Annotated in this window: 41 protein-coding genes and 1 riboswitch (2 of these 42 only partly in view); of the genes, 18 read left to right on the forward strand and 23 right to left on the reverse strand. The window is 71.2% G+C overall.

What is annotated here, in order from left to right; all coding sequences use genetic code 11:
- From AQJ27_RS13210 to AQJ27_RS13225, 4 genes are all read right to left on the reverse strand, one after another.
- On the reverse strand, nucleotides 1-722 hold the 5' portion of the coding sequence (locus AQJ27_RS13210) for a hypothetical protein (RefSeq protein WP_067366840.1). 274 nt of this gene lie to the left of the window's left edge; the window shows 722 of its 996 coding nt (coding positions 1-722); the start codon lies at nucleotides 720-722; its stop codon lies off the left edge, out of view.
- A 104-nt stretch (nucleotides 723-826) separates the two neighbouring features.
- A complete protein-coding gene (locus AQJ27_RS13215; protein WP_201264336.1) occupies nucleotides 827-2,071 on the reverse strand; it encodes a VWA domain-containing protein in 1,245 nt (414 codons plus the stop codon).
- Entirely contained in the window at nucleotides 2,068-4,464 is a 2,397-nt protein-coding gene (locus AQJ27_RS13220; RefSeq protein WP_067366843.1) for a DUF5682 family protein, read from the reverse strand. Before AQJ27_RS13220 ends, AQJ27_RS13215 begins: the two co-directional genes overlap by 4 nt.
- Complete coding sequence (locus AQJ27_RS13225) at nucleotides 4,461-5,627, reverse strand: ATP-binding protein (RefSeq protein WP_079064951.1); 1,167 nt, start codon at nucleotides 5,625-5,627, stop codon at nucleotides 4,461-4,463. Before AQJ27_RS13225 ends, AQJ27_RS13220 begins: the two co-directional genes overlap by 4 nt.
- A gap of 133 nt (nucleotides 5,628-5,760) precedes the next feature.
- Between AQJ27_RS13225 and AQJ27_RS13230 the strand changes: the two genes are divergently transcribed.
- Nucleotides 5,761-7,116 carry an SWIM zinc finger family protein gene (locus AQJ27_RS13230; protein ID WP_067366849.1) on the forward strand — a complete coding sequence of 452 codons (1,356 nt, stop codon included), beginning with the start codon at nucleotides 5,761-5,763 and terminating at the stop codon, nucleotides 7,114-7,116.
- A gap of 217 nt (nucleotides 7,117-7,333) precedes the next feature.
- A complete protein-coding gene (locus AQJ27_RS13240; RefSeq protein WP_067366855.1) occupies nucleotides 7,334-8,965 on the forward strand; it encodes a DUF5691 domain-containing protein in 1,632 nt (543 codons plus the stop codon).
- A 101-nt stretch (nucleotides 8,966-9,066) separates the two neighbouring features.
- Here the strand turns inward: AQJ27_RS13240 and icmB are convergent, their stop codons facing one another.
- Entirely contained in the window at nucleotides 9,067-9,483 is a 417-nt protein-coding gene (icmB, locus tag AQJ27_RS13245) for a coenzyme B12-dependent isobutyryl CoA mutase small subunit (RefSeq protein WP_067366859.1), read from the reverse strand.
- A 455-nt stretch (nucleotides 9,484-9,938) separates the two neighbouring features.
- On the opposite strand from icmB, the gene AQJ27_RS13250 reads away from it, so the two are divergent.
- Nucleotides 9,939-10,811, forward strand: a complete 873-nt coding sequence (locus tag AQJ27_RS13250) for an esterase/lipase family protein (protein WP_067366862.1) — start codon at nucleotides 9,939-9,941, stop codon at nucleotides 10,809-10,811.
- A gap of 198 nt (nucleotides 10,812-11,009) precedes the next feature.
- Entirely contained in the window at nucleotides 11,010-12,563 is a 1,554-nt protein-coding gene (locus tag AQJ27_RS13255; RefSeq protein ID WP_067366864.1) for a M23 family metallopeptidase, read from the forward strand.
- A gap of 202 nt (nucleotides 12,564-12,765) precedes the next feature.
- Here AQJ27_RS13255 and pcrA read toward each other — a convergent pair whose 3' ends face one another.
- Nucleotides 12,766-15,324: a DNA helicase PcrA gene (gene pcrA, locus AQJ27_RS13260; protein WP_067366867.1), complete on the reverse strand. Its 2,559-nt coding sequence runs from the start codon at nucleotides 15,322-15,324 to the stop codon at nucleotides 12,766-12,768.
- Nucleotides 15,325-15,651: 327 nt separating this feature from the next.
- A riboswitch (cyclic di-AMP (ydaO/yuaA leader) is annotated at nucleotides 15,652-15,824 on the forward strand.
- 7 nt (nucleotides 15,825-15,831) lie between these two features.
- On the opposite strand from pcrA, the gene AQJ27_RS13265 reads away from it, so the two are divergent.
- Nucleotides 15,832-17,010 (forward strand): C40 family peptidase, encoded by a 1,179-nt coding sequence (locus tag AQJ27_RS13265; RefSeq protein ID WP_067366870.1) that lies wholly within the window; start codon nucleotides 15,832-15,834, stop codon nucleotides 17,008-17,010.
- A 95-nt stretch (nucleotides 17,011-17,105) separates the two neighbouring features.
- Nucleotides 17,106-18,080 (forward strand): tellurite resistance/C4-dicarboxylate transporter family protein, encoded by a 975-nt coding sequence (locus AQJ27_RS13270; protein WP_067366873.1) that lies wholly within the window; start codon nucleotides 17,106-17,108, stop codon nucleotides 18,078-18,080.
- A 106-nt stretch (nucleotides 18,081-18,186) separates the two neighbouring features.
- Here AQJ27_RS13270 and AQJ27_RS13275 read toward each other — a convergent pair whose 3' ends face one another.
- On the reverse strand, nucleotides 18,187-18,540 hold the full coding sequence (locus AQJ27_RS13275) for a hypothetical protein (protein ID WP_060901458.1): 354 nt from the start codon (nucleotides 18,538-18,540) through the stop codon (nucleotides 18,187-18,189).
- 411 nt (nucleotides 18,541-18,951) lie between these two features.
- On the opposite strand from AQJ27_RS13275, the gene AQJ27_RS13280 reads away from it, so the two are divergent.
- Together AQJ27_RS13280 and AQJ27_RS55590 are read left to right on the forward strand one after the other, a co-directional pair.
- Nucleotides 18,952-20,034, forward strand: a complete 1,083-nt coding sequence (locus tag AQJ27_RS13280; RefSeq protein WP_067366876.1) for a C40 family peptidase — start codon at nucleotides 18,952-18,954, stop codon at nucleotides 20,032-20,034.
- Nucleotides 20,035-20,171: 137 nt separating this feature from the next.
- The gene (locus AQJ27_RS55590) at nucleotides 20,172-20,804 is read left to right on the forward strand and encodes a hypothetical protein (protein ID WP_079064953.1); all 633 of its coding nucleotides are present in this window, start codon (nucleotides 20,172-20,174) and stop codon (nucleotides 20,802-20,804) included.
- A gap of 22 nt (nucleotides 20,805-20,826) precedes the next feature.
- On the opposite strand, the gene AQJ27_RS13290 is transcribed toward AQJ27_RS55590, so the two are convergent.
- Nucleotides 20,827-21,663, reverse strand: a complete 837-nt coding sequence (locus AQJ27_RS13290) for a LuxR C-terminal-related transcriptional regulator (RefSeq protein WP_067366882.1) — start codon at nucleotides 21,661-21,663, stop codon at nucleotides 20,827-20,829.
- Nucleotides 21,660-22,949: an ATP-binding protein gene (locus AQJ27_RS13295; RefSeq protein WP_388119865.1), complete on the reverse strand. Its 1,290-nt coding sequence runs from the start codon at nucleotides 22,947-22,949 to the stop codon at nucleotides 21,660-21,662. Before AQJ27_RS13295 ends, AQJ27_RS13290 begins: the two co-directional genes overlap by 4 nt.
- 178 nt (nucleotides 22,950-23,127) lie before the next feature.
- On the opposite strand from AQJ27_RS13295, the gene AQJ27_RS13300 reads away from it, so the two are divergent.
- Together AQJ27_RS13300 and AQJ27_RS13305 are read left to right on the forward strand one after the other, a co-directional pair.
- Nucleotides 23,128-24,594: a PspC domain-containing protein gene (locus AQJ27_RS13300; RefSeq protein ID WP_067366888.1), complete on the forward strand. Its 1,467-nt coding sequence runs from the start codon at nucleotides 23,128-23,130 to the stop codon at nucleotides 24,592-24,594.
- On the forward strand, nucleotides 24,581-24,805 hold the full coding sequence (locus AQJ27_RS13305; protein WP_067366891.1) for a hypothetical protein: 225 nt from the start codon (nucleotides 24,581-24,583) through the stop codon (nucleotides 24,803-24,805). The genes AQJ27_RS13300 and AQJ27_RS13305 overlap by 14 nt, the downstream gene beginning before the upstream one ends.
- Nucleotides 24,806-24,977: 172 nt before the next feature.
- On the opposite strand, the gene AQJ27_RS13310 is transcribed toward AQJ27_RS13305, so the two are convergent.
- Both AQJ27_RS13310 and AQJ27_RS13315 read right to left on the reverse strand, forming a co-directional pair.
- Entirely contained in the window at nucleotides 24,978-25,514 is a 537-nt protein-coding gene (locus tag AQJ27_RS13310; protein WP_067366894.1) for a DoxX family protein, read from the reverse strand.
- Between the two features lie 234 nt (nucleotides 25,515-25,748).
- A complete protein-coding gene (locus AQJ27_RS13315) occupies nucleotides 25,749-27,053 on the reverse strand; it encodes a hypothetical protein (protein WP_067367854.1) in 1,305 nt (434 codons plus the stop codon).
- 164 nt (nucleotides 27,054-27,217) lie between these two features.
- Here AQJ27_RS13315 and AQJ27_RS13320 point away from each other — a divergent pair, with 164 nt between their 5' ends.
- Nucleotides 27,218-28,138 (forward strand): DUF4429 domain-containing protein, encoded by a 921-nt coding sequence (locus AQJ27_RS13320; RefSeq protein ID WP_067366897.1) that lies wholly within the window; start codon nucleotides 27,218-27,220, stop codon nucleotides 28,136-28,138.
- Nucleotides 28,139-28,176: 38 nt separating this feature from the next.
- Here AQJ27_RS13320 and AQJ27_RS13325 read toward each other — a convergent pair whose 3' ends face one another.
- On the reverse strand, nucleotides 28,177-28,971 hold the full coding sequence (locus AQJ27_RS13325) for a class II aldolase/adducin family protein (protein WP_067366900.1): 795 nt from the start codon (nucleotides 28,969-28,971) through the stop codon (nucleotides 28,177-28,179).
- A 189-nt stretch (nucleotides 28,972-29,160) separates the two neighbouring features.
- On the opposite strand from AQJ27_RS13325, the gene AQJ27_RS13330 reads away from it, so the two are divergent.
- A complete protein-coding gene (locus AQJ27_RS13330) occupies nucleotides 29,161-29,679 on the forward strand; it encodes a pyridoxamine 5'-phosphate oxidase family protein (RefSeq protein WP_067366903.1) in 519 nt (172 codons plus the stop codon).
- Between the two features lie 9 nt (nucleotides 29,680-29,688).
- Here the strand turns inward: AQJ27_RS13330 and guaA are convergent, their stop codons facing one another.
- Complete coding sequence (guaA, locus tag AQJ27_RS13335; RefSeq protein WP_067366905.1) at nucleotides 29,689-31,269, reverse strand: glutamine-hydrolyzing GMP synthase; 1,581 nt, start codon at nucleotides 31,267-31,269, stop codon at nucleotides 29,689-29,691.
- 398 nt (nucleotides 31,270-31,667) lie between these two features.
- Between guaA and AQJ27_RS13340 the strand changes: the two genes are divergently transcribed.
- Nucleotides 31,668-31,991, forward strand: coding sequence for a chorismate mutase (locus AQJ27_RS13340; RefSeq protein WP_079064954.1), 324 nt, complete (start codon nucleotides 31,668-31,670; stop codon nucleotides 31,989-31,991).
- Between the two features lie 509 nt (nucleotides 31,992-32,500).
- Here the strand turns inward: AQJ27_RS13340 and AQJ27_RS13345 are convergent.
- Complete coding sequence (locus tag AQJ27_RS13345) at nucleotides 32,501-33,790, reverse strand: hypothetical protein (protein ID WP_067366908.1); 1,290 nt, start codon at nucleotides 33,788-33,790, stop codon at nucleotides 32,501-32,503.
- Nucleotides 33,791-34,013: 223 nt separating this feature from the next.
- On the opposite strand from AQJ27_RS13345, the gene AQJ27_RS54665 reads away from it, so the two are divergent.
- Complete coding sequence (locus AQJ27_RS54665) at nucleotides 34,014-34,994, forward strand: LAETG motif-containing sortase-dependent surface protein (RefSeq protein WP_067366911.1); 981 nt, start codon at nucleotides 34,014-34,016, stop codon at nucleotides 34,992-34,994.
- Between the two features lie 164 nt (nucleotides 34,995-35,158).
- On the opposite strand, the gene AQJ27_RS13355 is transcribed toward AQJ27_RS54665, so the two are convergent.
- The 3 genes from AQJ27_RS13355 to AQJ27_RS13365 form a co-directional block, all read right to left on the reverse strand.
- Nucleotides 35,159-36,964 carry a GMC family oxidoreductase N-terminal domain-containing protein gene (locus AQJ27_RS13355; protein ID WP_067366914.1) on the reverse strand — a complete coding sequence of 602 codons (1,806 nt, stop codon included), beginning with the start codon at nucleotides 36,962-36,964 and terminating at the stop codon, nucleotides 35,159-35,161.
- A 68-nt stretch (nucleotides 36,965-37,032) separates the two neighbouring features.
- The gene (locus tag AQJ27_RS13360; RefSeq protein WP_067366917.1) at nucleotides 37,033-38,670 is read right to left on the reverse strand and encodes a succinic semialdehyde dehydrogenase; all 1,638 of its coding nucleotides are present in this window, start codon (nucleotides 38,668-38,670) and stop codon (nucleotides 37,033-37,035) included.
- A gap of 154 nt (nucleotides 38,671-38,824) precedes the next feature.
- Complete coding sequence (locus AQJ27_RS13365; protein WP_235613584.1) at nucleotides 38,825-39,367, reverse strand: Uma2 family endonuclease; 543 nt, start codon at nucleotides 39,365-39,367, stop codon at nucleotides 38,825-38,827.
- A 582-nt stretch (nucleotides 39,368-39,949) separates the two neighbouring features.
- On the opposite strand from AQJ27_RS13365, the gene AQJ27_RS13370 reads away from it, so the two are divergent.
- From AQJ27_RS13370 to AQJ27_RS13380, 3 genes are all read left to right on the forward strand, one after another.
- Nucleotides 39,950-41,947: a glycosyltransferase family 2 protein gene (locus AQJ27_RS13370; RefSeq protein ID WP_079064955.1), complete on the forward strand. Its 1,998-nt coding sequence runs from the start codon at nucleotides 39,950-39,952 to the stop codon at nucleotides 41,945-41,947.
- Between the two features lie 208 nt (nucleotides 41,948-42,155).
- Nucleotides 42,156-44,102: a glycosyltransferase family 2 protein gene (locus AQJ27_RS13375; RefSeq protein WP_244313870.1), complete on the forward strand. Its 1,947-nt coding sequence runs from the start codon at nucleotides 42,156-42,158 to the stop codon at nucleotides 44,100-44,102.
- 146 nt (nucleotides 44,103-44,248) lie between these two features.
- Nucleotides 44,249-45,085, forward strand: coding sequence for a hypothetical protein (locus AQJ27_RS13380; protein WP_079064956.1), 837 nt, complete (start codon nucleotides 44,249-44,251; stop codon nucleotides 45,083-45,085).
- Nucleotides 45,086-45,100: 15 nt separating this feature from the next.
- Here AQJ27_RS13380 and AQJ27_RS13385 read toward each other — a convergent pair whose 3' ends face one another.
- The 5 genes from AQJ27_RS13385 to AQJ27_RS13405 form a co-directional block, all read right to left on the reverse strand.
- Nucleotides 45,101-46,762 carry a serine/threonine-protein kinase gene (locus tag AQJ27_RS13385; protein ID WP_067366931.1) on the reverse strand — a complete coding sequence of 554 codons (1,662 nt, stop codon included), beginning with the start codon at nucleotides 46,760-46,762 and terminating at the stop codon, nucleotides 45,101-45,103.
- Nucleotides 46,763-46,865: 103 nt separating this feature from the next.
- Complete coding sequence (locus AQJ27_RS13390; RefSeq protein ID WP_067366934.1) at nucleotides 46,866-48,545, reverse strand: serine/threonine-protein kinase; 1,680 nt, start codon at nucleotides 48,543-48,545, stop codon at nucleotides 46,866-46,868.
- 110 nt (nucleotides 48,546-48,655) lie between these two features.
- On the reverse strand, nucleotides 48,656-50,419 hold the full coding sequence (locus tag AQJ27_RS13395) for a serine/threonine-protein kinase (RefSeq protein WP_067366937.1): 1,764 nt from the start codon (nucleotides 50,417-50,419) through the stop codon (nucleotides 48,656-48,658).
- Between the two features lie 164 nt (nucleotides 50,420-50,583).
- Nucleotides 50,584-53,463: a protein kinase domain-containing protein gene (locus AQJ27_RS13400; protein ID WP_067366940.1), complete on the reverse strand. Its 2,880-nt coding sequence runs from the start codon at nucleotides 53,461-53,463 to the stop codon at nucleotides 50,584-50,586.
- A gap of 225 nt (nucleotides 53,464-53,688) precedes the next feature.
- A complete protein-coding gene (locus AQJ27_RS13405) occupies nucleotides 53,689-55,968 on the reverse strand; it encodes a serine/threonine-protein kinase (protein ID WP_067366943.1) in 2,280 nt (759 codons plus the stop codon).
- A 184-nt stretch (nucleotides 55,969-56,152) separates the two neighbouring features.
- Between AQJ27_RS13405 and AQJ27_RS13410 the strand changes: the two genes are divergently transcribed.
- Nucleotides 56,153-57,316, forward strand: coding sequence for a serine hydrolase domain-containing protein (locus tag AQJ27_RS13410; protein ID WP_079064957.1), 1,164 nt, complete (start codon nucleotides 56,153-56,155; stop codon nucleotides 57,314-57,316).
- 126 nt (nucleotides 57,317-57,442) lie between these two features.
- On the opposite strand, the gene AQJ27_RS13415 is transcribed toward AQJ27_RS13410, so the two are convergent.
- A protein-coding gene (locus tag AQJ27_RS13415) for a glycerol-3-phosphate dehydrogenase/oxidase (RefSeq protein ID WP_067366946.1) crosses the window boundary here: on the reverse strand, nucleotides 57,443-57,671 show its final stretch. It continues 1,478 nt past the right edge of the window; 229 of the gene's 1,707 nt are visible here — the last part of the coding sequence; its start codon lies off the right edge, out of view; its stop codon occupies nucleotides 57,443-57,445.

Here is a 57,671-nt window from a genome sequence, read left to right on the forward strand (position 1 = left end):
GTACCGAGGCGGGCGGGGCCGTAGTACGTCGGGCCGACGGGCCCGGCGTCCGCGTGCCGCACCACCGCATGCGACGACGAGGGCACGGCACCCGCACCCGAGTGCTGGGGCCCCGAACCGGCGGACGGAACCTGACCCCCCGCGCCCGGAAGCGAGGCCGGATCGGGCAGGCCTGGCACCTCGGGCAGGGAGGGCGACGAGGGAAGGGACGGCAGTGTCTTCGGCGGAGCCTGGCCCAGCTCGCCGGTCACGGTCTCCACGAGATCACCGACCGGCCGTACGACCCTGTCGGCAGCCGGCCGTACGACGTGCCGGACGGTGTCGGTCACGCGGGTGATGGTGTCGCCGACCTGAGCGACGGTGTCCGTGACATGAGCGTGGGTGACGGTGTCCGTGACGCAAGCGTGGGTGACGGCTTCCGTGACACGAGCATGAGTGACGGTGTCCGTGACGTGAGTGACGGTGTGGGCCGCCGGGTGCGCCACCGACAGCGGAGCACCCGGCTTCACCACCCGTACCGACGAACTCGTCGGAACCGTCGGCACCAACTCGTCCGCCCCGTCCGCCGCATGCGCCCGCTCCCCGCAGAGGACCCCGAGCGCGAACAACCCGGCCACCAGCAGCGCCAGTCGCAGTGCACGCCGCCCTGCCGCCGTCCGCGTCATGCGCGTCATACGCAGAGCGGCACCGGCGAAGGGCGGTTCGGCGGCGAGCGGGGTCAAGACGGGGTGATCCTCCGTGCGGCGGGAAGAGGCGTCGATCCTCGCACGGGTCTCCTGAGGTCGCGCAAGCCCCCTGTCGCCGTCATCACTGATGGCACGTCTCCTCAGGCGGTGTCCGGTATCGGGAGCGGCCGCTTCTCGATCGCCGCCGCCATCACCTCGGGAAACAGGTCGGGCGTACAGGCGAACGCCGGTGCGCCCAGCGCCGCGAGCGCCGCCGCGTGCTCACGGTCGTACGCGGGCGCCCCTTCGTCGGACAGCGCCAGCAACGTCACGAACTGCACCCCCGACGCCTTCATCGCCGCGACCCGCTTGAGCATCTCGTCGCGTATACCCCCTTCGTAGAGGTCACTGATGAGCACGACCACCGTGTCGGCGGGCCGGGTGATCTGCGACTGGCAGTACGCCAGCGCCCTGTTGATGTCCGTACCGCCGCCCAACTGGGTGCCGAAGAGAACATCGACTGGGTCGTCGAGCTGGTCGGTCAGATCGACGACGGCCGTGTCGAAGACGACGAGCCGGGTGGCGATGGACCGCATCGACGCGAGGACGGCGCCGAACACGGAGGCGTAGACGACGGACGCCGCCATGGATCCCGACTGGTCGATGCAGAGGACGACCTCCTTCTTCACGGACTGCGAGGCACGCCCGTAGCCGATCAGCCGTTCGGGCACGATCGTGCGGTACTCGGGCAGGTAGTGCTTCAGGTTCGCCGCGATCGTGCGGTTCCAGTCGATGTCGTGGTGACGGGGTCTGCTGATGCGCGTACTGCGGTCGAGGGCGCCGGTGAGAGTCGCCCGCGTGCGGCTCGCGAGCCGCTTCTCGAGATCCTCGACGACCTTGCGCACGACGGCCCGCGCCGTTTCCTTCGTCGTCTCCGGCATGGCCTTGTTGAGGGAGAGCAGCGTGCCGACCAGGTGCACATCGGCCTCGACCGCCTCCAGCATCTCGGGCTCCAGCAGGAGGGTGGACAGTCCGAGCCGGTCGATGGCGTCCCGCTGCATGACCTGCACGACGGACGAGGGGAAGTACGTCCGGATGTCCCCGAGCCAGCGCGCAACCGACGGCGCCGACGCCCCCAGCCCCGCCGAACGGTCCCGCCCGGACCGCCCCTTGCCGTCCTTCCCGTACAACGCGGTGAGCGCCCCGTCCATCGCCGCGTCCTGCCCCGCGAGGACGCATCCGGTGCCGTCCGCGTCGTCACCGCCCAGCACGAGCCGCCACCGCCGCAACCGCTCGCCGGCGACGTCGGTGGGTCCGGTCGGACCGTTCGATCCTGTCGGTCCGGCCGATCCGGCCGATCCGGTCGATCCGGTCGATCCGGTCGCTTCCACAGGTGCCGCTGTCATCGGGCCACCCCCGCAAAGTCGTCGTAGGTCTCGTCCAGCCCCAGCAGCAGGCTCAGCACCGGCAGGACCGCGTCGGCGCGCCCGGGGTCGAGGTCGGGCGCGAACCCGGGTATGCCGGAGGCGGCGGCCTCGGCGCTCCCCCGCGCCCCCGGGCCGCGCCGGACCAGCTCGCCCAGCGTTCTGCGCACCCCTGCCTCGTATGCCGAGAAGGTGCGCCGCAGCAGCGGCAGCACATCGGTGAACGCCTCCGCCGGCACCCCGGTCAGCCACGCGTCCACCAGACCGAGCAGCCGCTCGTCGTGCACGAGCAGCATCCCGCCCCCGGAGCCACCGCCGACGAACCCCTCGATCCACGCGGCCGCGTCCCCCGGTTCCGTACCCGGCGACAGCACGAGACCCATGAGCCGCGCGGCCTCGTCCTCGCCCAACTCCCCGTCGTCCAGCAGGAGTCGTACCGACCGCCCACGGATCACCCCCGGCACGGTGTCCCGCCCGGCCAGCACCCGGAGTACGGAGTGCCAGCGCTCGCGTATGCCGCCGGAGGCCGCCGCGCCCGGCTCCCCCAACAGCCCCACCGCGCCGTGCACCGCGTCCACATGACGTCGCATGTGCTCGGCGGCCTCGGCGTCGATGGCCGCACAGGCAGGTGGGAGCCCGACGAAGATCCGCTCGGCCAGGCCCACGGCGACGTCCGTGAGGGCATGTGTGTCCGTGCCGCGCACATCGCCGTACCGCAGGGAGCGGACCAGCGCGGGCAGGGCCTGGGCGAGGTGGCCGACATCCGCGTCCAGCGCCGCCCGGTCGGCGAGAACCCGCATCACCACGGGCAGCGCGTCCGGGAGTTCGGCGAGCAGACAGCGCTCGGCCAGTGCCGTGACGTCGGCCAGTGCGTGCGCGGCGACGGCGTCCGCCTCGGCCTTGCCGGTCGCCGCCGACAGCACCGTCGTGCCCCAGACCCCGGCCTCGGCGACCCGCACGGACAGCTCCGGCTCCCAGCGCAGCCGCCAGGTCTCCCGGAAGGTCCCGGTGCTGCCGCGCGAGGCGGTGGGCTCGCCCCACGCGATACCGAGCAGCCGCAGCCGGTGCAGGAGTCTGCTCCGCCCGGCGTCGGTCTCCCCCCGCAGGTCCAGCTCCAACTCCCGCTCCATCGGCTCGGGTTTCAGTCGCAGCCGCTTCTGCGCACGCGCCAGGTCGCGCTGCAACGGCACCGCGGGAGCGGACCGAGGCACCTCGCCCAGCACATCGCCGACCACGAGCCGGTCGTGCACGAGCCCCAGTGGCACGTCCGAGCCCTCGCACATCACGGCCCGTACGGCGTCGGTGGTCTCGGTCAGCCCGGGCAGTGGGCGACCGCGCATCGCGGCGAGGGTGTCGGCCAGCCGTACCGCCTCGATGACGTGCGCCGACGACACCATCCGGTCCTCGTCGCGCAGCAGCCTCGCCACCTTCGTCATCCAGCGCTCGACGGGACGGTCCGGGGCGGCGAACAGATGCCCGTACCAACCCGGCGAGTCGATGCCCGCGCCGTACCCGCTGACCCGCGACAGCCTCCGGTGGGTCCACGGCACCCACGTCATGTCGGCCTTGGCCTTGGGAAGCCCCTTGAGCAGCGCCCGATCGGCGGCCACGGTCGTCTTCTGCCGCAGCGCAGGCACGTGCCAGGCCCCGCACACCACGGCCACCTCGTCCCCGAACTCCCGCTGCGCCGACCGCATCTGGAGCCGCATGTACGCCTCGCGCACCAGGTCCCTGTCGTGTCCCCCGACCCCGTAGGCCTCGCGCAGTGCCCCCATCGCCTCCTCCAGCGCGGTGAACGGCGCGAACGGATCGGCCCCGATCCCGGCCCCGCCCCGGTGCTCGACCACGTCCTCCCACCAGCGCTCGGGATCGTCGTAACCGGCCGTCTCCGCGAGTACGGCGAGGGGGTCGATCCGCACGTCCGCGTCGACGGAACGGTCGGACGCACCGGCCTCCTTCTCCCCCCTTTCCCCCTTCCTCTCTGACCCCTTCTCCTCCTGCCCTTTCTCCTCCTCCGCCGTCTCCTTCTTCTCTTCGTTCCCCCACGCCAGCGTGTGGGTCGCCGGAAGGTCGATGAAGCGAGCCGGGACTCCGTGCTCCAGGGCCCACCGGATCGCCACCCACTCGGGGGAGAACTCGGCGAGCGGCCAGAAGGCGGAGCGGCCGGGCTCGTTCACGACATGGGCGAGGAGTGCGACGGGCGGACGCATGTCCTTCTCGGCGGCGAGCGGGATGAGCGCGTCCGCCTCCGGGGGTCCCTCGATCAGGACAACCTCGGGCGTCGCCGCCTCCAGCGCGGCCCGCACGGCGCGGGCCGACCCCGGGCCGTGATGCCGCACCCCCAGCAGCAACGGCCCCGGCGTGAAGGTCGTCATGCGCTCACCTCCCGGCAGGCCCGGTAGAAGTCCTTCCAGCCGTCCCGCTCGCGGACGACCGCCTCCAGGTACTCCTGCCAGATGACCCGGTCGGCGGCCGGATCGCGGACGACGGCGCCGAGGATGCCGGCCGCCACGTCGGACGCGCGCAGGACACCGTCGCCGAAGTGGGCGGCGAGGGCCAGGCCGCCCGTGACGACCGAGATCGCCTCCGCGGTGGACAGCGTGCCGCTGGGCGACTTCAGCTTTGTCCGCCCGTCGGCCGTGACCCCGTCGCGCAGCTCGCGGAAGACGGTGACGACACGGCGGATCTCGTCGATGCCCTCGGGCACCGCGGGCAGGTCGAGGGAGCGGCCGATCTGGTCGACACGCCGCGAGACGATGTCGACCTCCGCGTCCGCGCTCTCCGGCAGGGGCAGCACCACCGTGTTGAAGCGGCGACGCAGGGCGCTGGACAGCTCGTTCACCCCGCGGTCGCGGTCGTTGGCGGTGGCGATCACGTTGAAGCCGCGGACGGCCTGCACCTCCTGGCCCAACTCCGGTATCGGCAGGACCTTTTCCGACAGGATCGTGATCAGCGTGTCCTGCACGTCCGCCGGAATGCGGGTCAGCTCCTCGACCCGGGCCGTCATGCCCTCGGCCATGGCACGCATGACCGGGCTCGGCACGAGGGCGTCCCGGCTGGGGCCGTGGGCCAGCAGCTGCGCGTAGTTCCAGCCGTACCGGATCGCCTCCTCCGGAGTGCCAGCCGTGCCCTGCACCAGCAGGGTCGAGTCGCCGCTGACCGCCGCGGCCAGGTGCTCGGACACCCAGGTCTTCGCGGTGCCGGGCACGCCGAGCAGGAGCAGGGCGCGGTCGGTGGCGAGCGTGGTGACGGCGACCTCGACGATGCGGCGCGGTCCCACGTACTTCGGTGTGATCACCGTGCCGTCCGGCAGCGTGCCGCCCAGCAGATAGGTCGCCACCGCCCATGGCGACAGCCGCCAGCGGGCGGGCCGCGGCCGGTCGTCCTGCGCGGCCAGCGCGGCGAGTTCGGCGGCGAAGGCGTGCTCGGCATGTGGTCGCAGCGCCTCGCCCGCGCCCTCGCTCACGCCTTCGCCCAGGCCCTCGCTCACGGGCGGACGGACGGTCGTCGGTTCAACGGACGCAACGGGCACAGACATGGCTCGCTCCCCCTCCAGCTCGGCCGGTTCGGATCTGGTTCCACCGTGCACCACGCCACTGACAATGGGCTCTGACCTGCGCAAATATGCTCGCGAAGGTCGATTGTCAGTGGCGGGACCTACCTTCGATGACATGACTCAGCAGGGGGTGCGCTGGACGGCGGATCAGGTGCTGGCACTGGCGCCTGATGCCGCGTCACGTACGGCCGGCAGCAAGCTCGGCGCTGCCGGGCCGTGGTCCGAGGCAGGCAGTTCTGACGAGGGGACGGTATGGGGACTGTGCAGGGGAAGCGGCAGCAGGCCTTATCAGACGGTCATCGACAGCGCGGACTCCACCGGGCCCGCGTACAAGTGCAGTTGCCCGAGCCGGAAGTTCCCGTGCAAGCACGCGCTGGGACTGCTGCTGCTCTGGGCGGGCGAGGACGGTTCGGTGCCGCGGGGGCCGGCGCCGGACTGGGCGGAGCAGTGGATGGAGGGGAGACGAGAGCGAGCGGAGGAGAAGGGGACGACGGGCGGGGCATCTGGGACGGCGTCACCGGGCGATCCGGAGGCGGCGCGGCGCAGGGCGCAGCGGCGGGCCGAGCGGATCACCGCGGGGGCGGCGGAGCTGGAGCAGCGGTTGGCGGACCTGCTGCGGGGTGGCCTCGCGTCGGCCGAGCAGGCGGGGTACGGGATGTGGGAGGAGACGGCGGCCCGCATGGTCGACGCGCAGGCGCCCGGACTGGCCGCGCGGGTCAGGGAATTGGGGGCGATTCCCTCCTCCGGACCGGGCTGGCCGGTGCGGCTGCTGGAGGAGTGCGCGTTGCTCCATCTCCTCGACCAGGGCTGGCTGCGCCGTGAGCGGCTGCCGGACGACCTGGCCGCGACGGTTCGCTCGCGGGTCGGGCTGCCCGGTTCGGCGGACGGGCCATCGGTGCGGGACCGCTGGCTGGTCCTCGCCCAGTACGACACGGCGGACACCAGGCTCACGACCCGCAGGATCTGGCTCTACGGCGCGGAGACCGACCGCACCGCGCTGCTTCTCTCCTATGGGGCCGGCGGCCGCGCGCCGGAGCTGACGCTGCCGGTGGGGCTGGCCTTCGAGGCGGAGGTGTCCGCGTATCCGGGCGCCGGACAGCTCCGAGCGGCCCTGGGCGAGCGGTTCACGCCGCCCGCCCCCGCCCGGACGCGTCCACCGGGGCTGACCGCCTCCCAGGCGGCGGCCCGCTTCGGCGAAGCCCTGCGGTCCGACCCCTGGCTCGACTCCCACCCGGTCACGCTGGCCCGGGTGATACCCACTCCCGACGGCGACACCTGGCAACTGGCGGACGCCGACGGCGACTGCGCCCTCCCGATCGCCTCTTCCCTTCTCTCCCGGCCCGGACTGTGGCGCCTCGCCGCCCTCTCCGGCGGCGCCCCCGTCACGGTCTTCGGAGAGTGCGGCCACCGCGGCTTCACTCCCCTGACGGCCTGGCCGGAGGGCGCCGGGGAGCCAGTGTCCCTGTGCTGACCACCGGTACGACCCGCACCACCAGCACTACCCGCACCACCGAAACCACCGGCACCACCGGCACCACCGAAACCACCGGCACCACCGGCAGCGCTCAGACCACGAGCACCATCAGCACCGCCCGCACCGCCCGCACCACCCGCACGACCAGCACGACCTCCGTCTCCCGCATCACCACTTCCGTTCTCAGCACCGCCTCCCCACGGAAAGGACGCTCATGAACACGACTCCCGCTTCCGCGGGCGCGCCCGTCGGAGGTTCCTGGGAGGAGCTCGTCACGATGGCCCTGCTCGGGACCGAGCGGCGCCCGCCTCCGGCCTGGGCCGCCGGGCGCGAGGCGCCGGTGGCCCTGCTGGACGCGGCCGCCGTGGAAACCCTGCGGCGGCGGGCCGGGGTGCGGGCCGCACGGGCGGCCGCCCGTCCCGAGCCCGCCGCGCCCGACCCACGACCCGGCCTCCCGCCCGCCGCGGCCCGCCGGCTCACGACGCTGCTGGCGGACCGGCCCGGCACGGGAGGCGGCGGCCGCCGGGGCACCGCGCCCGACCTCATGGAGCTGTTGCCGCAGTGGCTCGCGCTGGCGAACGCGCGGGGTTTCGCGCCGCCCCCGGAATCACTGCCCGCGCTCCTCGACGCGGCCCGGGGCCGTACGGACCTGCGGCCTGCGGCCCTGGCCTTCGCCGGGCCGCGCGCCCTGTGGCTCGCCCGGCTGAACCCGGACTGGCGCTTCGCCCTGCGGTCGCTGCCCGGCGGCGGCACCGCGCTGCCCGGCCCGGAGGACCCCGGGCGCGCGCAACAGCTCTGGCAGGAGGGTCTCTTCGCCGAGCGGGTCGCACTGCTCACATCGATACGGGCCCAGGACCCCGGGGCCGCGCGCGAGCTGCTCGCCACCACCTGGGCGACCGAGCGGGCCGAGGACCGGCTGATGTTCCTCGACTCCTTGCGCTCCGGACTGTGCGCGGCGGACGAACCGTTCCTGGAGCGGGCGCTCGCCGACCGGAGCCGCAACGTCCGGGCCACGGCGGCGGAACTGCTGTCCGCGCTGCCCGGTTCGGCGCTCGCCGCGCGGATGGCGGCGCGGGCCGGCTCATGCGTGGCCGTCGACCGGACGCGCGGCACACCCTCGATCGTCGTCGAGGCGCCGCACGAGTGCGACGCGAGCATGGAGCGCGACGGTGTTGTACCGAAAGCTCCGGCGGGACGAGGGGAACGGTCGTGGTGGCTGGGCCAGTTGGTCGAAGCAGCGCCGCTCGGGACGTGGTCGCGACGGCTCGGCGGACGTACGCCGGAGGAGATCGTGGCGCTTCCGGTGTCGGACGACTGGCAGAGCGAGCTGCACGCGGCGTGGTGCCGGGCGGCGGTACGGCAGCGGGACCCGGGCTGGTCCCGGGCTCTCCTCGGCGCGCCGTCGGCTCCGGAGGCCGGCGGGCCGGGAGCGGTGTCGCTGGCGGAGCGGTCGAAACTGCTCGCCACGTTGGGCTCCGCCGAGCGGGCCGAGTGGGTGGCGGGGTTCATCGCCACCCACGGGCTGTCCGAGGCGTTCCAGCTGCTCGGGGTCTGCGCGGTGCCGTGGGCGGGGCCCCTGGGACGGGCGGTGGTCGACGCGCTCAATATCGCGCGGGACGCGGGGAGTTATCCATGGAGCTTCAGTGGGGTGATGGGGCTGGCCGAGCGGTGCCTGGATCCGGCGGAGGCGGGGCGGCTGGAGGGACTCACGGCGGTCGCCGACGAGCCGGAGAACGCGGCGCCCGGTGCCGGTGGCTACTGGGCGGAGGCCTTCCAGCGCCTCGTCACGACACTGCGTCTGCGCGCGGCGATGACCTCGGAGCTGGACGGTGCGCAACCACGCTGACAGGAGCGCCCCTTGAGGGGCGCGGGGAACGGCGCGACCAGCCCCCACCCACCCGCGGCCGCCCCACGAGCGACGGGGACCGCACCCCCGCCGAAGGGGTGCTACGCGCCCGCCGGCTGGCGTACGTTCGCCCGGACCCACTCCACGATCGACGCGGTCGTCGCGCCCGGCGTGAAGATCTCGGCGACACCCTTCTCCTTGAGCGGCGCGATGTCCGCCTCGGGAATGATCCCGCCGCCGAAGACCTTGATGTCCTCCGCGTCGCGCTCCTTGAGGAGATCGATGACCGCGGCGAACAGCGTGTTGTGGGCGCCGGAGAGGATCGAGAGGCCGATCGCGTCGGCGTCCTCCTGGATCGCGGTGTCGACGATCTGCTCCGGGGTCTGGTGGAGCCCGGTGTAGATGACCTCCATACCGGCGTCGCGCAGCGCCCGCGCGATCACCTTGGCCCCGCGATCGTGGCCGTCGAGCCCCGGCTTGGCCACCACCACGCGGATCGGACCGGCTGCCACACCCATCACTGCCTCCATGAACGGACTTCATCGACCGCCCCGCGCCGCACCGGCAGGGGAAGTGAACGAACGTTATCGTCAGATCCGTGCAAACCGCAGTTTCCCGCTGAAGACCGAGGGGGAAATCACACGGTGGGACACATTCGCCGCGCACCGCTCCGCTTCACTGCGGCACACGCGCCGCAGGGATCTGCGACGCGCGGGCCGTTGCCGGAGCATGCGCAAGGAGAGCCGCCAGCAGGTGGCAGCACCACCGTCGCATCACGGAGGAGCGACGGCGGTGCGGCGCACCGGCGGGAGCACGACGGAGGGGAATCCCGTCGCGTCACCGGCGCACCACAGGCCACGGACGCACCGTCGGCGACCGCCCACGCCATCGCCACCGGCACCACCACCACGGCTTTCCACGAGGGCACACGGGGGACAGAGCGGTCCCGCTGCGTGCCGACTGGAGGTCGGCCATGAAGGTCACCGGGGCCGAGTTGCCCTTTCTCCCTCTCCGCCAGCGCCTGCTGCCCAGCCGACTGACCGGGCTCTCGGTGGCCCTGTTGAAGGCGACGGCCCTGGAGATCGCCATCCTCGCCGGGCACCTCCTCCTCTATCCGTCCGGCATCACCCAGGAGCGCCGCGGCACCCCCGCGCTCCCCCCGCCCGACGCGCCCCGGCTGCCCACCGGGACCAAGCCGCCGGTCGTGCTGCTGCACGGCTTCATCGACAACCGTTCGGTCTTCGTGCTGTTGCGTCGCAACCTCGCCCAGCACGGCAGGCAGCACATCGAGTCGCTCAACTACTCGCCGCTGACGAACGACATCCGTGCCGCCGCGGAACTGCTCGGGCGGCACATAGAGGACATCTGCGAGCGCACCGGGCGCGATCAGGTGGACATAGTGGGCCACAGCCTCGGCGGACTCATAGCCCGCTACTACGTCCAGCGCCTCGGCGGAGACCTGCGCGTCCGCACCCTGGTCACGCTCGGCACGCCGCACGCGGGCACGAAGGTCATTCCGCTGATGAACGCGCACCCGATCGTCCGTCAGATGCGCCCTGGTTCCGAAGTGATCGAGGAGCTGCGCAAGCCCGCACCCGACTGCCGTACGCAGTTCGTGAGCTTCTGGAGCGACCTCGACCATCTGATGGACCCGCTGGAGACCGCCTCCATCGATCACCCGGACCTGCTCGCACAGAGCGTCCAAGTGAGCGGAATCGGACATCTCGCCCTGCCGGTCCACCCCGCGGTCGCCGCCGGGATACGACAGGCACTCGACTTCGAGGAGACGCGGGCCCGCCCCGCCGCCGCACCCGCCGCCGAAACCGGGGGTCTGACAGTGGCATAACGCCTCCGCAGAACGCCCTCAACATCGAACGGCAATCGAACGCCAGGCCAAAGCCGTGCCCGCCCTCCCCCGAAACACGGCCGAATGCCCCTTTCCCGAGTGGAGGAAACCTGCCGAAGATTGTCGCGCCCGCGTACCGCCGGGTACAGTCGCCGCACTGCTCTGCCAGCCCCTGTTGTCGAGGCGAAAGAGAAGTTGGTGAACGACCGTCACCCGTCGGGGACCGTAACGCCCCCGGCTCCGGCCTCCGATGCCGCCGCGGCGCCCTATGCGTCGTACGGTGGCCAGGAAGCCCAGTACGGCGACCTCACCTCGTACGACGGCTACGCCGCCACCGGTACCTACGCGACCGGAAGTTTCGAGACCACGGGTTTCGAGACCTCGACCTTCGCGGCCGACCCTCTCTTCGGCGACATGTCGGGCGGCGACGGCACGGGTTCGTACGACGCCACGCAGTGGGGCACCGGCAGCCACCAGATGCCGCACTACGACCCGTACGCCGCACAGCACCAGGCCGCGTACGACACGGGTGCCTACGACACGACCGCCTGGGCGAGCGGATACCAGCAGCTCGCCGACATCCCCGCCCAGCACCCGGGCCCCGAGGGCACCGGCCAGTGGGACGCGGCCGCCTGGCTCCAGGCCGAACAGACCGGCCAGACCCAGCAGTGGACCGCGCACACCCAGGAGACGGGCGCGTACGACGCCACGCAGTGGAACACCGCGGGCGAGCACGACCCGTACGAGGGGTACGAGCAGCACCAGCAGGCCGAGTCGTACGAGCAGCAGCTCGCCGCCGAGGCCTACGAGCATCAGCCGGTGTCCGAGTCCGACGTGGACGACCGGCCCTTCGACCAGCAGGCGACCGCGACCTTCGAGCAGGTGTCGTACGAGGAATCCGACGCCGCGGAGGACGAGTTCGAGGACGCCGGTGACGCGCAGGACGCGCCGCTGCTGGAGGACATGGAAGAGGTCATTCCGGCCCCCCGTGCCGCGAACCGGTCCGCGTCCCGTTCCCGGCGGCGCAGCCCGGCGAAGCGTTCCGCCTTGCTGACCGTCGCGGTGCCCTCGGCCTGTGTGATGGGGGTCGCGGGGATCGCCGCCGCCTCCGTGGGCACCATCGGCGGTAACGACAGCAAGGACAACACGACCCTCAGCGCGTCCGACGGGACCGCGGTGAAGCCGTCGGCCGCCAACAACAAACTGGACACCCAGCTCCAGAGCCTCTCCGCGGGCGCGGACGACTTCGCCGACCGTGCCAGCCGGACGCAGGAACGTATCGACCTCAAGGCTCAGCAGGCCGCCGAGAAGCAGAAGGCGGTGGCGGAGGCGGCTCGCAAGGAGCGGCTGCGGCCGAAGTTCGTGCTCCCGGTCACGCAGAAGGGCCTCAGCGCCTACTTCGGCCAGGCCGGCATCAACTGGATGTCCGTGCACACGGGCATCGACTTCCCGGTGTCGTACGGCACGCCGGTGATGGCCGCGACCGACGGCACCGTACGGACGCAGTGGAACAGCGCGTACGGGAACATGGCGATCGTCACCGCGATGGACGGCACGGAGACCTGGTACTGCCACCTCTCCAGCTACAAGGTGCCGTCGGGGACGGTCGTGAAGGCCGGAGAGCAGATCGCGTTCTCCGGGAACTCCGGCAACTCGACCGGTCCGCACCTGCACTTCGAGGTCCGCCCCGCGGGCGGCTCGGCGATCGACCCACTGCCGTGGCTGCGCAGCCACGGCCTGGACCCGACGTAACCCACGGGGCCTCGGGCTCGACGTGACCCACGGGACCTCAGGCTCGACGTAACCCACGGGACCTCGGACCCCACGTAACCCACGGGACCTCGGACCCCACGCGACCCAGAGGCCCAGGGCCCTACGCAACCCAGCGGCCCCTCACCCGACGACGTGACCGAACGCCGTCGCCGGGCTCCGAGCTACCGCCCCGTGGAGCGAACTACAGCTTCTCCACCGGCGCGTACCGCAGCAGCAACCGCTTCGGCTTCGCCTCGCCGAAGTCGACCGTCGCCTCCGCGTTCGCGCCCGTCCCCTTCACTCCGACCACGGTGCCCAGGCCGAACTGGTCGTGGGTGACCCGGTCACCGACCGCGAGCGAGACCACCGGCTTCTCGGAGATCCCGCGGCGCGTCGCGAAGCCGGAGGCACCGGACGCCGCGGACCGCGAACGCGAGGACGACAGCGAGGCGGCCACACCGGAGGCGGGCCCCGAGGGCATGGGAGCGGTCGCGCCGGTGCGCTTCCACTCCAGGTGCGTCTCCGGGATCTCCTCCAGGAAGCGGGACGGCGGGTTGTACGAGGGCTGGCCCCAGGCGCTGCGCATGGACGAACGAGTGAGGTACAGCCGCTCCCGCGCGCGCGTGATGCCGACGTACGCGAGGCGCCGCTCCTCCTCCAGCTCCTTGACCTGCCCCAGCGCGCGCATGTGCGGGAAGACGCCGTCCTCCATGCCGGTGAGGAAGACGACCGGGAACTCCAGGCCCTTGGCGGTGTGGAGGGTCATCAGCGTGATGACGCCGTTGCCGTCCTCCTCGTCCGGGATCTGGTCGGAGTCGGCGACGAGCGCGACACGCTCCAGGAACGCGGAGAGCCCACCGGCCGCCGCACCAGCACCAGCACCAGCAGCCGCTGTACCCGCAGCCGCCCCCGTGCCTTCGCCCTCGCCCTCGCCCTCGCTCTCGCCGGTCTCCTGCTCGAACTCCAGGGCCACGGCGGCGAGCTCCTGAAGGTTCTCGATCCGGGTCTCGTCCTGCGGGTCGGTCGAGGCCTGCAGCTCGGCGAGGTAGCCGGTGCGCTCGAGGACCGCCTCCAGGACGGTCGCCGGGCCGGCGCCGGACTCGACGATCGTACGGAGGTCCTCCATGAGCGTGTTGAACCGCTTCACGGCGTTCGTCGACCGCGCCGCCATCCCGTACGCCTCGTCGACGCGGCGCAGCGCCTGCGAGAAGCTGATCTTCTCGCGCTGCGAGAGCGCGTCGATCATGGCCTCGGCGCGCTCACCGATGCCGCGCTTGGGAACGTTCAGAATGCGGCGCAGCGGGACCGAGTCCTCGGGGTTGGCCAGGACCCTGAGGTACGCGAGGACGTCCCGGACCTCCTTGCGCTCGTAGAAGCGGACGCCGCCGACGACCTTGTAGGGCAGGCCGACGCGGATGAACACCTCTTCGAAGACACGGGACTGGGCGTTCGTCCGGTAGAAGACGGCGACGTCGCCCGCCCTGGCGTCGCCCGCGTCGGTGAGACGGTCTATCTCGTCGGCGACGAACTGGGCCTCGTCGTGCTCGGTGTCGGCGACATAGCCGGTGATGTTCGAACCGGCGCCCGCGTTGGTCCACAGGTTCTTGGGGCGGCGGGACTCGTTGCGCTCGATGACCGCGTTCGCGGCGGTCAGGATCGTCTGGGTGGAGCGGTAGTTCTGCTCCAGCAGGATCGTCGTCGCGTCCGGGTAGTCCTCCTCGAACTGGAGGATGTTGCGGATGGTCGCCCCGCGGAAGGCGTAGATCGACTGGTCGGCGTCACCCACGACGCACAGCTCGGCGGGCCCGAGCTCGCCCTCGATGGGCGTCACGTCCTCGGGCCGGTCACCGGCGGCCGGGCCAACGAGCTCCCTGACCAGGGCGTACTGCGCGTGGTTCGTGTCCTGGTACTCATCGACCAGGACGTGGCGGAAGCGGCGGCGGTAGTGCTCGGCGACGTCCGGGAAGGCGCGCAGCAGGTTGACCGTGGTCATGATCAGGTCGTCGAAGTCGAGCGCGTTGGCCTCGCGCAGCCGCGACTGGTACATCGCGTAGGCCTGGGCGAGGGTCTTCTCGAAGCCGTCGGCGGCCTGGGCGGCGAAGTCCTCCTCGTCGATCAGCTCGTTCTTCAGGTTCGAGATCTTGGCGCTGAAGGACTTGGGCGGGAAGCGCTTGGGATCGAGATCCAGATCACGGCAGACGAGCGCCATCAGGCGCTTGCTGTCGGCGGCGTCGTAGATCGAGAACGAGGAGGTGAAGCCGAGCTTCTTGCTCTCGCGGCGCAGGATCCGCACACACGCGCTGTGGAAGGTCATCACCCACATCGCGTTCGCGCGCGGCCCGACGAGCTGCTCGACGCGCTCCTTCATCTCGCCCGCGGCCTTGTTCGTGAAGGTGATCGCGAGGATCTGGCCGGGGTGGACATGGCGCTCGCCCAGCAGATGGGCGATGCGGTGGGTGAGCACCCGGGTCTTGCCGGAGCCCGCGCCGGCCACGATGAGCAGCGGGGAGCCGGAGTGCACCACGGCCGCACGCTGGTTCTCGTTCAGCCCGTCCAGCAGGGCCGCCGGGTCCACGGCGGGGCGGTGCGCGCCGTCGCGGTAGTAGGCGTCCCGGCTCGCGGGCACGTCGAAGCGGCCGCCGAACAGGTCGTCCGGAAGCGGCTCCGCCACCCCGTCCTCGGGTGGCGGCGGGGGCTCTTCCTCGTGGGCCCCGGAAGGCTGGAGGTCCGCCAGAAAGCTGTCATCAAAGAGGCTGCTCATCGCTCTCCGAGTCTAGGCGGCCCCACTGACAACCCGCGGCCACCCCGGAAACCCGACCGGTTTTTCCGCGACCACGCATGATCCTTTTCCGTGACCGCGCATGATCGCTTTCCGTCACTCTTTCCATCACTTTTTCCACCGCGGACGCCGTAACCGTTCAGGATCGTTTCATTACGGTCAGCCACGGTCAGTCCCGATCAATGGCCTTCAGGATCAAGGTCACGAAAATGTATCGGGCATATCGCACATCAAACTTCACAGAACACTTATGAGTTGGCTAGCGTGCCGGGCAGGCCGCTCGACCCAACCGGCGAACACCGCCGGGCCGTGCGGCCTCCGCCGAGTCCGGTGCGCCCGCGTGGCAGCCGGAGCCGGGGACCCAACCGAACTTGGGGTGAATCGGTCCAACCGCCCAGTGGGGCAGGGGCCGTAGGGCAAACCTTCCGGAAGCACCCGCCCGAACCCGACAGCTAACTCGGTAGGCGGATGACGGAAGGAGTCGCCACCTTGGCGTCGCATCGCAAGTGGAGTCCTACGGGTACGCGCATAGCGGGTATACGGACTCCCGCCCTCGCCACGGCGGCCCTCACCTCCGTGGCCCTGCTCTCCCAGACGGCGAACGCCGCGCCCTCGGCCGACTCCAAGCCGAGCATCGAAGAAGTCGAGAAGAAGGTCGACGACCTCTACCACCAGGCCGAGACGGCGACCGAGAAGTACAACGCGACCAGGGAGAAGACCGCCCAGCAGCGCAAGCGCGTCGACTCCCTCCTCGACGACGTGGCCCAGCGCACCGAGAAGCTCAACACCGCGCGCGAGGAACTGGGTTCGTTCGCCGCGGCGCAGTACCGCACCGGCGCCGCCGCCCCCGACACCGCGAGCCTCCTGCTGGCCGACAATCCGCAGGACTACTTCGACCAGACCCAGCTGATGAACCGTCTGACCACCCGCCAGAAGGCGGCCGTCGACGACTACGTCACCGAGCAGGCCGCCACCACCAAGAAGCGTGCGGAGGCCTCCGAGAGCCTGCAGACGCTCACCACGGCGCAGAGCGCGCTGAGGACGTCCAAGGCCGACGTCCAGCGCAAGCTCGCCGAGGCCCGCTCGCTGCTGTCGAAGCTGACCGCCGAGGAGAAGGCGCGGCTCGCGGCGATCGAGAAGAAGAAGCGGGAAGCGGCCGACCGCAAGGCGGCGGAGCTGGCCCAGCAGCAGGCCGCGGCGGAGAAGAAGGCCCAGGAGGCGGCCGCCCAGCAGCAGACGGGTTCCGGCACTTCCGGAACCACTGGCTCCACCGGCACCTCCGGGAGTTCGGCCACCGACTCCTCGTACACCGCGAAGGCCGACAAGGCCCTCGCCTTCGCCCGCACCCAGATCGGCAAGCCGTACGTCTGGGGCGCGACCGGGCCCGGCTCCTACGACTGCTCCGGCCTCACCCAGGCCGCCTGGAAGGCCGCCGGCGTCGCCCTCCCGCGCACCACCTACGACCAGGTGAAGGCGGGCACGACCGTCTCGCTCGCCGACATCAAGCCCGGTGACCTCGTCTTCTTCTACGACGACATCAGCCACGTCGGCCTCTACATCGGCAACGGCATGATGATCCACGCCCCCAAGCCGGGCGCGTACGTCCGCGAGGAGTCGATCTTCTACGGCGGCGAGTCGATCATCCACAGCGTGGTGCGTCCGGCCTAACGCCCCGGCGCCCGGCACGCGCGCGTGGGGCTCATCGGGCTCCACGCGCGCGTGGCCCGCCGCCAACCCGCTCGAAGGTCCTTAGCATCGGGCCCATGTCAGCCATCTCCCCGCCCGGCACCCGGTGGACCGGCCTGCGCACCTGGTGGGCGCGGAATCCGCCGGGCGCCGGAGCCGCGATCCTGGCCACCGGCATCATCTCGATCGGGCTGGAGCAGACCGGCTACGAGATCCTGTCCCGGATCGTGCTGGCCCTGGCGGCCATCGGCTGGCTCGGGCTCGCCGCGGCCTTCGTCGTACGGCTGCTGCGGGAGCGGGAGCGGTGGCTGACGGAGGCCGGTACACCGAGCGCGCTCACCGCGGTCGCGGCGACCACCGTGCTCGGCACGCGGCTGGTCACACTGGGGTGGGAGGTGCCGGCCGAGGCCCTGCTCGCCCTGTCGGCGGCGCTCTGGCCGGGGCTGCTCCTCCTGGTCGTACGGCAATGGCGGCCCCGTATGCCCGGAGCGGTGTTCCTCGGCTGTGTGGCCACGCAGGGGCTCGCGGTGCTGGGTGCGACGCTCGCCCCCGCGACGCACACGGACTGGCTCGCGCACACCGCCCTGGTGCTGTTCTGGCTGGGGCTCGTGCTCTACGCGACGGCGCTGTTCTACTTCGACTACCGCGAGGTCGCCACGGGCGCCGGGGACCAGTGGGTCGCGGGCGGCGCGCTCGCGATCTCGGCGCTGGCGGGGTCGAAGCTGATCCTCGCGTACCAGGCGAACATCTACCTGTGGAACAACGACGACAACGGCGTGCTGCGCTGGGTGACGGAGGCGCTGCTCGTGCTCGTCCTCGGCTCGTACTGCGTACTGGCCGTGGCGGAGGCCCTGTGGCCCCGACCGCGCTACGACGTGCTGCGCTGGGCGACCGTGTTCCCGCTGGGGATGACGGCGGTGGCGGCGCTGTCGGTCGCGGCCGCCATCGGCGTCGGCTGGCTCAAGGGGCTCGGGCAGGTGCTGCTGTGGATCTCGGTCGCGGCGTGGCTGGCGGTGGTGGCCGTAGCGGTCAGGCGCCCACAGGAGCCGTAGCGGTCGGGCCTCCGCGGGAGCCGTAGCGGTCAGGTGTCCGGATGCCGCCGTGATCGTCAGGTGTCCGGAAGCGCCGTAGCCGTACGTGGGGGCCTTCGGGGGGCCATCAGGTCCAGAGCACCGCGATGAAGATGTTCGCGGTCGTGAGCAGCCCTACGAGCCCGAACAGGCCCTTGTCCACCTTCTCGTCGTCCCGCTTCACATAGACGAGTCCGAGGATCACGATCAGCAGGGCGAGCTTCACGCCGATCTTGATGGTGTTGACCGAGTGGTCGTCGGCCTGGTTGAGGCCGACGAGGGCGACGCCCGTGACCAGCATGGTCAGCGCGCCGTGCAGCATGGCGGGGACGAACCGGGCGGTGCCCTGGCCCATCGCCTTCATCTGGGTGAGGAAACCGCCGAGGAGCGAGGCGATGCCGATGATGTGCAGGCCGACGAAGAGATGGATGAGTACGTCCATGGAGCCGGAGCCTAATCGGCGACCCCGACCCCTCTTGTCACCGGCCCACCCCCTGTAGACCCGTACCACCTGGGAACCACCGATTGTCCCGGAACCGCCCCATCGGTCATCACACCGCGTGAAGTCGACGGCGCCGGGCCGGGATCACGGTCGCATTCGGTCACCCCGCGATCCAGTGGCGCCACTTCCGTACTTGGCGTTACCGGGACATCACTCTCAGGTTTAGCGTCCTCCACCAGGTGACCGGCTCCCCACCGCCGCCCGGGCCAGGGGCGGCAGCCGGACACCACCGCCGAGAAAGGTCCGGCGGCGGCCCGCTCCCCCTGTGTGGGCCGCCGCCGGACGTGTCCCCGCTGACCGCGCTCGTCCCCGGCGGTCGTAGGCAAGTCCCCGGGAAGGATGTGGGCCCTCGTGGCAGCGCACCGAAAGCCCAGACAGCGCTCGCTCGGCGGAAACACGGCCCGCACAGCCGTGACCATCGCCCTCGCGGGCGCGGCCACGGCGACGGGCTTCGACGGGACGGGGCACGCGGACCCGCAGCTGTCGCCGGCACAGGTGAAGGCCAAGGTGGACAAGTTGTACGAGGAGGCGGAGGTCGCCACCCAGAAGTACGACGGCGCGAAGGACAAGGCCGACAAGGCCGAGCAGCGGCTGAACGCGCTGCGCGACGAGGCGGCACGCAAGGAGGACCGGCTCAACACGGCGCGGGACGCACTGGGTTCGATCGCCGCCGCGCAGTACCGCAGCGGCGGCCTGGACCCCGCGCTGCAACTCGCTCTCTCCGACGACCCCGACCAGTACCTGGAAGGGGCCGCGTTCGCCGAGCGGGCCGGCGACCGGCAGGCGGAGGCCGTGGCTCGGGTACGCAAGCAGCTGCGGGAGATCGAGCAGCTGCGCGGGGCCGCGCATGTCGAGCTGGCCTCGCTCAAGTCGCGTCAGGCGGAGCTGAAGCGGGCCAAGAAGGCGATCACCGGGAAGCTGGACACGGCGCGGCAGCTGCTGTCGCGGCTCACCGACGAGCAGCGCGCGCAGCTGGGGGACCTGGGAGCGGCCGGGGGTACGGGAAGCGCCGGGCAGCGCGCCTCGCGCTCCGCCGCGCGGGACCTCGGCCCGGTGTCGTCGCCCGGCTCCGTCGCGGCACCCAACTCCCGTGCGGCGGAGGCCGTCGCCTACGCCTACGGGAAGCTCGGCAGCCCCTACGTCTGGGGCGCCACCGGACCCGACGCCTTCGACTGCTCGGGCCTGGCCCAGGCCGCGTACCGCGCCGCGGGCATCTCGCTGCCACGCACGACGTACGCGCAGATCAACGCGGGGCGCCGGGTCTCACGGTCCGAACTCCGCCCCGGTGACCTGGTGTTCTTCTACTCGGGAATCAGCCATGTGGGCATCTACGTGGGAAACGGCCAGATGATCCACGCCCCGAACCCGTCGGCGCCCGTGCGGCTGGCGCCGGTCGACGAGATGCCGTTCGCGGGAGCCACCCGAGTGGCGTGAAAGACGCGGGGGCGACCGCGGTGTGGTGCGGACGGAGAAGTGGATCACGGTAGCGTCGGCGCGGACTCTGTTTCCGTCGTCATCGCTCCGTCGTCCTGTCGTCGTTCCGTCGTCGCTCCGTCGTCCGAGAGGTCCTGATGCCCGGCTCTCTGCTGCCGCCTCCGCCGCCGCCCGCGCACATCAGGACCTGGCCGGACCGCGCCGCGCTGCTGGCCGACCGGGGGCGGGCCCTGGAGGAGCTGCGCAGGCGGAGCCTCGGAGTGCACCGGGTGCTGCTGCTCTGGCTGCTGGCGCTCGCGGCGATCGTCGGCTGGGCGCTGCTGGTGCTGCCGCTGCGACAACTCGAGCAGCGCGACCCCACCGGCTTCGTCCTGGGCCCGCTCTTCGCCCTGCTGGGCCTGGCCGCGCTCGCCCCGACCGTCGTCGCCGTCGCCCTCTCCGTGCGCCGGGACCATCACATACACCGACTGCTCGACGCCTGGTCCGCGTTGGACCGGCATCCCGCGACCGACTCCCGGCTGCGCTCCCCCGGCCTCAGCCTCTTCTGGCTGCTCTCCTCGCTCGGCGTCTGCGCGATCGGCGCCTGGACGTCCTTCACGGCGGCCGCGCGGGCCGAGCCCGGCCACCCCCTGTACAGCGATGTCGTCCAGGGCATGGGCATCGGCCTGATCCTGTGGCTGACCGGCCTCATCGGCATCGTGAAGGCCGTACGTCACTACCGCTGGGCGCTACGGATACTGGGCCGGGCGCCCGACGCGGAACACCGGTAGGCAACCCTCTCGGCGCGATCGGCTAGACCAGCCGACGCGCGGTGGCCCATCGGGTCAGCTCGTGCCGGTTCGACAGCTGGAGCTTCCTGAGGACCGCCGAGACGTGCGACTCGACCGTCTTCACCGAGATGAACAGCTGCTTGGCGATCTCCTTGTAGGCGTAGCCGCGGGCGATGAGACGCAGGACCTCGCGCTCGCGCTGGGTGAGACGGTCGAGGTCCTCGTCGACGGGCGGGGCGTCGGTGGAGGCGAACGCGTCCAGGACGAATCCGGCCAGGCGGGGCGAGAAGACCGCGTCGCCGTCCTGGACGCGGAAGACGGAGTCCACCAGGTCCGTGCCGGTGATGGTCTTGGTGACGTACCCACGGGCTCCGCCGCGGATCACACCGATGACGTCCTCCGCGGCGTCCGACACGGAGAGCGCGAGGAAACGGACGGGCTGCCGGGCGTCGGCCATCAACGGGGCGCAGCGGCGCAGCACTTCGACACCGCCGCCGCCGGGCAGATGGACGTCGAGCAGGACGACCTCGGGCCGGGTGGCCGTGATGACCGTGACCGCCTGGTCGACGTCCGCGGCCTCGCCGACCACCTCGACGCCGGTCCGCTCGGTCTCTCCGATCTCGGCCTGTACTCCCGTACGGAACATGCGGTGGTCGTCGACGAGCACGACCCGCACACGGCGTCCGCCCTCGGCAGCAGCAGTGGGCGCGCCCGCACCGGCGACGGACTCGGCGGCCGACCCGGTGGTCGACCCGGGCGCGGCCTCAGCCCCGGCCCCCGTCCCGGCCGTACCCACGGCGGCATCCTCCGGCCCGTTCGATGCCGGGGTCTGCCCGGTCGGTCCGTTCACGTCGCTCATGACGTCTTCTCCGCCCTTTCCATCTCCAGCTCGACCTCCGTGCCGCCGTCCGGCACCGCGCGCAGTCGCGCCGTGCCGCCGTTGCGCTCCATGCGGCCGATGATCGATTCTCTAACGCCCATGCGGTCGGCGGGTATCCCGTCGAGATCGAAGCCTGGACCGCGGTCGCGGACGGACACGAAGACCGTCCTGCCCTCGACTTCGGCGTAGACCTGTACGGCGCCGCCCTCGCCACCGTACTTGGCGGCGTTCACCATCGCTTCCCGCGCGGCCTGCATCTGTGCGGTCAGGCCCTCGTCGAGCGGGCAGTCGCCCACGACGACGACCTCGATGGGGACGCCGTGCTTGTCCTCGACCTCGGCCGCGTTGCGACGGACCGCCTCGGCCAGGGTCGCCGGCTCGTCCGCCTCGTCCTTGCCGGTGCCCTCCGGTTTGTAGAGCCAGGCGCGCAGGTCGCGCTCCTGGGCGCGGGCGAGCCGTCGCACCTCGTTCGCGTTCTCCGCGTTGCGCTGGATCAGGGTCAGGGTGTGCAGCACCGAGTCGTGGACGTGGGCGGCGACCTCGGCCCGCTCCTGGGCGCGGATGCGCATCAGGCGCTCCTCGGAGAGGTCCTGGGTCATGCGCACGAGATAGGGGCCGGCGAGGAGCGCCGTGCCGACCAGGACCGCGAGTGCCGCCTGGAGGACCGACCCGAGGTGGGCCGCCGAGCCCTGGAGCACGAATATTCCGGAGACGCCCGCGGTGACGAGCAGGACACCGGCCGCGGAGCGCAGCAGCGTGAGCGTACGACGACGACGGCCGACCTCGACCCAGCGGGCCCGTCGCGCGTTGTCCGCCTGGCGCCAGACCAGGGCGACGCCCGCACCGACGAGAACGGTCGGCCAGAGATAGGCCCTTGCCCCACCGCCGAGATTCACATTGCCGACGAAGACCATGGCCACGACGACCATGAGGAGCAGGGCGACCATCTGGCCCCGGTCCGGCTTGCGGGCCACGAGTCTGCGGCGGCCGTCCGGGGCGGTCTCGGTGGTGAAGGCCGAGGTACGCCCGGAGTCGACGCCGCCGACGCCGAGCGGCACGAAGAACCAGAACGCGGCATAGAGCAGCGCCCCGAGACCGTCCGCCATGAACAGGCCGACGAACACCAGCCGCACCCAGATCACCGGCAGCCCGAGATGCCCGGCGAGCCCTCGCGCCACGCCCCCGAGCCAGCGACCGTCGCTGCTGCGGTAGAGCTTGCGCGGGGGCCGCGGGTCGTCGAGGGGCACTGCTGCGGCTTCCGGCATGCCATCGATGTTCACACGGGCGGAGGGCAGGAGCATCAGGGTCGACCCCCGAGACTCCCCTGATCTTCGAGAGACCGGTGCTCGAACGGTTCCCTCCGCCCCCGTCAGGGCCGATATCAGGGTTCGGCCAGGGTCGTCCCGACTGCCGCCGGGCCTTCCCGCCCGTCACCATGGACTCATGACAGATCAGCAGCGCGCGGCAGCGGAGCCGGATCCGGGCCCCGGCCCGGGCGCCCCACCGTCGGGCGCCGGGCCGCGGGACGCCGTGCCGCCCTCCGCGGGCACCGCCACGGGCGCCGGGGGAGCCGCGGAGGGCGCGGGAGCGCCGGGCGCGACAGGTGAGGAACCGCGCGCGCACGGGGCGCCGCCCGTGCCCGAGGGCCCGCGCAGGTTCCGGCGCGACCGGCGGCAGAAGATGCTGGGCGGTGTGTGCGCCGGGCTGGGGCGGCAGTGCGACATGGACCCGGTGATCTTCCGGATCGTGCTCGCCGTGCTCTCCGCCACGGGCGGCATCGGTCTCATCTTCTACGGCTTCGTCTGGCTGTTCGTTCCCTACGACGACGAGGAGGAGAACGAGGTCCGCAAGCTCCTCACCGGCCGCGTCGACGGCCACGCGCTGGCGGCCGTGCTCTTCGCGCTGGTCGGCTGCGGGGTGTTCCTGTCGATGTTGAGCAACGGCAGTGTGCTGACGTTCGCCGTCGTCCTCTCCCTGCTTCTCGCGGGCGCGGGGTACTGGTCGCAGCAGCGCGGCGCCCCCGACCCCGACCCGCTCGCCGCCCAGGCGGTGGCGGACGCCCCGCCGGAGGCGCAGGCCCCGCCCGTCCCCGTCTCCTACCCCTCCTGGTGGCGCGACCCGATCGTCAAGGACGGCTCGCACGTGGGCGGCACCGGCTATCTGTGGGGCCCGCCGGACGCCCGGGACCGGGATGTCGCGGCGGCACTCAACATCGCCCGCGGCATGCCCCGCCCCGACATACGGGACCTCCGTGCGGCCCGTGAGCCGCAGCCGCGCGGCCCGCGCTGGATCGGCGGCTGGGTCTTCCTGCTCGCGCTGGTCGCGGGCGGCCTCGGCACGGGCCTGACGTGGAACGAGCATCCGCTCGCCACCAGCCTGCAGACCGGTCTGTCCTGCGCGCTCGTCGTGTTCGGCCTGGGTATAGCACTCAGCGCGTTCGTGGGGCGTACGGGCGCGGGGTCGATCTTCCTCGCAGTGATCACGGCGGCGCTGCTGGCCGGCTCCGTGGCCATGCCGAAGGACATCAGCACCCACTGGATGCGGGTCGAGTGGACTCCCAGGACCGCTGCCGCCGTGCCGGAGAGTTTCGACCTCGGCACGGGGGTGGGCACCCTCGATCTCACCCATCTCGGCCTCACCAAGGGCCAGACGGTGACGACGACCGCGGAGGTGGGCGCGGGCCAGTTGAAGGTGATCGTCCCCAAGGACGCGACCGTGAAGCTGAACATCGACGTGGGCGTCGGGGACATCCAGTTGCCGGGTGACGGCAAGAAGGACGTGGACGTGGAACCGGGCAAGCACAAGCAGGTGACCCTGCCGGCCCCGACCGGCAGCAAGAACGGCGGCACGCTCGACCTGAACCTCCAGGTCGGCGTGGGACAGGCGGAGGTGATCCGTGCCACGTCATGAGTTCGAGCCGGGAAAGCTGGTCGCCGGCCTCTTCCTCACCGCCGCGGGCGTCACCTACGCGGGCGACGCGGGCGGTTGGTGGGACACACCGTGGTTCGCGATCATCCCCGTCGTCACGGGTGGACTCTGCCTGGCGGGCGCGGTGGCGTTCCTGACCCATGGCATACGTCGGCGACGGTTGCGGCGACGGGGGGCGGGGGTGTCCGGGTAGCGGGGGCGTGAACGGAGCGTCTGTGGGCGCAGGGCGATCTACTCGCCCTGCACCCACCACCCTGCGTCGCCGTGCGCTCCGCTCTGCGTCGCCGTGCGATCCACCCTGTGTCGCCGTGCGATCCACCGCGGTGCCGTGCGACGCTCTGCTGAACTGCCCTGACCCGCGTTGCTCAGTAGCGGAGGTTTCCGGACCGTTGGGCGCGCCTCGCGCGCAAGGCCGCGTCGACGGAGAAGACCGATGCGCCCGCGAGGACCAGGGGCAGCCAGGCCATCAGGTAGGCGAGGTCGTTGCCGTAGTAGTACGGGTCGGAGGCCCAGCTCACCGTCAGCCACAGGCTGAGGGAGATGAGCGCGCCGCCGAGGGCCGCGAGGCGGGCCAGCAGGCCGATCAGGGTGCCGATGCCGACGGCCAGTTCGCCGAAGGCGATGGCGTAGCCGAAGCCGACGGGGCTCTTCAGAGCGAGGTCGACGAGGGCCGGGATCGCGGAGGAGTCGCGCACGTTGCGCATCAGGTCGCCGACCGAGCCGGAGCCGGAGTCGGAGAGGAAGGCGCTGTCGGTGAGTTTGTCGATGCCGGCGTAGATGAAGGTGACGCCGAGGAAGACGCGCAGGGGCAACAGGGCGTAGCGGGTGGCGGTGTCCCGCCAGTTTCGTCCGCCGCCGTCGAGATAGGGGGTTTGGGTGTCCGACCGCATACCGTGAGTCATCGCTCTCCGCCGCCTCTCGCCACGTGCCGTTGACCCCTCAACAAACCATACGTACGAGAACGGATTCCCGTTCAACGCTCGGGGCCAGATTTCTTGATGGCGCGGGCGCACCCCGCAAGGGGCGCGGGGAACTGCGCGAACGGCCCCCACCGGCCCGCTGTACGACTCCAATTATCCCACCCACCCGCAGTCGAACGACTACGGTGAGGCCCCCGCACGCAGCCGCGGGGTGGTTCAGTCCGTCACCTCGATCAGGCAGCGGTTCGTTTCCACTCCGGCCGCCGTTACCACCTGGACCTCCACCTGGCCAGGTTCCACGTCGACCGGGACCGGCACGGTCAGGACCGCGTCCGTGGGGTTGCTGAAGCCGCCGGGGACCGGCACCAGGGGGACATGGACGTGCACCGCGCCGATGCGGACGACCATGCGGGACAGACGGTCCGCGCTCTGGGCCCCGGGTGGGACGAAACCGGCGCCCCGGATCTCGATGTCGTCGCCGGTGCGGATCGGCGCGTCGAGGTCGCCTGCCTCACGGGAGCGGACGACGGAGAGGATGACGGGGCGACCGCCCTCGGCGTACTTCCCGGCGAGATAGGTGGCCGCCGAGACGAGGACCAGGAGCGCCAGGCCCCAGGGGAGGTCGGGCAGTTGCTCCGGGCGCCTGGCGAGCCGTACCGCCGCGAAGACCAGGGCGACGGCGCCGATGACGACGTACTGGATGTCGGCGAAGCTGCCCCGGCCGGAGTCGTCCGTGAGGAGGTCGGCGGCGCGCGGCCGGTCCGCGCGCACCTTCTGCAGGCGTTGCCCGAGGACCCGCAGGCCCACGACCCGGCGTACCAGCACCGCGATCGCGCAGACGACGGCGACGACGGTCACCACACCGGCACCGCGGGCGAGTTCGAGGCCGGCGATCAGGTCGTCGCGCTTGCCGTGGGCGGAGGCCGCCGCCAGTTGGCCGACGAGGACGAGTACGGCGTAGACGACGAACAGCACCCAGCCGGCGGCCATCGCCCGTGAGGTGGAGAGGCGGTTGTCGTCACCGACGACCGGGGCGAGGGTCCCGCCCCGCGCCCGGTGCAGATAGCCCGCGCCCGTCAGCCCGGCGGCCACCACCAGAGCGGCCAGCAGGCCCGCCGTGCGCGCCGCCGTCCAGCCCGCGCCGATCGCCGTGAGGGCCTGGACGATGAGCAGGGTCAGGACGGCCCCCCACACCGCGTACGCCGTGTGCCGCCACAGGCGTCCCAGCCAGGCCTCGCCGTCGACGCGTCCGCGCTCGGCTACCAGGTCGGCGGACTGGGTGAGTTCGTCGGACACCCACTGCCGGGACGCGGACGCCGAGTGCGCGACGGCGGCGGGCAGTCCCTGTCCGGACGCCAGCTCGTCGCGCTTGGTGAGGAACGCGGCGACGGCGCGCCGGTGCCCCTCGCGCGCCCCGTGCGGACAGTCCCCGCAGGTGCAGCCGCCCGTGTGCGCCGCCCCCTGTCCCGCACCGAGCCCGCCACCGCGCTCCGAGCCGTGTCTCGCCTCCTGCACCGCCACGCCCACTGCCGCCTTCCCCGCGCCGAGAGCTGCCTCGCAAGTCTTGCAACTGCCTTGCGATGACAGGGCATTGTGCCGCACGAAACAGTGGTCGCGTCGGGCAGGTCTGGTCAGCGCGGGTGAAGCGGGGGACCCCGTGTTGACCCGGCTGCGAGAATTTCCCCATGGCCGAGATCATCCAGCGCGACGGGACCTGGGCCTTCGACGGCAGCACGGTCAGGATCACGCCGGGACTCCATCGCTCCGTGCCGTTGTTCCGGCAGACGTACGGAGAGATCACCGTCCCCCTGGAGGCGGTTTCAGGCATCGTCTACGAACCCGAACGCAAGCGCGGCAGACTGCGCCTCAGGCTCCGTGAGGGTGCCGATCCGCTGCTCCAGGCGACCGGCGGGCGGCTGCCCGACGCGGCGGACCCGTACCGGCTGACGGTCGACATCGACCGTACCGGGGTCGCCGAGTACGTCGCCGAGGAGATCCGGCACGCCCTGCTCCTGGACCAGATCCCCAAGGAGCCGGCGAAGGCCTTCCTCCTCGCGGGGCCACCCGTGCCCGTGTCCGTCCGGTCCAGCGACGGCGTGGTCTCCTTCGACGGCGCGCAGGTGCGGATCGACTGGGCGGACACCTCGGACCGGGTCAAGCGGGCGACGGGGCCGCGGATCATCGCCGTCGGGGACCTGGTGCAGGTGGAGTGGCTGCCCAACTCCGGGTACGAGGACGGGTTTCTGCGGTTCGTGACGCGCGAGACCGTGTTCTCCAAACTGCCGCCGGAGAAGGATCCGTTCGCCCTCGACCTGTGGGGCAGCGCCCGCCGCGATCTGCTCACGGCGCTCGTCGCCGCCGCGGTGACCGCCCGGCTGCCGCATCCGTCCCTCCGGGCGGGCGAGCACGTCGACCGGCCGCAGCAACTCTCCGCCGCCACTGCGGGACCAGGATCGGTACCGGTGCCGGCACCAGTACCGGCCCAGGCCGACCATCACGACGTACTGCTGCGCCGGCTGCGGGAGCTGGGCGAGCTGCATCGCGACGGTGTGCTCACGGACGAGGAGTTCGCGGCGACCAAGGCGGCTGTACTGCGGGGGTTCTAGCGGTTGCCCTGCGGGTTTCAGCGGTAGCCCTGCGGGTTTCAGCTGAGGAGGTCCGGTTCGCTGCGGCTGATGTCCTGCCACAGCGGCTGGTAGTTGATCCATGCCACCAGGTCGCCGCCGAGCTGCTCCCGGGTCGCGACCGCCTGTTTGTGGTCGATGAGGATCGGGCGGCCCGCGGCCCGTGCGGTCAGCTGGACCTGGCTGGAGCGCTCCATCGACAGGAACCACCAGGCCGCCGCGTCCACCGAGTCGCCCACGGTCAGCAGCCCGTGGTTGCGCAGCACGAGCGCCTTGCGGGTGCCGAGCGCGGAGGCGATCCGGCGGCCCTCCTCGGTGTCCACGGCGACACCGGTGTACGAGTCGTACAGCGCGTGGTCCTCGTAGAAGGCGCAGCTCTCCTGGCTGATCGGGTCGAGCAGGTCACCGAGGGCGGACAGGGCGCGGCCGTGCACGGAGTGGCAGTGCGCGACGGCGACGACGTCGGGGCGGGCGGCGTGGACCTGGGCGTGCACGGTGAACGCCGCCTGGTTGACGTGGTAGCGGCCCTCGATCACCTGCCCGTCCTGGTTGGCCATGACCAGGTCGCTCACGGTGACGTGCTTGAAGGGCATCCCGAAGGGGTTCACCCAGAAGCAGTCGCTGTACTCGGGGTCGCGCGCGGTGATGTGACCGGAGACCCCGTCCTCGAAGCCGAGCCGCCCGAAGATCCGCAGCGCCCCGGCCAACCGCTCCTTGCGATGACGTCGCTCGTCGTCCAACGAGTCGTACATCGGCGGCATGGCGAACTGCAGCTGGTCGGTGGGCAGGGGCAGGGGCGGCGTGGGCCCTTGCATAGGTCCTCCAGCACTGGCGTGTCCGATACGGAGCGGAAGTTACCTCTGGTCGGTGCAGGAGAACAGAGTCGTTCGGTGAAGAGAGTGCGCAACCGTTACGAGAGGGTCGGGGCCGGGGCCCGAGGGCGCCTGCCGAGCGCCCGCCAATACCCGACAGTACGTGTCGGGTATTGGCGCCACACTCACCGTATGAGCGCTACCAACGGCCTTGCCGAGAGCCCTGCCGAACATGCGAACCCTGCGCGCTGGGGCACCTTCGCCGCCGCCGAACCCTCACTCGCCCAGTCGGTCGAAGAGCGTTTCGGTGCCTTCACGCACCACGTCCTCGCGACCCTCCGCAAGGACGGTTCACCGCGGACCACCGGCCTTGAGGTGCGTTTCCTGCGCGGCGAGCTGTGGCTCGGCATGATGCCGGACTCGCTCAAGGCACTCGACCTGCGCCGCGACCCGCGCTTCGCGCTCCAGGCGAACCCGGGGCCGGGCACGGCGATGGGGGGCGGGGACGTCCGGATCAGTGGACGGGCCGTCGAGGTGGACGACGGGGCGGCCAAGGCCGCGTACGTGAAAGAGGTGGAACCGCCGGAGCCGTTCCACCTCTTCCGCACCGAGCTGACGGAGGTCGCACGGACCTACGTCGAGGACGACACGTATCTGGTCGTCCAGGTCTGGACGCCCGGAGAGCCGGTGCGGACTCTCAGGCGGACCTGACGGGTGGGACTACTCCCACTCGATCGTGCCCGGGGGCTTGCTCGTGACGTCGAGGACGACTCGGTTGACGTCCGCGACCTCGTTGGTGATGCGGGTCGAGATCTTGGCGAGGACCTCGTACGGGAGGCGGGACCAGTCGGCGGTCATCGCGTCCTCGGAGGAGACGGGGCGCAGCACGATCGGGTGGCCGTACGTGCGGCCGTCGCCCTGGACGCCCACGCTGCGGACGTCCGCGAGCAGGACCACCGGGCACTGCCAGATGTCACGGTCCAGGCCGGCCGCCGTGAGCTCCTCGCGGGCGATGGCGTCGGCCTCGCGGAGCAGGTCGAGCCGCTCCTTCGTCACCTCGCCGACGATCCGGATGCCGAGGCCCGGGCCCGGGAAGGGCTGGCGCTGGACGATCTCGTCGGGGAGACCGAGCTCCTGCCCGACCATCCGGACCTCGTCCTTGAACAGCTTGCGCAGCGGCTCGACGAGCTCGAACTCGAGGTCCTCGGGGAGGCCGCCCACGTTGTGGTGGGACTTGATGTTGGCCGTGCCGGTGCCGCCACCGGACTCGACCACGTCCGGGTAGAGCGTGCCCTGGACCAGGAAGGCGACGTCCTCGCCCTCCGCGGCCTCGGCGATGATCTCCGCCTGGGCCTGCTCGAAGACCCGGATGAACTCCCGGCCGATGATCTTCCGCTTCTCCTCGGGGTCCGAGACGCCCTTGAGCGCGGTGAGGAACCGCTCCTGCGCGTCCACGACCTTCAGCTGTACGCCGGTCGCGGCCACGAAGTCCTTCTCGACCTGCTCGGTCTCGCCCTTGCGCATCAGGCCGTGGTCGACGTACACGCAGGTCAGCTGGGAGCCGATGGCCTTCTGTACGAGGGCGGCGGCGACGGCGGAGTCCACGCCGCCGGAGAGGCCGCAGATGGCACGCTTGTCGCCGACCTGCTCGCGGATGAGGGCGACCTGCTCGTCGATGACGTTGCCGGTCGTCCAGTTCGGCGTGAGGCCCGCGCCGCGGTACAGGAAGTGCTCGAGCACCTGCTGGCCGTGCGTGGAGTGCATGACCTCCGGGTGGTACTGGACGCCGTACAGCTTCTTCTCGTCGTTCTCGAAGGCCGCGACCGGGACGACGTCCGTGGACGCCGTGACCGTGAAGCCCTCGGGGGCGGCGCTGCACGCGTCGCCGTGCGACATCCACACCGACTGCTCGTCCGGGGTGCCTTCGAAGAGCGTCGATCCGGACTTGGAGACGTGCAGGGGCGTACGGCCGTACTCGCGGGCGCCGGTGTTGTCGACCGTGCCGCCGAGGGTCGTCGCCATCAGCTGGAAGCCGTAGCACATGCCGAAGACGGGGACGCCGGACTCGAAGATCGCACGGTCGAGACGGGGGGCGGCCTCGGCGTACACCGACGAGGGGCCTCCGGAGAGGATGATCGCCGCCGGGTTCTTGGCGAGCATCTCCTGGACCGGCATGGTGCTCGGCACGATCTCGCTGTAGACCCGGGCCTCGCGGACGCGGCGGGCGATGAGCTGGGCGTACTGCGCACCGAAGTCGACGACCAGGACGGTGTCGGGGGCGGCGGGGGACGCTTCTGGCACGGTTTGCCTTCCGGCGGTGAGCAGGGGGTGTGGGGTATCGAGTCTACCGGGGGTCCACGCGAGCATGCCTGCACCGGGTTCTCCGCCCCCGCCTCAGGGGCGCGGGGAACTGCGCGGCCGGCCCCCACCGGCCGTCAGCCGAAGAGCTTCGGGCAGACGGGGGACGTGGGGCGAAGCCCCGCCCACTCGCAGTCGGGTGCGAGTCTCAGTATCCGAACCCGCTTGGACGTGGCACGGCCCTGTGGGCATACTGCTTCCATGCTTACGCAGGCGACCTTCCTGTTTACCTATGGCAACCGGCCCACCGGCTGCCATGGTCGTGCTGCTTGAGCAACTGACAAGCGACTTCCCAGGCGCCCCGGGCCGACAAGGCCCGGGGCGTCTGTCGTTTCCGGGTCCTGCCGATCCGGGGCACCTCATCCCAAGAGGAGCCCACCGTGGCCGACGTACTCGACAAGACCGGCGCCCGTACCGACGAGGCCGCAGACGTGATCACCGGCGCCCGCGAACGCATCGACGCCCTCGACGACCGGATCATCGGCCTGGTCCAGGAACGGATGGCCGTGTCGAAGGTGATCCAGGAGGCCCGGATCGAGTCCGGTGGCCGCCGGGTGAACCTCTCGCGCGAGATGGAGATCCTCGCCCACTTCAGGGACGCGCTCGGCAAGCCCGGCACCTCGCTCGCCATGACGCTGCTGGAGCTGTGCCGCGGCCGCGTCTGACCCCCTACGCGACGTACGCACGTACGCATGCCTTCTCACCCGTACGGCGCGTGACCGGGGCGCCGCGGACTTCGTTGGTCCCGGTGTCCGTGCCAGCCAGGGGCGGGCCCGAAAGAACCACGCGTGGCTCCACTGGGGCGATGAGACGTACGGATCGTGCCGTACGTCGTGGGACCTCGTCCCAGGGGTGTGACCGGACGGCAGGGGACAGCAGCCCGGTCACTCAAGAGAACGGTCGGCTCCGGGGACGCCCGGGGCCGTCCGACGGAATCTGCTCCACGGTCCCAAGTCCCGTACCCCGTGTCCGTCCCCTCACGTTCGTACCCCCCGTACCCGTACCTCGTGTCCGTACCCCGTGTCCGTACCAAGACCCGCGGCGCACCCCCCGGCGCCGCTCCCCAGGCACCGGCGCTGCCCTGACGTCGGTGCTGATGACGAAGGGCCCCGCGGTCTCCGTCCCGCGGGGCCCTTCGCACGCCGTCAGATCCCGCCGGACCCATCGGCTCCCGTCACGTGCGGGACAGCGTGCCGCACGCCTCCTTGCCGGAGTGCTCGATGTCCCGGCTGCGGTCGTACGGGTCGGTCGTGGGCCCCGTCGGAGGCGCGCCGGTGGGGGCGGCCGAGTCGAACTGGGGGTGCAGGAAACCGTCGTAGACATCGCAGGCGGTGTTGCCGAGGTTCTGGTCGTACCGGGTGATCGCCAGCTTGCCGGGAGTGGCCTGGTACTTCCGCGGGTCGAGGAGTTCGAGGTCGAGGACGCGGCGCACGATGGTGCGGGCCACCTCGGTCGAGCCCCCGCCGGAACCCTCGGCCGGCGCCCCCGACGTCTCCGTCGTCCCCGTCGTCCCCGGCGCCTTCGATGCCCGGTCCGCCTGAATCAGGGGGTAGACGAAGGTGTAGTCCATGTGGATGGCGACGGACGCGTGTGCGCCCGCCTTGAACGTCATCCGGCCACGGACCTTGACAACATCCCCGGCCGGCCGCACCTCGGCCGGGTCGAACCGGCTGAAGAGCATCAGCGGATCGTGCTTCTTGCCCGGCGCGCGCAGCCAGCTGTTCACGTCGTCGAGCATGCGGGGCTGCTTCGGGTCGAGAACGGCGAGCGCGCTCTCGGGACGCTCACCCCGCAGGGTCCCCGGGGCCAGGTTCGCCCCGACGAGCAGGGTCTTCGCCCGCTTCAGGGCCGCGGCCACCTGCGCGCTAGTGAACGTACCGACCGGCGTCGCCTTCGGTACGACGATGGCGGCGGCGCCGTCGGCCCAGCGCTCGGCGGGCGAGCCGGCGAACGGCCTGTCGAGGGTGGGCGTGTCGGGCGCGGCACTGGAGGGAGCGGCGGTCGGAGGCGCGGTCTCGGCGGGCAGCGCGGCGGCGGACGCACCCCCCGACGGCGAACCGGACGACGCGTCGGACGACGTGCCGAAGGGGTCGCCCGGCAGCAGCGACGGCTTGACCGCCACCAGCGCCACGGCGACCGCGACGGGCACGCCGAGGATCGCCCACAGCCGGCGCCGACGGGCCGCGCGCCCGTCCATCTCCCTGCCCCAAGCTCTCGACTTCGCTCGACCAGGGGGGACCCCCATGGCCGGACCCGTTCGCCACCCCTCCGGCTGGGCGCCCTTGGCGTCCTTCTGCCGGAGCCGTTCGGTCACCATGCGCGCCCGGGCGGACGGCTCCTTCGGCGCCGAACTGCGGATGTCACGTTCGGTGTCGCGAGCGAACCGCTCCCACACGTCGTCGGGGACGGAGGGTTGCTCGAACTCCCCGGATTCCCCCGCCCCTTCGGGCTGCTTGTCAGACACGAAGATCAGTTTTAAGTGGATCGAAAGCCTGTACACAAGGCAGATCCACGCAGATCCGTGTGTGACACAGCCCACATAAGAATTCTGTGAGTGAAGGCACAACCGTTCTCAGGTTTCGCGGGTCACACCTGCTGAACCAACGGCCACACCCGCGCCCCACACGCGGAGGCCTCATCCCATACGAGTACCGTGACGACGCGGTACCGGACTTTCCGAGGTCTTCATGAAGCTTCGCCGTGCCATGGCCCTGGCGGCCGCAACGGCAGCAATAGCCCCTCTGGCGCTGCTTTCGGCGCCGGCCGCGTTCGCGGAGGAGACTCCCTCCCCCACCGCGACGGTGTCCGAGACCGCGAGCGAGCCCGCGTCGGCGACCCCGACCGAGACCACTCCCGCGCCCTCCGAGACCCCGTCCGCGTCGGCGACCGAGACCACTCCGACGCCGAGCGCCTCCGCCACCGCCACCACCACGACCTCCGCGACCCCCGCGCCGAGCACCACGTCGCCGGAGCCGTCCGACACGCCGGAGCCCGAGCCGTCCGAGTGCCAGGACTCCAAGGTCGACGTCTCCATCTCCGGCCTGCCCGGCAAGATCGCGGCGGGCAGTGGTTGGCACAAGTTCTCCCTGAACGTGCTCAACAACTCCAAGTCCACGCTGAACGAGCTCGGCTTCTTCGCCGGCGCGTCCTCCGACAAGGCGGGCGACGACCTCTTCCAGAGCAAGAAGGTCCAGCTCCAGGCATACAACGAGGACACCAAGGCCTGGGAGGACGTCGACTCCGAGGGTTACGCGGTCGGCTACGTCGGTTACACCGACGAGCTCAAGCCCGACTACGAGGTCGACATCCCGCTCCGTATCAACGTGAAGTCCAGCGCCCCGGTCGGCGCCGGCTTCTCGCTCGGCGCCAGCATCTACGGCGACACGGACGGCCAGTGCACGGGCTTCGGCGAGGTCGCGTACAAGTTCCAGATCGTCTCCTCGGGTACCGACACCGATGGCACCAAGCCGCAGGAAGGCGGCAAGGTTCCGGTCTCGGACAAGCCGGCCGACAAGGGCAACACGCCTGAGGTCAACGGCAGCCTCGCCGAGACCGGCTCCAGCTCCGCCCTGCCGATGATCGCGCTCGCCGGTGGCATCGCCGTCGTCGCCGGTGCGGGTGCGGTGTTCGTGGTGCGGCGTCGCAAGTCGGGTGACGCGACCGCGTAAGCGGTGAGCGACACACCCACGTAGGCAGCACGCCTCGTAAGAGAAGAAGGACCTGGGCTCGGAGGGGGGCACAGGTCCTTCTTCGCGTTCACATGAGCCGTCTGCCCCTTGTGTGCTGCCAACAGCTGTAAGCAGTACGGCTGTACTGCTTACAGCTGTACTGCTTACGACTTCGGGGGCACCGTCGGCATCCCCAGGAACGGCAGCCGCAGCGCGCCGAAGGCGTCCGCGGGCACCGCCGGGTCACGGGGCTCGACCGGCTTCAGACGCTCGTACGCCGCTCCCGGCGCCGGACGCGGGTCCGCCTCGCCCTTGTTGGGCCAGTACGACATCGCGCGTTCGGCCTGGGCGGTGATGGTGAGCGACGGGTTCACCCCGAGGTTCGCGGAGACCGCGGCACCGTCGACGACGGAGATGCCCGGGTGGCCGTACAGCCGGTGGTACGGGTCGATCACGCCGGTCTCCCGGGAGTCGCCGATCGGGCAGCCGCCCAGGAAGTGCGCGGTCAGCGGCGTTCCCATCAGCTCGCCCACGTTGCTGCCCGCGAAGCCGTTGATCTCCGCGGCGACGGCGGAAGCCGCCTCGGACGCGGCCCTGATCTGCTTGGGGTTGGCCGCGCCGTGCCCCTGCCGGGCCGTCAGCAGGCCCTTCCCCGCGCCCTTCGGCTTCAGGTAGGTCGTCAGGGAGTTGTCCAGCGACTGCATCACCAGACCGATGATGGTCCGCTCGGACCAGCGGCGGTTGGAGAGCGAGCGGAGCACGAGGAGCGGGTGCCTCGCCGCGTTCGCCAGCCATCCCGCCACCCTCGACGAGCCCTCCGCGTAGGGGACCTGGAGGATGGACAGGCCGCCCATGGCGTTCGAACCCTTGCCGTAGCGGACGGGCTCGATGTGGGTGTTCTCGTCCGGGTGGATCGACGACGTGATGGCGACACCCTGGGTGAAGTCGGCCTTGGGTGTGCCGTGCGCCTTGCGGTAGCGGCGGTTGTCGGTCTGCGCGCCCACCAGCGCCTCCGAGTTGGTGCGGGTCAGCTCGCCCAGCCTCGGGGAGAGGTAGGGCAGCTGGCCGCCCGCCTTCATCCGGTGCAGCAGTGTCTGCGTGCCGTAGGTACCCGCGGCGATGACGACCCTGCGCGCCTTGAGCGTCCGCCCCGCGCCCTTGCGTTTCCCGTCCGTGGGCAGGGTGGCGACGGCGTATCCGCCCTGCGAGTCGTCGGTGACGGACACGACGGTGGTCATCGGGTGCACGACCGCGCCCGCCTTCTCCGCCAGGTACAGGTAGTTCTCGTTGAGGGTGTTCTTCGCGCCGTGCCGGCAGCCGGTCATGCACTCGCCGCACTCGGTGCACGCCTTACGGGCGGGTCCGGCGCCCCCGAAGTAGGGGTCCTCCACCTCACCGCCGGGCCCGGCCTTCGCCGTACCGTCCGCGTCCTGCCCGTCACCGAAGAAGACACCGACCGGCGCCATGTGGAAGGTGTCGCCGACGCCCATCCGCTGTGCGGCCGCCTTGAGATGGACGTCGGAGGGGGTCATCGTCGGGTTGAGCCGGACGCCGAGCATGCGGCGGGCCTGGTCGTAGTACGGCTTCAGCTCCGCCTGCCAGTCGGTGATGTCCTTCCACTGCGGGTCGTCGAAGAAGGCCTTCGGCGGTACGTAGAGGGTGTTGGCGTAGTTCAGGGAGCCGCCGCCGACTCCGGCGCCCGCCAGCACCATGACGTTGCCCAGCAGATGGATGCGCTGGATGCCGTACATGCCGAGCGCCGGCGCCCACAGGTACTTCTTGATGTCCCAGGAGTTCTTGGGCAGCGCGTCGCGGGTGAAGCGACGGCCGGCTTCCAACACGCCTACGCGGTAGCCCTTTTCGGTGAGCCTGAGGGCCGTGACCGAGCCACCGAAGCCGGAGCCGACGACGATGACGTCGTAGTCGTAAGCGGTGTCGTCCGGGTTGTGGACGGAGTTCTCCTGTGACACGTGCTGCTCTCCTCATTGAGAACGTGGTGCGGCCTGACGGAGCCCTTGCCAGGCCCACGCCGGGGCCCTTATCGCAGCCGGAGCGCCTTCATCACCCTCAGGCTGCGGCTCATGAACTGCGCGTACTTCTCGTCGTCCATGCCGAGCGAGGGCGCCATCGGCAGCAGCCGCTGCTGGGCGACGGTCTGCGCCTCGGTGTACTTGAGGATGCCCTCGGAGCCGTGCCGGCGGCCGAGGCCGGAGTCCTTCATGCCGCCCATCGGCGACTGGACACTGCCGTACGCGGGCGCGTATCCCTCGTTGACGTTGACCGTGCCGGTGCGCAGCCGCGCCGCGACCGCGCGTCCGCGCCGCCCGTCCTTCGTCCAGACGGAGGAGTTGAGGCCGTACGACGTGGAGTTGGCGAGTTCGACGACCTCGTCGTCCGTCTTGAAGCGGTAGAGGGAGACGACGGGCCCGAAGGTCTCCTCGTTGCAGACGGCCATGGGGGCTTCCACGCCGTCGAGGATGGTGGGCTCGTAGAAGTAGGGGCCGATGTCGGGGCGGGCGACGCCACCGGCGACGACCTTCGCGCCCTTCGCGACCGCCTCCTCCACATGCCGGGTCACGGTCTCCAGCTGCCGCTCCCCCACCAGCGAGCCCATGTCGGCGCCGTAGGCGAGGGAGGTGCCGAGCCGCATCGCCTTGGTCCGGGCGGCGAAGCGCTCCGCGAACGCGTCGGCGACGGACTCGTGGACGTACAACCGCTCGATGGAGATGCAGAGCTGCCCCGCGGAGGAGAAGCAGGCGCGGACGGCGCCCGCGGCGGCCTTGTCGATGTCGGCGTCCTCCAGGACCACCATCGCGTTCTTGCCGCCGAGCTCGAGGGAGACGCCGACGAGCCGGGCGGCGGCGCCCTGGGCGACCTCGCGGCCGGTCCGGGTGGACCCGGTGAAGGAGACGTAGTCGGCGTGCTTGACGACCTCCGGGCCGACGACCGGACCGTCCCCGATGACGACCTGGAAGACCTCGGCGGGCAGCCCGGCCTCGACGAGCAGGTCGCGCGCCCACAGGGCGGTGAGGCAGGTCTCGGTGTCCGGCTTCATGACGACCGCGTTGCCCGCGACGAAGGCCGGAAGCGCGTCGCCGACGGAGAGTTCGAGGGGGTAGTTCCAGGGCGCGATCTGACCCACGACACCGCGCGGGTGGCGCAGTTCGGTGACCTTGGTGAGGGTGGGCATGGCCCCGGCGTGCCGCTTGGGGCGGAGGTAGGCGGGGGCCTTCCTGCCGTAGTGGCGGGCGGCCACGACGACGGCCTGCACCTCTTCGTGCGCGTGCAGCCGGGCCTTGCCCGTCTCCAGCTGGATGAGGTCGAGCACCTCGGCCTGGCGGGCGAGCACCAGGTCGTGGAAGCGGAGCAGGACGGCCGCGCGCTGCCGTACGGGCGTGGCACCCCAGGCGACCTGCGCCTTACGGGCCCGCTCGAAGGCCTCCTGTACGTCCTCGGGGGTGGACTCGGGCAGGTCGGCCAGCTTCTCGCCGGTGAACGGGGTGTGGTTGGCGGTCCGTCCGGAGCCGACGACACCCTTGGTGAGCTGCGCGACCAGCTCGGGCGTGACCACGTCGGCGGCGGTGCGGGCGCCCACGGGGGCGGGGGCGAGGGGGTTGGTGCCGGTCTTTTCCGACTTGACCGTGCCGGTGTTTTCCGAGGCCTGCGAGTCCGTCATGAGGCGCAGCGTATGACGGAGCGGGGGCTTTGGGTACCCGTTGGTAACCCGCTTTCACCGACTGCACACACCGCGCCAGTGGGCACTGGCAGGGAACGCCCTGATCAGGGCGTTGTTCGGGCGGCGGGTGTCGATTCGGGGCCGGCCGGCTTGGTCAGTTCTCCGCGTCCGCTCCGGCCGCGAACTGTGAGGTGTCGAGGTCGAAGTCGAAGGGCGGGGGAACATGCAGGGACGTACCGAAGGTGACCGTCGTCCGCGACCGATAGCCCTTCGGGGACGGGTCCCAGAACGCGGTGATCTCCCCCACCTGCATGTCCAGCACCAGATACACGGGAACGACGCGCCCGTACGTGTCCAGCTTGTCGAGCCAGTCGGCGTCCTTGGTGGATGCGGAGGTCAGCTCCGCGACGAGGGAGAGCGCGGCACCGTCGGCGTGTCGGCCTTCGGCTTCGAAGGCGGATTCGTCGGCTACGTGGAGGTCGGGGCCGAATCCGCGCTCGGAGCGGGGGAACGTGAAGAGAAACGGCGCCACGTCCACGTCGTGCCCCTCCGGCGCATGCGGCTCGAGCTGGAGCCGCAGCGACTTCATCACCTTCTTGTAGCGCAACTTCGACCACGGCGACACGACGATCTTCCCCCGGATGAGTTCGGCCTTGTAACCCTCAGGCGTGTCCAGCTCCTCGACGGTCCGAAGCATGTCCCCAAAGGCTCCGGCCGAAGGAGCGTCTATGGTCGCCGGACGCTCGCTCATGATGGTCACCGCGGTCCTCCACCGATTACAGGGCGTGTCGCTGCCTCCACGGTAGCGCCGCGCGGACTACGCCGCTCGCAACCGTGGGCCCTCACGCCGCGGCCGCCTGGCCGTCGGCTCGCGGTTCCATCCATCTCGCCCATCCGGGAAATCACCACACTTTCGCTTTCCCGACGCACATCGGTGACGACATCGAGCGCCGATGAAATATTGAATCCTTAGGAAGTGCCCCCGTACCGTTGCTTTGTTGCCATGGGGGGGTACGCGGACACGCAACCCAATGCATTCAAGATCAATTGAACAGAAGTTTCATTTCGCCAGAAGCGTGAACAAATCGACCGCCGAACAGTGACCTGCAGCACGCTCCAACCCCGCATTTCACCGGGCATTCATGTTGTACGCACTGGCAACTCACGGTATATTCACATCCCTGTCGGCACCTTCTCCCGCGCACATGGACCTTGGCTTTCGCGGTTTCAAATGCGGCCCAAAACGAGGCGTGCCCCGTCTTGCCAGGAGAACGTGACGATGGCCACGCCCACCGTTTCGGTGATTATCGCTGCCTACAACGCGATGCCCTATGTGACGCGCACCCTTTCCTCGGTCGCCGAGCAAAGCATCGGCCAGGAGCAACTCGAAGTCATCGTCGTCGACGACGGCTCGACCGACGGGACCGGCGCCGAACTCGATCGGTTGGCCGCCATTCATCCCCAGTGGCTGCGCGTCATCCACCAGGCGAACTCCGGCGGACCCGCGGCGCCCCGCAACGCCGGACTCGACCTGGCCCGCGGGAAGTTCGTCTTCTTCCTGGACGCCGACGACTATCTGGGGCCGGAGGCCCTGGAGCGCATGGTCACCATGGCGGAGAAGAACGGCACAGACGTCGTGCTCGGCAAGATGGTCGGTGTCGGCGGACGCGGCGCGCCCACCTCCATGTTCCGGCAGAACCAGCCCAAGACGGACGTCTTCACCTCCCGTGTGTACTGGACTCTCAGCCCGATGAAGCTGTTCCGCCGCGAGCTGTTGGAACGGCACGAGCTGCGCTTCCCGACGGATCTGTCCACCGGCGAGGACCAGCCGTTCGTGGCCAGCGCCTATCTGTACGCGTCCGGGATCTCCGTGGTCGCCGACTACGACTGCATCTTCTGGGTCCTGCGGGACGACGGCGGCAACGTCACCACGAGCACCTCGGGCTCCGAACCGCGGCTGCGCTACCTCGCGCGCATGGTCGACCTGATCACCGACAAGGTCCCGCCCGGCCCCGGACGCGACCGCATGGCACACCGACACCTCACAGTGGAAGTGCGGACGCTCATCCACTGGCACCTCAAGCTCGAGACCCGCGACAGCCAGCGCAGGACCCTTGCCCGCCTCGCCGAGATCATCGCCCCGCTGCTGCACGACGGTCTGCGCGAGGAACTCTCGGCGATGGCCTGGCTGCGCCTCCACTTCGTACGGCACGAAATGCTCGACGAGCTCCTCGAACTCGACCGCTTCGAAGACGAGTTGAACGCGTCCGACGTGGCCACCCCGCTCGTCGTCGACAAGGGCCGCGCCTACGCCCAGTACCCGTACTTCCGCGACCCCGTACGCGCCGTGCCCGACAACTGCTACGACGTCACCGACCAGGTCGGCGTCCGGCACCACGTCTCCCGTGCCGAGCTGCGCGGCACCACGCTGCATCTGGCGGGGTACGCGTACCTCCACCGCGTGGCGACCGACGACGTGACCACCGAGCTCGTGCTCCGCGAGCGTGACAGCGGGACGGAGTACCGCCTCCCCGTCACGCACACCGCCACCCCGAGGCTGGGTGCCCACGAGGACCAGGGCCGGTACACGTACGAGATGGCCGGGTTCGAGGCTGCCGTCGGCATCGACAGCGCGGCCGACGGCGCGCCGCTCGCCGACGGACTGTGGGACATCTCCCTGGCCGTCGGGGCGCAGGGACTCTCGCGCGAGGTACGAATCGGCAGCAAGCGCGCCACCGACGTGTCCGGCGTGTCGGACACCCGTGTCGTGGACACCACTCGAGGCGTTCGTGCCGTCACCCTGTACACCACCAAGCCGCACGGCAACTTCACACTCGACCTCGGCGAGAAGAAGCACAGGGTGGTGTCGCACCTGAAGCTCGAGGCGACCCGCTGGAACGCCAGCACCCCCACCGAGCTGCTGATCACCGGTCGGTGGACGTTGGGTGCCTACCCGGACGGCCCGCTGACCCTCGTGCTCGGTAACGACGAGGGCGCGACCACCGACTTCCCGGTCACGCGCACCGCACACGGCGACACTTTCACTGCGCGCGTGCCGGTCACCGACCTCCCGGCCGGCCTCTGGAACGGCGAACTGCGTCTCTCCGGCTGGTCTGTGCCCCTGCCCCGACTTCCGAAGGACCTGGCAGCGGCCAAGTGGCGGCGTCGGGGCGTCCCCTGGTACGCGAAGCCCGTGTCCGGCAGCGGTGCGACGTTCGCCCTCCGGGTGGCGAAGACGGACCTCGTCAGGGCGATCTCCGGCAAGCTCAAGCCCTGAGAAAAAGGGCCCGCTTCACGAGAAGCACTCAGTAGAAATACAGCTAAATCATGATATTCACATAGCATTTCCAGCCCCTTCCCTTGCACACTCGGCGGCCACAAAAGAAATAGCCAAGTCGACCGGGAGAAGGGGCACCTCGGACTACTTGGAGAGCGTGACGATGGCCGGCCCCACCGTTTCGGTGATTATCGCTGCCTACAACGCGATGCCCTATGTGACGCGTTCCATCACATCCGTGGCCGAACAGACCATCGGGCGGGATGCGTTGGAAATCATCGCGGTCAACGACGGTTCGACGGACGGAACGGCCAAGGAGCTCGAACGTCTCGCCGACGAGTTTCCGGGGCTCTTGCAGGTCGTTCACCAGGAGAACTCTGGTGGCCCCTCAGCGCCGCGCAACGCCGGGCTCGGCCTCGCTCGCGGGGAGTTCGTCTTCTTCCTCGATGCCGACGACTATCTGGGACCCGAGGCCCTGGAGCGCATGGTCACCATGGCCGAGAAGAACGGCACCGACATTGTGCTCGGCAAGATGGTCGGCATCGGCGGACGCGGCCTGCCCATGTCGATGTTCCGAAGCAATCAGCCGAAGACTGATGTCTTCAACTCCCGTGTCTACTGGGCCCTCAACCCGCTGAAGCTGTTCCGACGCAGGCTGCTGGAGCGGCACGCACTGCGATTCCCGACCGGCATGCCCGTCGGTGAGGACCAGCCGTTCACCGCCCTGGCGTACCTGCACGCCTCGGGGATCTCCGTGATCGCCGACTACGACTGCCTGTTCTGCACCCTGCGGGAAGACGGCGGCAACATCACCGTGCGCACCAAGGGTTCGGAACCTCGCCTGCGGTTCCTCGCCGCCATGGTCGACCTCATCCTGGAGAACGTGCCACCCGGCCCCGGCCGCGACCACCTGGCGCACCGGCACCTCACCGTCGACGTGCCCCATGTGCTCGACAGTCATCTGGTACACGAACCCCGCACGCAGCAGTTGAAGTCCCTCGCCGAAATGGCGGAGATCATCGCCCCGCTGTGGCACGAGGGGATGAACGACCGACTCTCGGCGATGGCCCGGGTTCGGCTGCATCTCGTACGGCACCGGATGCTGGACGAGGTACTTGAATTGGTGGGGTTCGAGAAAGAACTGGCCGACAGCAAGGCGGCCACCCCCGTCCTCCTCGACGCCGGCCGCGCCTACGCCCGCTACCCCTTCCTCCGCGACCCCGCCCGCGCCGTCCCCGACGCCTGCTACGACGTCACCGACCAGCTCGGTGTCCGCCACCGCGTCAGCCGGGCCGAACTGCGGGGCACCGCGCTTCACCTGGCCGGACACGCCTATCTGCACCGTGTGGAGACGCAGGACGTCACCACTGGACTTGTCCTGCGCGAGCGCGACAGCGGCACGGAGTTCCGGCTGCCCGTCACGCACACCGCGACACCGGGTCTCGGCGCCGACGCGGACGAGGGCGCGTACGCGTACGACCTGGCCGGGTTCGAGGCGGTCGTCGACATCACCACCGCCGCCGACGGCAAGCCCCTCGACGACGGGCTCTGGGACATCTCGCTCGCGGTCGGCGCCATGGGCGTGTCGCGCGAGGTCCGCATCGGCAGCAAGCGCGCCGACGATGTGTCCGGCAAGGCGAGCACACGGGTGGTCGACACGGGCGCGGGCGTGCGGGCAGTCACGCTGTACACGACCAACCCGCACGGCAACTTCACGCTCGACCTCGGCGAGAAGAAGCACGGCGTGCGGTCGCACCTCCGGTTCGACGGTGTGCGCTGGGCCACCGGCGCGCCCACCGAGCTGGAGATCGCCGGGGGGTGCACCCTCGCCGAGTACCCGGAACACGCGCTCGCTGTAGTCCTGGACGACGGCCACCGTGGGAGCGCTTCCTTCACCGCCGTCCGCGGTGACGGCACCTTCGTCGTGCGGGTGAACGTCACCGAACTCACCGCCGGCGAGTGGACCGGCGAACTACGCCTCGGCGACTGGTCGTTGCCTCTCCCGGTGCTCCCGAAGAAGCTGGCCCCCGCCAAGTGGCGCCGACGGGGACTGCCCTGGTACGCCAAGCCGGTCCCCGGCGCCGGGAATCGCTTCGCCCTGCAGGTCTCGAGGACGAACCTGGTCAAGGCGGTCGCCGGCAAGCTGAAGGCGTGACCGTCACCGCCTCGGGTGGCGCTTTACCAACTTGACGTTCACTTGACCTTTACCACATAGTCCTTTCACCTCATGTACACGGCAGGTACCCGGCTGCGCCTCCAGGCGCGGCCGGTTCCGTCCGCACACCGAAGGACTTCCCCAGAATGAAGAGATCCGCGCTGTCGCGCCCCGGCGTCGCAATGGTCGCGTCGGCGCTCTCGCTCGCCCTGGCCACAGGCTGTTCCGACTCCGGTTCGGATTCCGGCTCCGGTGACAAGGCGACGGGCGGCAAGGGGGCGACGGCCACGGTCAAGGCCCTGAGCGACGCCGAGTTGAAGAAGCTGATCGTCGGCAAGGGCGACCTCGACGGGTACCGCTTCGCGGCGGCCGACAAGTCCGAGCGGTTCGCCTCCTCCAAGGAGGAGATCACCGTCGTCGACGAGAAGTGCGCGCCGCTCGCCTATGTCCTCACCGGCTTCGCGCCGGGCGACTCGACCGCGTACGTCAACACGATGGCCACGCCGGTGGAGGCCAAGCCCAGCGCGTCCTCCACCAAGAGCATGGAGGACATGACGGACAAGGAGCTCGACGACGCGCTCAACTCGATCACCGACACCCTGGGCGGGACGGTCACCATCGTCTCGCTCTCCTCGTACGAGGGCGACGGCGCCCAGAAGGCCATGTCCTCGGTCTCCGACGCGGTCAAGGGCTGCACGGGCGGGTTCACGGCCACGGCGAAGGGCGCGAAGGACGACGCCCAGAAGTTCACCAAGGTCGAGGCCGAGAAGGCCTCGGGCAGCGGCGACGAGTCGGTCGCCTTCGCCGTGACCGGCGACGCGGACGGCGACAAGATCGTCGTGCACGGCGAGGCGGTGCGTCACGGCAGCACGGTGGCCACGTACTACTCGATGAACCTGGCCGTGTTCCTCGCCGAAGGGAAGCCCAAGGAGTACGGCATCCCCGCCGAGCTCATCAAGGCCCAGGCCGGCAAGCTCGCCTGACCCCTCGTCACCCCTCTACAGCTGGTCGATGTCCAGGTTCGCGATCGCCGTCCTGGCGACTTCGCGGCCGCGTGCCGTGAAGTCGCCCTTGCCCGGATAGCTGATCGTGAACTTGTACATGTCGCCCTTGGACGTCTTGTAGTAGAAGATCTTCACCTCGCGCGGGCGCGGGTTCTGGCTGTCGGTGGTCGTGTAGACGACGGTGTTCTCGGCGGACTGCCTGCCGTGGTACTTCGTCTCCTCCGGGTCCGTCCGCGGGGCCTCGGGCATGCTCAGCTCGTACGCGCCGCTGCCCTTGAAGTCGTCGTTGTCGGCGTACATCTCGGCGGCCGAGGAGTCCTTGATCCGATGGCTCGTGTCCTCGGACTTCTTGATCAGGGTCAGGCCGATCCAGATGCTGCCGCTCCAGTCGGTGTACGTGACCCAGTGCCCCTTGTCCGACGTCCGGTCCGGCGTCGATCTCTGGTAGCCCGCGGGTGCCGCCAGCGTCGCGGCGACGTCCGTGTCGTGGTGCTTCTTCCAGCCGTCGGGCAGCGGCCCCGCGAACGGGTTCGCGAACACCAGGTACGCCGCCACGGCAGCCGCGACGACCACCGCGCCGAGGCCGATGAGCAGGGGCGTGCGGCGTACGCGCAGGCCCTTGCCGCCCGGACCCGCGATCTGCACCACCTGCGTCGGCTCCGGGGCGGGTGGCTCGGCGGCCTCCTCCAGCATCCGTCGGACCCGGTCCGCGCCGGGGCGGCGGGAGGGGTCCTTGTCCAGGAGCCCGTTGATGGCCTCCGCCAGCGGACCCCGCGCCGAAGCGGGCGGCGCCGGGGTGGAGTTGAGGACCGACTGGAGCGTCGCGGGCGTGTTGCTGCGGCGGAAGGGCGACACGCCCTCCGTGGCCGCGTACAGGACGACACCGAGCGACCAGAGGTCGGAGGCCGGGCCCGGACGCTGGCCGAGCACCCGTTCCGGCGCGATGTACTCGGGCGATCCGACGAAGCCGCCCGTGGCCGTCAGATTCGTCTCGCCCTCGATCTGCGCGATGCCGAAGTCGGTGAGGACGACCCGGCCGTGCGGGCCCAGCAACACGTTGTCGGGCTTGACGTCCCGGTGCAGGATGCCCGCCGCGTGCGCCGCCTCCAGCGCGCCGAGCACCTCAAGACCGATACGCGCCGCCTCACGCACCCCGAGCGTGCCCTCCTGGAGGGCGGCGCCCAGCGAACGGCCCCGGACCAGCTCCATGACGATCCAGGGCTGTCCGTCCACGACCGCGACGTCGTGGACGTTCACCACCGCCGGGTGGTCGAGCCGGGCCGCGGCGCGCGCCTCGCGGCGCATCCGCTCGAAGACATTGGCGCGTTCACGCTCGGGAAGGTGGTCCGGGACGCGGGGCTCCTTGACAGCGACCTCACGGCCCACCGTCTCGTCCTCGGCCCGCCAGACCGTCCCCATCCCACCGTGCCCGAGCTTGCCGAGCAGCCGGTAGCGGCCCGCGATGAGCCGCCCGGTGCCGGGGTCGGGATCGAGTTCGGTCGCGGGGTTGGGCATGGGGTTGGCCGCGGGGTTGGGCGCAGGCACCGGACCGGGCGCGGACTCGGCCGTCGGCTCCGGGGCGACCCGGGTCGGCGGTTGCAGAACGAAACTCGTCGGCTCGTCGGCCCCGTAAGGGACTCCCCCGTTGTTCCTCATGGGTCCATCCCTATCGCGGCACGCTCTCCGGCATCCAGACCCGTCGCGCACCGGTCACAGACCCGTGACGCGGGCCGTCCCTTATCTCCCGTTTATCTCCCGCCTACGGGGCCACGAAGGTGTCCAACGCCACGTCGAAGTACTCCTTCGCCTGCGTCACCTTCCCGACCGGCGCCGACACCCACACGTCGTACATCCGGCCGCCTTCCTCCCAGCAGAGGTCGTACGTGTGCCGCGCGCCCTCCGCCTTGGTGAAGCCGTTCCAGGTGAACTCCCAGAGCGCGGCGGGCTGTCCGTCGTGCGTGGTCGGGGTGACGGTGCCGTCGTGGTAGCCCGGGTTCGTGGACGGCCCGTCGGCGTCGGCGCGCCGCATCACCGCGAGCGGGCCGCCCGCCTCGGGATCGGTCGCCTTGATGCCGAGGCGGAAGGTCTGGCCCGGCGACACGTAGAAGATCCGCTCGCCCTCCGGATCGCGGGTGAAGCCGTCCGGCACGGCGAGCGAGAACCCGTCCGGGTCATGGACCGTCCGGTAGCCCGAGGGCGCCGGGCCGGAGGCGGCGGTCGGCTTCTGCTGCCGGGTGACGGTGACCGTGGGGGCAGCGCTAGGTGAGGCCGAGGACCCCGGCGCTGCGGGCGCGCTCGGGGAGTGCGACGCGCTCACGGACGTGCCCGGCGCCGAACTGGCGGACGGCGTCGACGTACCGCCCCCGCCGCCGCCCCCACCGTGGTTCACCAGCAGCACCGCCGACACGCCCGCCCCGGCCGCGGCGGCGACCAGCGCCGCGACGACGAGCATGGTCCGCGCCGACCGCTTCGGGGCACGGTCGGGGGCGACGGCAGGCGGAGGAACCGGAGGAGGGGAGCGGTGCGCGGTCTGCTGGACGGGTGACTTCCGCTTCGGTACGTCCCGTTGCGTGGGCGTGTAGCCGGCCGACGCGGCCCGCGGCGTACGGCCCGTCTCCAGGAACGCCCTGAGCAGCCGCTCCGCCTCCACCGCGTCGAGCCGCCGCTCCGGATCGCGCTCCAGCAGCCCCCGTACGACGGGCAGCAGGGGCGCGGCCTGCGCGGGCGGGCGGATCTCGTCCATGACGACGGCGTGCAGGATGCCGCCCAACGAGTCTCGCCGGAAGGGCGATTCACCGCTCAGTACCGTGCAGAGCAGCGCCCCGAGCGACCACAGATCGGACTCGGGGCCGGTCCTGACCCCGGACATCCGCTCGGGCGCGGTGTACTCGGGCGAGCCGACGAACGACCCGCTCTCGGTGAGCGTCGTGGCACCCGCGACCTGGGCGATGCCGAAGTCGGTCAGCACGACACGGTCGGTACCCGCCTCCATGAGGACGTTGGCGGGCTTGAGGTCACGGTGCAGGACACCCGCCTCGTGCGCGCGGCGCAGCGCGCCGAGGAGGGCGAGGCCGATCCGGGCGGCCTCTCGCGCGTCGACGGGGCCGTCGGCGGAGATCCGCTCGGCGAGCGAGCCGCCGTCGATCAACTCCATCACGATGTACGGCCGTTCGGCCTCCTCGACGACGTCGTGCACGACGATGATGTGCGGGTGGTGCAGCTGGGCGACCGCGCTGGCCTCGCGCAGGGTGCGGTCGCGCTGCGTCCGGGCCTCGTCGTCGGAGAGCGAGTCGTCGAGGGCGAGTTCCTTCACCGCGACCTGCCGGCCGAGCAGTTGGTCGGTGGCGCGCCAGACGACGCCCATGCCGCCCCGCCCGATCCTGGCCTCCAGCCGGTAACGGCCGGCGATCACACGGACGTTCTCCCCCTCGGTCCCCATACGCCCCATCATGCCGCACCGGACGGACGCGCTCCGGGCTCCGGCCCGCGCGATGGCTGTTATCCGGCCTCGTCAGACCGGTTGCGGCCAGTTCGTGTCCGTCCGGCCCGTCAGGTCTTGGGGAGCCAGCTGCGGAGAATCACGTCGAACTGCTGTCGCGCCGTGTCCCAGTCCGCCGCGGGCGAGGACATGTAGATCGCGTACTCGACACCCTCACGGCTGAGGTACGTCTGCTCGATCGCCCGCCGCTCGCCCGGGAACGGCGTCTGCTTCGGCAGCGCGGTCCAGGTGAAGTCCCACAGGGAGCCCGGGCAGTCGCGGAACGTGTTGGACTGCAGTTGCACCCGGTTGTAGTCGGCCAGCTTGGTCAACTGCTCTTCCAGGTCCAGCTGGTGTGCGTACGGGGTGGGGAAGTCCGGCGAGTCGTCGATGGCGATGCGGACGAAGTGCTTGCCGCCGTCGGGCGTGTAGTCGACCTGGTTGCCGTTGGCCTGCCGCTGCCAGGTCTTGTCGGGCAGGGAGATGGTGAAGCCCTCGACGTCGTCCCGCTGCACCCAGGTGTCGGGCACGGCGCCGGACGGCTTCTGGGTGCCCGAAGTCGCGGTCGGGGTGCTCCCGGGCTTGGTGGTACCGGAATTCGCGGTGCCGGGCGAGGCACTGTTGTGGGTGTCGTCGGTCCGTGCGCCGTTCACATAGTGCATGGCCACGGCGCCGCCACCGCCGATCAGGGCGGCGAGTACGACGACGAGGGCGATCGTACGACCGCGGCGCCGTCTCCCGGACGCGCCCCCGGAGCCGGTGCCGTCGACCAGGGGCCCGGACACCAGTGCATGAAGTGTCGGCGTCGCCCCGTGCGCGCCCGATCCGTGCGCCACCGACCCGTGCGACGCCGTCTCGTGAGCCCCCGGTCCGTGGGGCGCGACGCCCCGCGATCCCGTCCCCTGCGATCCCGTCCCATGGGGCGCCGTCCCGTAGGGCGCCACCCGCTGCGCGCCCATCCCCATGGTGCCCGTGTCCACGTGCTGCTGCGTCGGCACATACGCCTGCGCCGCACTCGGCCGGCGTCCCTCCGCGGCCTCGGCGAGCATCTGCTCGGCCTCCTCCGCACCGGGCCGCACGGCCGGGTCCTTGTGCAGCAGCGCGGTGATGACGGGCCCGAGCGGACCGGCGTGCTGCGGCGGCGCGGGCTCCTCGTCGACCACGGCCTGCATGGTGGTCAGCGGCGAGGTCCGCCGGAACGGCGACCGTCCCTCCACCGCCGTGTACAGCGTCGCGCCGAGCGCCCACAGGTCGGCGGACGGGCCGGGGTCGTGCCCGCGCACCCGCTCGGGCGCCAGGTAGTCGACCGAGCCGACGATCTCGCCGGTACGCGTGATGGTCGTGTCACCCTCGACCTGCGCGATCCCGAAGTCGGTGAGCAGCACCCGCCGGTCGGAGGCCAGCAGGACGTTCCCTGGCTTCACGTCACGGTGCAGCACGCCGGCGGAGTGCGCGGCGCGCAAGGCGCGCAGCACCCACAACCCGATCCGCGCCGCCTCGGTCGGTTCGACACGCCCCTGCTCCTTGACCTCGTCGGCCAGTGAGTTGCCCTCGACCAGCTCCATGACGATCCAGGGCCGGTTGTCGTGATCCAGGACGTCGTGCACGGTGACGACGGCCGAGTGGTTGATCCGGGCGGCGGCCCGCGCCTCGGCGTGGGTACGCGCCAACAGCACGGCCCGGTCGCTCTCCGTCACGTACAGCGCGGCCGTCAGCTCCTTGACCGCGACGGCACGGTGCAGCACCTCGTCGTGTGCACGCCACACGCGGCCCATGCCACCGCTGCCGATGGATTCGACAAGTCGGTAGCGGCCCGCGAGGAGCAGGCCCTGCATCTGATTCACGTTTCCCCGCAATGGTATTGACAGGGTCAGACTAAAGAGCGGTCCCCGCGCAGGGAACCGGCGGGGTCGTACGGAGACCGCACTGTGACGGTTCTCCCTTCCGTGTACGGAAGGGAACCATTCGGCGTTCAGCGATTCATGACTACGGGAATTGCTCAGCCGGTGACTTGGTAGGTCGCCGACGCCTGCTCGTACAGCCTCGTGACCTCGTCCCGTTCGGCCTCCGGGCCACGCACCTGCACCACGTGGTAGTGGCCGCCGACGACGATCGCGAGATTGCGGACGTACAGCGACTGCCCTGCGGAGTTCTGCCAGGTGAACTGCCCCTCGGCCATGGTCCGTCCGCCCACGTCGATCCGCCGCATCCCGCTGGACGTGGCCCACGTCGAGTCGCGGAACGGCTGCAACTCGCTCTCGGTCTCGCGCTGGTACGTCAGCGGATCGCCGCCGTACTTGCTGGTGCTGTCCCGTCCGGGTACGACGATGAGCTCGAAGTCGCCCTGGGAGTAGACCACCTGACCGCGCCCGTTCTTTGGCGTGCGGTCCCAGCCGTTGGCCACGGCGACCTGGAAGCCCTCGGAGTCCTTGCGCAGGGTGAAGCCCTGGCCGACCGCCGGGTCGTTGGACTGCGAGGTCGTCGAACTCGCGCCGCCCGAAGGGTTCGTGTCCGTCCCGGGAGAGGTCTGGTCGGGGCGCGGCCGGCTGCTGGCGCTGCCGTCCGCGCCCGTGCCCGCGGTGTTCCCTGGCGCCGGGCTCACCTGGCCCGCGGAGCCGGTCCGGTCGCCGTTCGCGTCGCTGTTCGGGTCGGTCTTCTTCGGCATGAAGACCATCGCGTACGCGACCGCCGCGACCAGCAGGAGCAGGACCAGCAGAAGCAGGTTCCGGCCCAGCTTGCGGGGCTTGGCCGTCTCCGTCGACCTGGCCGGCCTCGCCTGCCGGTCGGACTTCGCGCGCTTGTGGCGGGCGTGCGCGCTGGTCGCGGGCAGTCCGGCCCGGCGCCTGCGGACGAGCTCGCCCCTGCGCCGTACGATCGGAAGCCGGCTGGGGTCGACGGGCGGGGCCGCGACGACGTGCGCGCCCGCCTCGGGCTCCGGCGCGGACCGCACCAGCGAGCGCAGCCAGCCGCTCAGCTCCTCGAAGTCCAGCCGCTCGGTGGGGTCCTGACGCAGCAGCGACTCCACGACCGGCCGCAGTGGCCCGCACTCCTCGGCGAACGCCGGCGGCTCCGCGCACACCAGCTGCACCAGCTCCGCGGTGTTGTCCTCCGGGTAGGGCGCGTGTCCCTGCACGGCCCGGAAGAGCAGGGCGCCCAGCGCCCACAGATCGGTCTGGGGGCCGATCGGCGCCGCCAACTGCCAGTTCTCGTGCACCGGCCCGGCCTGCTCCGGCGCCCAGCGCTCGGTCACCGGACCGACGACGGCCATCCGCGCCTGCCGGGCCCGCTCCGCGGCGAGCGCGGTGGCGGGACCGCGCCGCGGGGGCGCACCGGCGACCAGCTCGTCCCAACGGCCGTTGGGGGTCGGGGCGGGGGTGGACTGCTGTCCGGGCACGAGGGCGGGGGTGCCGTGGTTCTGGGCGCCGTGGCTCTGGATGCCGTGGCTCTGAGCGCCGTGGGGGCCCTGGGTTCCCGGGGGAACCGGGGTGCCGCTGTGGCCACTTCCATGACCGGCCGCGGGGCCGGGGAGCGCCGGGCGCCCCTGACCGCCATGGCCGCCGGGGCCGGGGCCACCGAATCCCGGACCACCGAATCCGGGGTCGTCGACGCCAGGGCCGGTACCGGTACCGGGGCCGCTTCCGGGGCGCGGCTGCGCGCCGGGCCACGCGCCCGCGCGCCCGCCACCGACGCCGTACGGGTCGGCGATCTGACCGGGGGGCGGGGTCTCGGGCCGCTGCTCCACACCCTGCCCGGAACCCTGGGCCCCCGGCACGGAGCCGTCGGCCGGCGGGGCGGGACGGGGCGCGGGCAGTGCCGCCGGACCGCCCCGCTGCTGCTCGTGCACGCGTGCCGCGGCCCGGGCTCCGGCCCGGTACGCGGCGATGGCTCCGGCCCGGGCCGCCCGGGCGTCGCCTCCGGCCTCCAACGCCCTGCGCGCCAGGGCCGCCCCGCCGTCGACGGGCGGCTCTCCTACGGGAGTGGTGTTCTCGGCCCGCGCCTCGATCGCGGCCCGCCGCGCGGCCTCGGCATCGGCCCCCTGCGCACTGGCGACCACCGCGCCGAACGAGGCGCCGGGCCCCCCGCCGGAGGCACCACCGGCTCCCCCGCCGGGCAGTCCTGCGGTCACTCCACCAGGCGCGGCACCGCGCGTACGGGCCGCACCACGCGGGACACCGACGCCCGTACCCGCTCGTGCATCCGCACCGGGACCCGCGTGGGGCGAACCGGCACCGACGCCTCCCTCACCCCCGGGACCCTCGAAGTCCTGCACCGGCACCGGGTCGTACCCGCACAGTGCCTCCTCCGCGGCGCCGGCGGCCAGGCCGGTCAGCATCACCCGGCCGTCGTCGCAGACGAGCACCGTGCGCACGGTGATGTTGCGGTGGACCCATCCGTGCGCGTGCAGCACCCGCAGCGCGGTGACGACGTCGGCGGCGACCTCGGCCGCCCGATAGGGGCTCAGCGGCTTCTCGGCGAGCAGCGCGGCCAGCGACCGCGCGGGCACCAGCTCACTCACTATCCACAACGACCCGCCTTCGGCGAACACGTCGAAGACCTGGTCCAGCCGGGGATGGTCGGGAATCTGCGCGGCGGCCTGCGCCGCCTCGATCGCCCGTCGTACGGCGGGTTCGGGGGGCCTGCGCGTGGTCCGTGCGGAGGCGCGCCGCACCCCGCCGTCCCGCGCCACGAACCCCTCGGGCAGCCCGTCCGCGTCGAGCATCTCCGCCTCGACGACCTCCGGCAACGGCACCTGCCGGACAAGGACTTCCTGACCGCTGTAGGTGTCGAAGGCCCGGCTCTCGGCGAGTTCGTACTCGTCGGAGGGCGGCAGCGGCAGGCGGTAACGGTCGGCGAGTACCCGACCCGCATAGTCGTCCACGATGCCTCCCCCGGCCGCCCGGTGGTCAATTCCGTTCGCCTCGCGTCCCGTTACGGCTTCGTACGGTCCGCAACCACTCACGATACGTGCCGGAGGCAACCCGCAATGTCGGGACGCGAGATGTCACCGGCCCGTGACCGACCCTTACAACAGACACCCCGGGCGAACCGGCCCGAACCTCACGACATGGGCGCGCGCCTCACGACGTGGGTTCGGGCCCATGCCTCACGACTTCGGCTGGAACGTCGCCGTCAGCGTCTTCCACGTGTCCTTGCGCAGTTCGCTGTCCCAGTCGGATGCCTTCGCCGTGTACATCAGCCCGTACCCGAGGTGATCATTCACGACGAAGCCGCGGTCGATCGACTGGTACTTCGTGCCGCCGTCCTGATAGGTGAACTCCCAGTCGGCCGTGTTCCAACCGCGGTAGTCCACCTGCTCTATGCGCACCCGCTTGTACTGCGAGCGCACCATGTAGCCCTCTTGGTTCTTCCAGTCCGCCACGGGGTCGCTCTTGGGCGTGGTCGTCCAGCCGACGAGGAGCTTCTGCCCGTCGGGACCGGTGAAACGGACTCCCGCGTCATCCGTCGACTGGTACTTCCATCCCTTGGGCAGCCCGATCTTGAACCCCTGGCTGCCCTTGTACGTCGACACGGCGGTGGAGCCCGAGGAGCCCGACTCCTTGCCGTCGCCGCTCGTCCCGCTCGTGGCGGCGGCGCTGCCCGACGCGTCGGTGTTCGGCGTGCTGCCCGAACTCCCGTCCCCGGCCGACCCGGTGGCGCCGTCCGTCTTGTCGCCCGTGTCGGTGTGAGAGCCGCTGGTCGCGTCCTTGCCGCCGCTGCCCGCGGTCACCCCGCTGGACGCGGCCGCCTTGGTGCCACCACTCTTGCCGTTCTTCGACCCGCTGTCGTCACCGCCACCGAGGGTCAGGGCCAGCACGGTCCCGATCACGGCGAGCGCCACGACCACGGCAATGATCACCAGGGTCCGTCGCGGCACCACATCGGTGAGCGGTGCCCGCGGTACGGGCCGCGGCGGCCGCTCGGGCGCCACGGGCCACCCGGAGGCCGGCCTGGCCTCGCCGGCCGAACCGGTGGAGCCGGCACCGCCCGAACCCGCCGAGCCGAGAGCCCCCTTCGAGCCGACGGGACCGGAGGCCGAGCCCACTGGCGCGCCGTCACGCACGCCCGGCTTCGGGGAGCCCTCCGCCGCCTTGCCACCCTGGCCGGACGTGACCGTCCCGGACTTCCCCGCAGCCGCGGCGGGCTTCGACACGTCCACGCGCGGCGGAGCCGGGGGAGCCGCCGGAGCCTTCGGAGCCGCCCCCTCCACGCCCACCGAGCCGGAAGCCGCGGTACCGCCGGCACCACCCGCACTGCCCGTGCTGCTCGCGCCGCCCGTCCCGCCGGCAGCGCCGGACTTCGCACGGGCCGTCGCCGCAGCGGTCGCCGCCGCCGTGGCCGCACCGGCGACCGAGGCGGCCTTCCGCACGGAACGCAGCGCCCCGCGCAGCCGCTCCCCGGCCTCCTCACCGCGCTTGGCACCGGAACCGCCCGAGCCGCCCGAACTCTTCTTGCCCCGGCCCTCGTCCGGCACCGGCGGCAGCACCACGACCTTCGTCGCGTCCACCGGCTCCGGCACGGTCTCCTTGGGCTCGGGGGCGTGGACCACCTCGCTGAGCATCGCCCGGGCGCGCTCGTTGTCGAGCCGCTGCGCGGGGTCCTTCACGAGCAGCCCGTAAATCACGTTCTCCAGCGGGCCCGCGTTCTTCGGCTGCTCCACCGGCTCGGTCATCACCGCGGTGAGCGTCGCGATCGCGGAACCCTTGTCGTACGGCGGAACGCCCTCGACCGACGCGTACAACAGCCCGCCCAGCGACCACAGGTCGGCCGCGGGGCCGGGCTTGTGCCCGCGCGCCCGCTCCGGCGAGATGTACGAGGGCGCGCCCACGAGCATGCCGGTCGAGGTGATGGACGGGTCACCCTCGACCTGCGCGATACCGAAGTCGGTCAGCACGACCCGGCCGTCGTCGGAGATCAGCACGTTCGACGGCTTCACGTCGCGGTGCAGGATGCCCTCGCGGTGCGCGGAACGCAGCACGTCGAGTATCGCGAGCCCCACCTCGGCGGCGCGCTTCGGCGTGAGCAGGCCGTCCTCGCGGATGACCTCGGCGAGCGACTTGCCCTCGACGAGTTCCATCACGATCCATGGCCGGTTGTCCTCGTCGACCACGTCGAAGACCGTCACCGCGCCGTTGTTGCGAATCCGCGCGATCGCCTTGGCCTCACGCAGGGTGCGCGTGATCAGCCGCCGCTTCTCGTCGTCGTCGATGCTCGACGGGAACCGCAGCTCCTTGACGGCGACCGTGCGGCCCAGCGTTTCGTCCTGGGCCCGCCACACCGTGCCCATGCCGCCGCGGCCGAGAACATCTCCCAGCCGGTAGCGCCCGGCGAGGAGACGTTCGCTCTTGTCCTGACGGGATGCTCCCGCCCGCTCCGCCTCCGACATGCGTCCCCTCATGCAACCCGCCCTGACAGAGCCTTCATTGTCCCTCACCCGACAAGCGCTCAGCGCCCAGGGGGCCCTTCGGCCGACAAGCCCCCGGCGACCGGCACGCCCCTCACCTGCGGACCACCCGCTCGCGCGCACAGGTCCGTCCCCCATGATGTGCCGCAACAGGGAAGGAACGCCGATGCCTGCGCCCCGGACACCTCGGACACTCCTGGTCATACCCGTGTCTCTGGCCGCCCTGTTCCTGGCCCCGATCGGTCTGCCGCGCGTGCTGCCGACCGCCGGTCCTTCCCACTCCACCACACCCTCGGCCGCCCGTCACACCCCCAGGTCCGCGGCCTCGACGGGCTCACGCTCCCCCGCCGCCGCCCCGGCAACGGACGCCACCCGTGCCCTCCGCCGGCTGCTCCCCCTCCTCGTCACCCGCGGCAAGGTTCCCGCCGCCGCGCTGCTGGCCGGCGACGCCTCCGGCGCACGCTTCGCCCGCGCCGGCGAGGGCATCGCCCGCGGCGACCACTTCCGCGCGGGCAGCATCACCAAGACGTTCATCGCGACCGTGGTGCTGCAACTCGCCGCCGACCACCGGCTGTCCCTGTCCGACTCCCTGGACGCTCACCTTCCGGGTCTGGTGCGCGGCGCGGGCAACGACGGCCGGCGTCTGACACTGCGCTCCCTGCTCACCCACACCAGTGGCCTGTACAACTTCACCGACGTCACCAAGGGCGCCGTCCCCCTCACCCCGCTCCAGGCCGTCCGCATCGCGCTCACCCACCCCCCGGCCGCCCGCGGCCGCTTCTCCTACTCGAACACCAACTACGTCCTGCTCGGCATGGTCATCCGCCAGGTCACCGGCCACTCGTACGCCACCGAGGCCGAGCGCCGCATCATCGATCCCCTTCGTCTGACAGGCACCTCGTTCCCCGGCGCCCGCACCTCGCTGCCCTCCCCGCACGGCCGCGCCTACGCCGCCGACGGCACCGACGTGACCGCCCTCGACCCGCGCGTGGCCGGCGCGGCGGGTGAACTGGTCACCACGCTCGCCGACCTGAACCGCTTCTACGCGGCCCTGCTCGCGGGCGACCTGCTCCCGTCCCGCCAACTGCGCGAGATGCTCGACAGCCGCACCGCACAAGGCCAGTACGGCATGGGTCTGTATCCGGTGAAGCTGTCGTGCGGCACCACGGTGTGGGGGCACGACGGCCATATCTCCGGCAGCTACGTGCGCACCGCGGCCACCGTCGACGGCCGTCGCGTCCTCACCTTCCGGGTGAACACGGACGGGATCGAGGACCCGGACCTCGAACCCGAGCTGCTGGCCGCCGAGTTCTGCCCCCGCACCCAGTAGAACGACCGGGATTCGAGCAAAGATCCCAGTTCACGACACCCGTTCGAGTGACATTCACGGGAACTCCCGGGCAGGTCCTCGTAGGCAGCGGGACCCGATCAGCACGGCACGATCAGCGCCGCACGATCAGCGCGGCACGATGTCCGGCGCCCCCAGCCGCGCCGCGTCCGCCGTCTGGTCGTCCGGCTGGCGCTGGGACTCCCGCTCGGCCTCGACCCGCTTCTCGTAGTGCTCCACCTCGCGCTCGATCTGGTCCTTGTCCCAGCCGAGGACCGGCGCCATCAGCTCGGCGGCCTCGCGGGCGCTGCGCGTACCGCGGTCGAAGGTCTCGATGGAGATACGGGTGCGCCGGGTC

Origin of the sequence: Streptomyces olivochromogenes, from assembly GCF_001514115.1 — a bacterium.
Classification (GTDB): domain Bacteria; phylum Actinomycetota; class Actinomycetes; order Streptomycetales; family Streptomycetaceae; genus Streptomyces; species Streptomyces olivochromogenes.

Coding starts and splice junctions, on each gene's coding strand:
- AQJ27_RS13215 (WP_201264336.1), bottom strand. CDS start 2,071: ATGACAGCGGCACCTGTGGAAGCGACCGGATCGACCGGATCGACCGGA.
- AQJ27_RS13220 (WP_067366843.1), bottom strand. CDS start 4,464: ATGACGACCTTCACGCCGGGGCCGTTGCTGCTGGGGGTGCGGCATCAC.
- AQJ27_RS13225 (WP_079064951.1), bottom strand. CDS start 5,627: ATGTCTGTGCCCGTTGCGTCCGTTGAACCGACGACCGTCCGTCCGCCC.
- AQJ27_RS13230 (WP_067366849.1), top strand. CDS start 5,761: ATGACTCAGCAGGGGGTGCGCTGGACGGCGGATCAGGTGCTGGCACTG.
- AQJ27_RS13240 (WP_067366855.1), top strand. CDS start 7,334: ATGAACACGACTCCCGCTTCCGCGGGCGCGCCCGTCGGAGGTTCCTGG.
- icmB (WP_067366859.1), bottom strand. CDS start 9,483: ATGGGTGTGGCAGCCGGTCCGATCCGCGTGGTGGTGGCCAAGCCGGGG.
- AQJ27_RS13250 (WP_067366862.1), top strand. CDS start 9,939: ATGAAGGTCACCGGGGCCGAGTTGCCCTTTCTCCCTCTCCGCCAGCGC.
- pcrA (WP_067366867.1), bottom strand. CDS start 15,324: ATGAGCAGCCTCTTTGATGACAGCTTTCTGGCGGACCTCCAGCCTTCC.
- AQJ27_RS13270 (WP_067366873.1), top strand. CDS start 17,106: ATGTCAGCCATCTCCCCGCCCGGCACCCGGTGGACCGGCCTGCGCACC.
- AQJ27_RS13275 (WP_060901458.1), bottom strand. CDS start 18,540: ATGGACGTACTCATCCATCTCTTCGTCGGCCTGCACATCATCGGCATC.
- AQJ27_RS55590 (WP_079064953.1), top strand. CDS start 20,172: ATGCCCGGCTCTCTGCTGCCGCCTCCGCCGCCGCCCGCGCACATCAGG.
- AQJ27_RS13290 (WP_067366882.1), bottom strand. CDS start 21,663: ATGAGCGACGTGAACGGACCGACCGGGCAGACCCCGGCATCGAACGGG.
- AQJ27_RS13295 (WP_388119865.1), bottom strand. CDS start 22,949: ATGCCGGAAGCCGCAGCAGTGCCCCTCGACGACCCGCGGCCCCCGCGC.
- AQJ27_RS13300 (WP_067366888.1), top strand. CDS start 23,128: ATGACAGATCAGCAGCGCGCGGCAGCGGAGCCGGATCCGGGCCCCGGC.
- AQJ27_RS13310 (WP_067366894.1), bottom strand. CDS start 25,514: ATGACTCACGGTATGCGGTCGGACACCCAAACCCCCTATCTCGACGGC.
- AQJ27_RS13320 (WP_067366897.1), top strand. CDS start 27,218: ATGGCCGAGATCATCCAGCGCGACGGGACCTGGGCCTTCGACGGCAGC.
- AQJ27_RS13325 (WP_067366900.1), bottom strand. CDS start 28,971: ATGCAAGGGCCCACGCCGCCCCTGCCCCTGCCCACCGACCAGCTGCAG.
- AQJ27_RS13330 (WP_067366903.1), top strand. CDS start 29,161: ATGAGCGCTACCAACGGCCTTGCCGAGAGCCCTGCCGAACATGCGAAC.
- AQJ27_RS54665 (WP_067366911.1), top strand. CDS start 34,014: ATGAAGCTTCGCCGTGCCATGGCCCTGGCGGCCGCAACGGCAGCAATA.
- AQJ27_RS13360 (WP_067366917.1), bottom strand. CDS start 38,670: ATGACGGACTCGCAGGCCTCGGAAAACACCGGCACGGTCAAGTCGGAA.
- AQJ27_RS13365 (WP_235613584.1), bottom strand. CDS start 39,367: ATGCTTCGGACCGTCGAGGAGCTGGACACGCCTGAGGGTTACAAGGCC.
- AQJ27_RS13370 (WP_079064955.1), top strand. CDS start 39,950: ATGGCCACGCCCACCGTTTCGGTGATTATCGCTGCCTACAACGCGATG.
- AQJ27_RS13375 (WP_244313870.1), top strand. CDS start 42,156: ATGCCCTATGTGACGCGTTCCATCACATCCGTGGCCGAACAGACCATC.
- AQJ27_RS13380 (WP_079064956.1), top strand. CDS start 44,249: ATGAAGAGATCCGCGCTGTCGCGCCCCGGCGTCGCAATGGTCGCGTCG.
- AQJ27_RS13385 (WP_067366931.1), bottom strand. CDS start 46,762: ATGAGGAACAACGGGGGAGTCCCTTACGGGGCCGACGAGCCGACGAGT.
- AQJ27_RS13390 (WP_067366934.1), bottom strand. CDS start 48,545: ATGGGGACCGAGGGGGAGAACGTCCGTGTGATCGCCGGCCGTTACCGG.
- AQJ27_RS13395 (WP_067366937.1), bottom strand. CDS start 50,419: ATGCAGGGCCTGCTCCTCGCGGGCCGCTACCGACTTGTCGAATCCATC.
- AQJ27_RS13405 (WP_067366943.1), bottom strand. CDS start 55,968: ATGTCGGAGGCGGAGCGGGCGGGAGCATCCCGTCAGGACAAGAGCGAA.
- AQJ27_RS13410 (WP_079064957.1), top strand. CDS start 56,153: ATGCCTGCGCCCCGGACACCTCGGACACTCCTGGTCATACCCGTGTCT.